We start from the raw sequence: 55,276 nt of genomic DNA, 5'->3' as shown, positions 1-55,276 counted from the left end.
CGCTTTTTCAAGCCGCTGCTTCACGCTGACGGTTTCCAGCATTTCCTGCTTTTCGGTGATCTTGATCGACAGGTGCGAAGCAACAGTGTCGGCCAGCTTCGAATAATCGTCGATCTGGCCGGCAGCGCCGACAACCTCGGGCGAAATCTTCTTGTTGAGCTTCACATAGCTCTCGAACTCCGAAACGACGGAACGCGACAGCGCCTCGATCTCAACCGGGTCTTCCGCAGGCTCCTGCAGCGGCGTCGCAGACGCTTCGTAGAAATCCTCGCGGTCGGTATAGGCCTCGATCTGGGCGCGGCCCTTGCCTTCCACAAGCACCTTCACGGTGCCGTCGGGCAGCTTCAGAAGCTGGAGAACGTTAGCGACCGTGCCGACCTTGTGGATGGCTTCCGGGGACGGATCGTCATCGCTGGCGTTGATCTGGGTAACAAGCATGATCTGCTTGTCCGAGCCCATGACCTCTTCGAGAGCGCGAATGGATTTTTCCCGCCCGACGAACAGGGGAACGATCATATGCGGGAAAACGACAATGTCGCGCAGGGGAAGTACCGGATAGATACCGCCGGATGCCGCAGACGTGATGTTCGTCATATCATTTCCTTTCATGGTCCCTTTCAGGACACTTTGCCTGACGTCTTGGGGCGTCCGGCATATTCATTTCTCGAGACTGAAAGTGGAGTTTCGGAACGCCGATTTCAAGTCACCGGAAGAGACGACCCCGCGCAACGGCACGGCCGTAAAATTCAAACAAATACAGCGCCGGCTATTACTCCCGACATTTCCGGTTATCCCACAGGATCAGGAACCGGGTCGCCGACGGTAATTCACATTTCCGTCATATCGCGCTGCAAATCAGTTTTAAGACTTTATCAGCAAAGCGCAATCCGCTCCAAACGCAAAATCGGGTTACTCCAAGTTAGCGGCAAGTTTCGCACCTGCCACAACAGAAAAGGCCCGCACGAGTGCGGGCCTTTGGAATTCATCAAAGCGTCGGATCGGTCAATCAAGCCGAAACATTGGCCTTTTCTTCCTGACGATCCGCATAGATGTAGAGCGGGCGAGCGATGCCGCTGACGACATCGTTGGAGATCACCACTTCGCGCACGCCTTCCAGCGTCGGCAGTTCGAACATGGTATCCAGAAGGATCTTTTCCATGATCGAGCGCAGACCGCGGGCACCAGTCTTGCGGGTAATCGCCCGGCGGGCAATCTCGCGCAACGCGTCCTCGTGGAAGGTCAGTTCCACATCTTCCATCTCGAAAAGACGCTGATACTGCTTGACCAGCGCGTTCTTCGGCTCGGACAGGATCTGGATCAGCGCATCCTCGTCAAGGTCCTCCAGCGTCGCCAGAACCGGCAGACGACCGATGAATTCCGGAATAAGACCGAATTTCACCAGATCTTCCGGCTCCAGTTCGCGCAGCACCTCGCCAACGCGGCGATCGTCTTCCGCCTTTACGGTCGCACCGAAGCCAATCGAGGTCTTTTCGCCCCTGGCCGAGATGATCTTGTCCAGGCCGGCAAACGCGCCGCCGCAGATGAAGAGAATGTTGGTCGTATCCACCTGCAGGAATTCCTGCTGCGGATGCTTGCGGCCGCCCTGCGGCGGAACGGAAGCGACCGTGCCTTCCATGATCTTCAGAAGCGCCTGCTGAACGCCCTCGCCCGACACGTCACGCGTGATCGACGGGTTGTCCGACTTGCGGGAAATCTTGTCGACTTCGTCGATATAGACGATGCCGCGCTGGGCGCGCTCGACATTGTAATCCGCAGCCTGCAACAGCTTCAGGATGATGTTTTCCACGTCCTCGCCGACATAACCGGCTTCGGTCAGCGTCGTTGCGTCCGCCATCGTGAAGGGAACGTCGATGATGCGGGCGAGCGTCTGGGCAAGATAGGTCTTGCCGCAACCCGTCGGACCGACGAGCATGATGTTCGACTTCGCAAGCTCGACATCGCCATTCTTGGAGGCGTGCGCGAGGCGCTTGTAATGGTTGTGAACGGCCACCGACAGGATCTTTTTCGCCTGCTTCTGGCCGATGACGTATTCATCGAGGATCTTGATGATGTCCTGCGGGGTGGGAACACCCTCGCGCGACTTCACCATCGACGTCTTGTTCTCCTCGCGGATGATGTCCATGCACAATTCGACGCATTCATCGCAGATGAATACCGTCGGTCCGGCTATGAGTTTCCGGACTTCGTGCTGGCTCTTGCCGCAGAATGAACAATAGAGTGTATTCTTAGAGTCGCCGCCGTTGCTGCCGCTGACTTTGCTCATATCACTTTCCTTCCAGCACGCCGCAGGTCCGCCAAACGGATCGCGGTCAACTTACCGCCCGCCGATACGGCCGCCCTTGGGTGCATCGCCGTATCCGCCTCGTTTCCCGGGGTACTAACCGGTATCAGATACATGAGCTGACAACCGGCTGCAACGAATTCCCCATCAAACCAAAGGCCACGTCATAAAAATTCAACACAGCCTTTATATATACTAATATCGCTTTCTGTTGCGGTTGAAAGCCCCGAAATTACTTTGCGGGGTTAAACAACCGTCAAAAAGCGTCGCGCCTTAATTCGCGGCGGCGCCTTCCATTTCCTGGCGCGAGGTGAGGATCTTGTCGATCACACCCCAGTCCTTGGCCTCGTCGGCATCCATGAAGTGGTCGCGATCAAGGGTTTTTTCAACCTCTTCCAGCGTGCGGCCGGTGTGCTTCACGTAGACTTCATTAAGGCGACGCTTCATTTTGATGATGTCGCGGGCGTGACGCTCGATATCCGAAGCCTGCCCCTGGAAGCCGCCGGAGGGCTGATGCACCATGATGCGGGCGTTCGGAGTTGCGAAACGCATTCCCTTTTCGCCAGCAGCCAGAAGCAGCGAGCCCATGGATGCGGCCTGGCCGACGCAAAGCGTCGAAACGGCAGGACGGATGAACTGCATCGTATCGTAGATCGCCATGCCGGCGGTCACGACGCCACCCGGCGAATTGATGTAGAGCGCGATTTCCTTCTTCGGGTTTTCAGCCTCGAGGAAAAGCAGCTGCGCGCAGACGAGCGAGGCCATCTGGTCTTCCACCGGTCCGGTGAGGAAAATGATGCGTTCCTTGAGAAGACGGGAAAATATGTCATAGGAGCGTTCGCCGCGATTGGTCTGCTCTACGACCATCGGCACCAGAGCCATGGCGGTATCAACTGGATTTTTCATGTCCGTCCTTTGTCAAACTCTGCCCTTCGCGGAAAACCGCTCCGGAATCACTTCTAACCTTCGTTCTCCCTACATAGAGTGTCCCTGCCCGGTACTTCAAGACACGAAGCCGCATATCCTTAACGGCTCAACAGCGTTTACGGGCGTTTTCCACCCGTGGGGTAACGGCTATGGACAAGCCGATGCCAGCCGAACCATTCTCTGTCGCCCGCATTATTTTTTAACAGGAGCAAACCGCAAACGCAAAAACCGGTGTGTTGCCCAGATATAACTTCTCACTGGCAAGAACTCGTTAGGTATTTGCGGCTGATACTACGCCCGCGAATTTCCGGTTTCCCGTCAGGGGGCGGGAGCCTCTTTTGAGGCGAAATGGCATCTCCACCAATTCGGCGGGCATTGCGCACATCGTGCCGCGAACCGCTTTTACGGCATGATAGCGCAGATAGGATTTTGCAATGCTGGATGCAAAGACGGGCATGCTGCTTTGGGCGTCGGAAACGCTGACCCTTGCCCTGCTGCTGGGAACCCTGTGGCTGCACCGCCCTGCCCGCCGGCACAATATCTATTTCGCCGCCGGTTTTGCCGCAACGAGCGCCGGCACGGTGATGGTGGCGCTGCGCGGCGATATTCCCAACTTTCTGTCGATCGAAGTCGGCAATACGCTTGCCCTTTCGGCCTTCAGTTTCTGGCTCGCCGGTCTCCTGTCCTTCGAACAGCGCAAGACCGCCGGCTGGATCGCCATTCCGGCGCTGTTATGGGTGGCGGGCATGCTGATCGGCCCCGTACGCGAAAACATGGTCCCGCGCATCCTGCTCTATCACATCTGTGCCGCCACCGGTTATTTCATGCTGGCCGGCATTCTTCTGGCCAGCAAGGCACGCGCGTCATTCAGCCGCAAGGTGCTGGCGGCCACCTTCATCGTGCAGGCATTTTGCGGGGCGCTCGTGGCGTCCATCGTCATTCCCGTCAACGCCGCCGCCCCCAACGCCATTCCGCTGACGGCAGCGCTCGCCTTTTCAGGCATTCTCGGCTTTACCATCATCGTCATGATGAGTGCCAAGATCATCATGGAAGATACGGAAACCCGCCTGCACCGGCTGGCCATGACCGACCACCTGACCGGCGTCCTCAACCGGCGAGGGCTGCTTGAAGAGTTCGAACACATCAAAAAAAGGTCGCCCGGCTCCAGCCGTTACGTGGCGCTGGCGCTGTTCGACATCGACCATTTCAAGAAGATCAACGACAAATACGGCCATCAGTCGGGAGACGCGGTGCTTGTGCATTTTTGCAATATGGCGCAGCGGGTCATCGGTGAGCGCGGCCTGTTCGTCAGGATGGGCGGCGAAGAATTCGCGCTCGTCGCCGAAGTGGAAAGCCCCTCCAGTACCGTGACGCTTGCGGAAGCCATCCGCAGCAACCTGCGCCTTTCAAAGATCAGCGCACGCGGCGAAAACATCGAGGTCACGACCAGCGTCGGCATATCCGAAGCCATGATCAAGGATGCGGATCTGAGCGTAATGATGACGGAGGCCGACCGCGCGCTTTACGCGGCCAAGAAGGCCGGCCGCAACCGCACTGTGATCCACGTCAATTCAGCCAATGTTGTCATCCCCTGTCCGGACCGGAACGAAAACCCGATGGACAACAATGCCAACCGGCAGGTTGCGGCGCTGAACCGGATAGCGGCCATCGCCAACCGGTGACAAAGTAACCACACAGTGACATGCGGATAAACACACGGAACGGCACTTTCACGCCCTTCCCAAAGTGCGGCGCGCGGAATAAACCATGGACATGACAGCGACATTTCCCTTTCTCAAAATCGATCCTGCCACGCGTCGTGTTTCACTCGATGCCCGCAATCCGGCTTTCTACAACGATCCGAACCCGGTCTATGCTGCCCTGCATGCCCAATGTCCCACTTTCTATTGGGAAGAGCAGCGGCAGTGGTTTTTCACCGAATACGACCATGTCAGCGCCCTATTGCGCGACCGCCGGTTCGGACGGCAGATCCTGCATGTTGCGAGCCGCGAGGAGATCGGTCTGGCAGAGCCGCTCGAGCATGTGAAGCATTTCGACGCCGCAGAGCAGCACTCGCTTCTGGAGCTGGAGCCGCCGGAACACACACGGCTGCGCACCCTCATCAACCGCGCTTTCGTTTCGCGGCATGTCGACAAGATGAAGCCGGAAATAGAGGAACTCGCCAACCGGCTGATCGACGCCTTCGAACGAAACGGCGAGACGGAACTGCTTTCCTCCTATGCCGATATCATCCCGGTCACGATGATCGCGCGCATGATCGGCATTCCCGAGGAAATGGGACCGCAGCTTTTGAAATGGTCACATGCCTATGTCGGCATGTACATGTTCAAGCGCACGCCCGAGGACGAGCTTCTGGCCGACAGGGCCGCACATGAGTTTTCAGACTATGTGCGCAGTGTGATCGCGGAGCGCCGGGCGGAGCCGAAAGACGATCTGCTGAGCCACATGATCCATACGGAGCACAAGGGCCAGTATCTGACCGACGACGAGCTGATCTCGACCACCATCGTTCTGTTGAACGCCGGGGACGAGGCGACGGTGCACCAGATCGGCAATTCCGTGCGCATCATTCTGGAAAGCGGCATCTCGCCCGACACACTTTTCCACGACGAGACGGCAACGGAACGCACGGTGGAAGAAACGCTGCGTATCTGCGCGCCCGTCCATATTTTCCAGCGCTGGGTTCTGGAGCCGGTCGAGATCGATGGCGTGGAATTCAAACGCGGCGACAAGGTCAGCCTCATTCTGGCGGCCGCCAATCTCGATCCGGCCAAGTTTTCCGATCCCCTGGCATTCAGGCCGGACCGAAACGAAGGCGCCAACGTCTCCTTCGGCGCCGGCATCCATTTCTGCATTGGCGCGCCGCTGGCAAGGCTGGAGCTGAACCTGGCCTTGCCTCTGCTTTTCAAGCGACTGCCGGGACTGAAGATTGCCGAGCCACCCAGGGTCAAGGACGTCTATCACTTCCATGGTCTGGAACGGCTCGATCTCAGCTGGTGACAGCCACGCCGGGAACAACCTTTATCCCGGCGATGGACCAATAGAAATCATCCGGCCCCTACAACCGGATGACATAATCCTTGCGGGTCGTTTCGACGACCTCCCAGGTTCCCTTGAAGCCCGGCCGCAGGACCAGCCTGTCGCCCGGTTTCAGGTCGCGCGGGGATCCGCCATCCTCCGTCAGGATCGAGTGACCCTCGAGAATGTTAAAATATTCCCATTCGTCATAGACCACCCGCCATTTGCCGGGCGTCGACTGCCAGATGCCGGCATAGATGCCACCGGGCGCTTCCTCCAGATTCCACGTGGTGAATTTGGGGTCGCCGGAAATCAGCCTTTCCGGTGCGGGTGCACTGTGCTCCACCTCCGCCTCGACATCACTGGCCGTAGCGGTTCGTGTATCTTCGAATGCGAGAAAATTCGTCATGACGACCCCGGTCTCTCAGAGCTTCGCAAGCGATTGTTCGAGATCGGCGATGATGTCCTTGACATCCTCGATGCCGATCGAGAGGCGCACCACATCCGGTCCGGCACCCGCCGCCGTCTGCTGTTCCGGTGTCAGCTGCGCATGTGTCGTGGAAGCCGGGTGAATGACGAGAGAGCGTGTATCGCCGATATTGGCGAGATGGGAGAAGAGTTGCAGACCTTCCACCAGCGCCTTGCCGGCGGCATAACCGCCCTTGATGCCGAAGGTGAAGACGGAACCAGCGCCCTTTGGCGAATAATGCTGCTGGATTGCGTAGTTGTCGCTGTCCTCCAGCCCGGCATAATGCACCCAGCCGACCTTGGGATGCGCCTTCAGCCATTTGGCGACGGCCAGCGCATTGTCGGAGTGGCGCTGAACGCGCAGCGGCAGGGTCTCTATGCCCGTGAGGATGAGGAAGGCATTGAAGGGTGAGATCGCAGGGCCGAGATCGCGTAAGCCAAGAACGCGGCAGGCAATCGCGAAGGCGAAATTGCCGAAGGTCTGGTGCAGCACGACGCCGGAATATTCTGGGCGGGGCTGCGACAGCGACGGATATTTATCCGTGGCCGACCAGTCGAAAGTGCCGCCATCGACGATGATGCCACCCATGGAATTGCCATGGCCGCCGAGGAATTTCGTCAACGAATGCAATACGATATCCGCGCCATGCTCCAGCGGCCGCAACAGATAGGGGCTTGCCATGGTGTTGTCGACGATGAGCGGCAGGCCGTGGCGATGAGCGACATCGGCAATCGCGGCGATATCCACGAATGTGCCGCCCGGGTTGGCCAGGCTTTCGATGAAGATGGCACGTGTGCGGTCGTCGATCTGCCGTTCGAAACTTGCCGGATCAGCCGCATCGGCCCAGCGCACCTGCCAGTCGAAACCCTTGAAGGCGTGGCCGGACTGGTTGATGGAGCCGCCATAAAGCTGGCGTGCCGCGACGAAATTGTCGCCGTGTTGCAGCAATGTGTGGAAGACCAGCAATTGCGCGGCGTGACCGGATGCAACGGCAAGTGCCGCCGTGCCGCCTTCAAGCGCTGCGACACGCTCCTCCAGAACAGCCTGGGTTGGGTTCATGATGCGCGTGTAGATATTGCCGAATTCTTTTAATCCGAACAGCGCGGCTGCGTGATCGGCGTCACGGAAGGCATAGGCCGTTGTCTGGTAGATCGGCGTCGCGCGCGCACCGGTGGTCGGATCGGGCTGTGCGCCCGCGTGCACGGCCAACGTTGAGAACCCGGGATTGCTGCTCGGCATGATGTTTCCTCCAATGATATTTTGGAGGGATCATAATGCCTTGCCGCCAAATGATAAGTCCAATCCGTACCAACTATCGCACAATATTGAGACGCGGATACTCAATTGCGGGGCAACGGTCCATCACCACGTTCATGCCGTAGGCCTCGGCCTTGGCCGCCGCATTGTCGTCTCTGACCGAAAGCTGGCCCCAGATCACCGATGGCCGCTGCGGCAGCAATATCGCCTCTTCGACAATTGCCGACAAATATTCCGGCGCCCGGAACACATCGACCATATCAACGGGTTCGGGAATGTCGGCAAGCCGCGCATACACCTTCTGCCCCAATATCTCCTTGCCCGCCTGACCGGGATTGACCGGAAACACGCGGTAACCCTTGGACAGCAGAAAGCGCATGACGCCGTGGCTCGGCCGATCCGGATTGGGAGAGGCGCCAAGCAGGGCGATGGTCCTGACATCCGTCAGAATTTTTCTGAGGTAATCCGGTTCATAGGTATCATGCTGCATGTCAACTTTTCCCTCTGCCATATCGCGCGGTTCAAGGACCTCATGCGCCGGCTCGACGCTCAATGGCCCAGCGAGAATTGCCTCTCCCGCATAAATCCGCGGACGAGCTTTTCGCACCGCTTTTTTGCGGCCGCTTTCCTAGATCTAGGAACCCTCATCCTTCTCTTGAACCCCCGCCCGAATGAAAATATTGAACAAGCCGGACTCGTGGTGTCACGAAAGTACACCTAGTTTGCGCAAAATGATTTCACAAAAACACCTTAAGCGGCGTTGTGCTGAGTATTTTTATCCAGTTTTTCAAAAGCATACATTTCGATGAATATTTGCTGAAACAACATTTGCGTGCATCTTATGCGCCCTTCGTCTCCTGTTTGTTTTCATTCCGTTCACCGATGCATTAGGCGTATCTAATTTTCAGAAAGTTATTCTGTAAATCAAGTTATAGGTAAAACTGTAACGTTGTAGCGAGCCATTCAGTAATGAATTGAAACTTCTTTTCATTTTGAGCCTGCATGTGCTCGCTTGATTGATACAGTTTTATCTTCTGGATATGGGCAATTTTGAGCAGGAATAATCGCCGCAATCGGTCGCATTTTTTCAAAAAACACGTTCCACAGCAAAACCATAAGCTGTGCATCCGGCATCGGCGCGTATGTCCTGCTGATGAAATCGTGAGCACGGCCGCATATCGCCTCTCGCACAGTTACCCACTCCATCCCGCAACACGCACAAACCCGAAACTTGACACGCGTCATAATCCGCAAAGAAGCAACCGCTTACGACAGGAGGATTTGCATCTCCCACAGCCACCACGGAAAATGGATTCCGGTTTTCAAGCCGATGCTGTAGGTTGCCTAGAATAGCCCATGAGCGAGTCTCTATCGTGACATTTGACATTCTAATTCTGGTGCTTCTGGGCGCGATATTGCATGCCGGATGGAATGCGCTGGTAAAATCCGGATCCGACAAGTCGCTGGACGCCTCGCTGATCGCGGCGGGCGCCGCAGCTTGTTCTTTACCCTTCCTGCCCTTCCTGCCGTTTCCTGCGCCGGTGGCCATTCCCTTTCTCATCGCCTCGGCCGTTCTGCAATTTGCCTATTTCCGCCTAGTCGCCGCCGCCTATACGATCGGCGATATCGGCCTCGTCTATCCCGTCATGCGTGGCGTGGCGCCGCTGATCGTCGCAGCGACGAGCAGCCTTTTTCTCAGCGAGATTTTAAGCCCGCTTGCGCTTGCCGGGATTGCCATCATTTCCGGCGGCATCCTGACGCTTGCCTTCGAGGCGCGGCGCGGCGGCGGAAAGGCGATCATTGTCGCGCTCATCAACGCCTTCGTGATTGCCTCCTACACCTTCGTTGATGGTGTCGGCGCAAGGCTTTCCGGCAATGCGATTTCCTATACGCTGTGGATGTCGCTTCTGCCGCCCGTCCTCCTCTTTGGTTTCGCCTTTTACCAGCGCGGCGTAAGCGCCGTTACGCAGCACGTGCGGCGAAACTGGTGGCGCGGCCTGATCGGCGGCGGCGGCTCCATCCTCTCCTACGGGCTGGCGCTCTACGCCATGACCAAGGCCCCCGTCGCCGTCGTCGCGGCGCTGCGCGAAACCTCAATTCTGTTTGCGCTGGTGATCTCCGTCGTCATCCTCAAAGAACGCGCCAGCGTCTGGCGTTATCTCGCTGGCGGCATCATCGCAGCGGGTGTTCTGGTCATGCGGCTGGGATGAAACAGGTAAATCTATGTGGTAAAATAATACCACATAGTCAAACCATTGTTTTTATTGATTTATTTTTACAGTCAGCAAAATCCGTCATATTGACGCTTCATCCAGCACACCGTATAAGCGCGCCAGATCGGATTCCAAAGGGAATATGGTCATTTGCGGTCGCCTTCGGGTGACCAAACCAAGCAACAAGAAACGCCCGTATGCTCTTACTTTAAAAGAGGATGACGGGTCCACGTTAGAAAGTGAAATCCATGTCTACTTTCGTTCAGAAGCCTGCTGAGGTGGAGAAGAAGTGGGTCATCATCGACGCCGAAGGCCTCGTTGTTGGTCGCCTCGCCACCATCATTGCAACCCGCCTGCGCGGCAAGCACAAGGCCACCTACACCCCCCACGTCGATGATGGCGACAACGTCATCGTCATCAACGCGGAAAAGATTGCCTTCACCGGCAACAAGTACGCCGACAAGAAGTACTACTGGCACACCGGTCACCCGGGTGGCATCAAGGAGCGTACGGCTCGCCAGATCATCGAAGGTCGCTTCCCGGAGCGCGTCGTTGAAAAGGCCGTCGAGCGCATGATCCCGCGCGGCCCGCTCGGCCGTCGTCAGATGAAGAACCTGCGCGTTTACGCCGGCTCGAACCACCCGCACGAAGCACAGCAGCCCGTCGTTCTCGACGTAGCCGTGCTCAACAAGAAGAACGTAAGGAGCGCCTGATAATGGCCGATCTTTCCTCTCTGAAAGACCTCGCCCCTGCATCGGAAGCTTCTGCTCCCGTGCACGTCCGCAAGGTTGACACTCTCGGCCGCTCCTACGCGACCGGCAAGCGCAAGAACGCCGTTGCCCGCGTCTGGGTAAAGCCGGGTTCTGGCAAGATCATCATCAACGGCCGCGATTTCACCACGTATTTCGCACGTCCGGTTCTGCAGATGATCCTTCAGCAGCCGATCGTTGCCGTTGCACGCACGGGCCAGTTCGACATCATCGCTACCGTTGCCGGTGGTGGTCTGTCCGGTCAGGCCGGTGCCGTTCGTCACGGTCTGTCCAAGGCCCTCACCTACTTCGAACCGGGCCTGCGCGCCGTTCTGAAGAAGGGTGGCTTCCTGACCCGCGACAGCCGCGTTGTCGAACGTAAGAAGTACGGTAAGGCCAAGGCCCGCCGTTCGTTCCAGTTCTCCAAGCGCTAATCGCTTCTCGGAACCGTTCGTTCAAAACTTCGAAAAGGCGGGGCTTCGGCTCCGCCTTTTTTCATTGCCATCCTCCTTGTTTTTTCGGCGAGAAGACAGCACCCTCAGCGCAAACCGCAATGGGGTGATCAATGCCATCAAAAACCATCGACCATGCCTTCACCGCAGCAACGCTGACATCGGCTGCGACCGACCCGACCCATGCGGGCGTCCTCTCCTTCATGCGGCGCAAATATACCAAGATCCTCAAGGGCGTATCGACGGCCGTCTGGGGTGTCCCCTTCGATGCAGCGACATCCAACAGGCCGGGTGCACGCTTCGGGCCGCAGGCGATCCGCCGCGCCTCCGCGATTTTCGACAACGACCCGCAATATCCCTTCGCCCGCGATCTTTTCGCCCATATGCCGACCATCGATTATGGCGACTGCCTGCTCGACTACGGCAATCACTGGAAAACGCCTGATACGATCGAAAAGGAGGCACGCAAGATCATCTCCAAGACGGATTATCTGCTGACGCTTGGCGGTGACCATTTCATCACCTGGCCGCTGCTGAAGGCGCATGTGGCAAAGCACGGCCCGCTGGCGCTGGTGCATTTCGATGCGCATCAGGATACCTGGTTCGACGACGGCAAACGCATTGACCATGGTTCCTTCGTGGCCCGCGCCGTGCGCGATGGTCTGATCGATGCCGATCGTTCCATCCAGATCGGCATTCGCACCCATGCGCCTGAGGATTTCGGCATCCGCATTCTCCACGGTTACGAGGTGGAGGAGATGCGGGCGAGCGACATCGCCTCGCTGATCATCAAGCACACGGCAGGCATGCCCACTTATCTGACCTTCGATATCGATTGCCTCGATCCAGCCTTCGCGCCCGGAACCGGTACGCCTGTGGCCGGTGGGCCGACAAGCGCCAAGATATTGTCCGTGCTTCGCGGACTCGGCCAGCTCGATATTCGCGGCTCCGATGTGGTGGAGGTCGCGCCCGCTTACGACCATGCTGACATCACTGCCATTGCCGGAGCGACCGTTGCAATGTATATGCTTGGCCTGCGCGCCGAACGGCTGGCGAAGGCCGGCTGAACCGACGCCCGGGCGCTTAGCAAACTGAATCCGATTACACTCGCAACCCTCTGAAAAGTCAGGACAAGGACATGACAGCGAAGATCTTCATCGATGGCGAACACGGCACAACGGGTCTGCAGATCCGCACGCGCCTTGCTGGTCGCCGCGATATCGAGTTGCTGTCCATTCCCGAAGCCGAGCGCCGCAACGCCGCTATCCGCGAGGACATGCTCAATAACGCCGACATTTCGATTCTCTGCCTGCCGGATGATGCTTCCAGAGAAGCTGTCACCATGGTGGCAGGCAACAACAATGTCCGCATCATCGACACCTCGACCGCCTATCGTATCCATAAGGACTGGGCTTACGGCTTTGCCGAAATGGACAAGGAACAGGGCGAAAAGGTTCGTTCCGCCCGCTTCGTCGCCAATCCGGGCTGCTACCCGACCGGCGCGATCGGCCTTCTTCGTCCGCTGCGCGCCGCCGGCATTCTGCCCGATGGTTATCCCGTCAGCGTCAACGCCGTGTCCGGATATACCGGCGGCGGCAAGCAGATGATCGCGCAGATGGAAGATCAGAGCAGGGACGATGCGATCAGTGCCAACAACTTCCTCTATGGCCTGACGCTTGCACACAAGCACGTGCCGGAAATGACCATTCACGGCCAGCTGGACCGCGCGCCGCTGTTTGCACCCTCCGTCGGGCGCTTCCCGCAGGGCATGATCGTGCAGGTTCCGCTGTTTGCCGCCGACCTCAAGGACGGCGCGACCATCGAGACCGTGCATGCCGCGCTCACCGCCCATTATGCCGGACAGGACATCGTCAGCGTCGTTCCACTTGCCGAAAGCAAGGGGCTGTCCCGCATCGATGCCGAGGAACTGGCGGGCAAGGACACGATGAAGCTGTTCGTCTTCGGCACGCCGGGCGGCGAACACATCAATCTCGTCGCGCTGCTCGACAATCTCGGCAAGGGCGCATCGGGTGCGGCTGTCCAGAACATGGAGCTGATGCTCTCGGCATGAGGCTTTCTGCGTGAGCCGAGCTATCCCCTTTTTTCCGGCCTCGTGGAATATCGAGGCCGCAAAACAGATTGCCGATACGCCGGCCGGGGTGGTTTACGAAGTCAGACTTGGCAATGGTTCCCTTGCCATCGCCAAGGTACTTAAACACAAGGTTCTGAAAGACAGCCTTCGCGGGGCGGATTTCATCGAATGGCGGGCAGGTGTCGGCTGCGTGAAGCTGCTCGATCGCTCCGACGACATATTGCTCATGGAACATGCCGGCAATGAGACATTGCGCGACGTGCTTTTTCGCGACGGCGACGATGATGCCACGACCGCAATCGCCGCCGATGTTCTCCTTCACTATCACCAGCCTTCAACGCAGACGCCACCAGCAAGCCTGCTGACGCTGCCGCAATATTTCGAAAGTCTGTTCCGTAAAGCCGAGCACGATCGCAGCGAAGGCACCGACAGCCCCTACATCGAAGCCGCTTCGCTTGCCGAGGAGCTTATCGGGCACCAAAGCAATATTCGACCGCTGCACGGCGATCTGCATCACGAAAACATCATGCGCAGTTCGCGTGGCTGGATCATCATCGACCCGGCAGGCCTGATCGGCGATGCAGCACTCGACGTCGCCAACATGTTCTCCAATCCGCTCGACCGCTTCGATCTGACACGCAGCGAGGCACGCATCGCCTCCATGGCGTCGACTTTTGCGAAAGCGCTCAAACGGAACGAACGGGTGCTTCTGCAATATGCGTTCGCCTACGGCTGCCTTTCGGCGGCATGGCACGAGGAAGATGGCAACACGCGCGAACGCGACGACGAACTGGCCGTCGCGACAACCATCAAGTCTGTCCTGAAGCAATTTTAATGGTTTTCAGTCCCTGATCTCAACCGCGACAGGTGCCGGGTATTCGCCGAGGAAGCCTCGCCAATGGGCGACTGCAAAACCAAGCACCAGCAGCGCCATGCCCTGATGGGCGAGCGCCACATGAATGTCCACATGCATCAGAAGCGTGGTGATGCCGAGCGCCGCCTGAATGGAGATCAACACGAAGAACAGTACGGCGCGGCGGGCATGCGGCGTGCCGGGCAAGGCGCGAGCCAAGGACACCATATGCCACAGCGTGGCGGCAAACAGCGTATAGGCGCCGAGGCGGTGGACGAACTGCACCGTCTTCGGGTTTTCGAACAAGTTGATCCACCAGGGCTGTTGCAGGAAAAGATCGCCGGGCACCAGGGAGCCGTCCATCAGCGGCCACGTGTTGTAGGACAGGCCGGCATTCAGCCCCGCCACCAGCGCGCCGAGATAAATCTGGAACAGACAGAGGAAGGTCAGCAGCGCGGCAAAACGGCGGCCGGTCGTTTCATTGGCAGCATCTGGCGAATGGTGCGACAGGCCGCGCAATATCCACATGCAGCCCGCAAAGATGAGGCACGCGATCGTCAGATGCGTTGCCAGGCGATATTGCGAGACATCTGTACGGTTGACGAGGCCGGAAGACACCATCCACCAGCCGACGAAGCCCTGAAAGCCGCCAAGCCCCAGAAGGCCGATGAGCGGCAGGCGCAAGCGCCTTTCGATGCGGCCGGTCAGCCAGAAGAAGGCGAGCGGCAGGGCGAAGATGAGACCGATGGCGCGGGCAAGCAGTCGATGCGCCCACTCCCACCAGAAGATCGTCTTGAACTCATCGAGCGACATGCCCCGGTTGATTTCCTGATATTGGGGAATACGCTTGTAGAGCTGGAATTCCTCTTCCCATTCGGCAACGGAAAGCGGCGGAATGGCGCCGTGGATGGGCTTCCATTCGGTAATTGACAGGCCAGACTCGGTCAGCCGCGTGGCGCCGCCGACAAGCACGAGACAGAACAGAGTGAAGAGGACGACGCGCAGCCAGATGCGCAGCAGGCGGCGATCCTTCTCCTGTTTCTGCAGGGCAGCCTCCACCACCATTTCCGCAGAACCATTTGCCATCGTCATGCCGCTCGAATGCATCTTTGAGGTCTCCATCATACAGTCATGTTGATTAGCCCCAACCGGCACAACAAAACAAGGCCTCAGGGTTTGCGGCATCCGGTCGCGGCGGTATAGTTTCGCCAGACACTAGATCGTCCTGTCTCTGCTTCGAATCACCAATACGATCTAGATTTTTTGTTTTACGCATGTCTTTTCCCCAAAACCGATGACACTTTTGGGATACATGCTCGGTTACGGAAGATTTCATGCACCCTCGCCTCAGATCGCTCATCGGCACCATCGTCATCATCTGCCTCGTCGTCATCTACGCCGTAGCGGCGACAGCCATCGCGTCGGCGACGCTGGCGCAATCTCCATGGTGGGTGCATCTTGCCTACTTCGTGCTGAGTGGGCTTTTGTGGATACTGCCCGCCATGCTGGTCATCAAATGGATGGCCGGCTCCAAAAAACAGGAATAGGCACCTGCCTTCTACGGGACATCCAGAGGTCGCAATTTTATAAACCTCTTGTTTGCCGCTCAACGATATAGTCTCACCGAAACAACCGGAGAGCGTGGATGGCGGCTGAAGCGCCGGTCATAGTCAGCGAGGGTGAAGGACCAGCCGCCGTGCAAAACGAGCGGCGGGGCGCCGATCGCCTGGCTATCGATCTCGTCGACGATGCCTCCACTATCCGCGCCGACTGGGAACAGCTGGAGAGCGACCCGCTCAATTCGCTGCATCAGGGTTACGGCTGGTGCTCCATCTGGGGGCAAACGCAGGACAGACCCCTCCTCATCATTCGCGGCAGGCAAAGCGGAAAGACCGTGTTCCTGCTGCCGCTCGAAATCGTTCTGGAAGGCGGCATCCGCAAAGCACGTTTTCCCGGCGGCCGTTTCAACAATATCAATACCGGGCTTTTCGACCGGTCCTTCGCCGAAGCAGCCAGCCACAAAACGGCGGCAGCCATTGCCCGCGAAGCGCGAAAGCTGCTGCGTGGCCAGGCGGATATTCTGGCCCTGCAGAACATACCGCTGATCTGGCGTGGCAGGACCAACCCGCTCTCGCATCTGGCATCCGTCGAAAACCAGAACCCGGCCTTCCAGATTCCCTTACTGGCAAATTTTGAGAGCACGCTTCGGCAGATCAACGCCAAGAGGCGCCGGAAGAAATTCCGCATCCAGAGCCGGAGAGCCGAGGAAATGGGTGGTTACAGCCATGTGATCGCCCGTTCGCCACGGGAAAAGTGCGAATTATTGCAGACGTTTTTCCGACAGAAGGCAGCCCGGTTCGCATCGCAGGGCATTCCGGATGTTTTTCGCGATCAATCGGTAAAAGACTTTTTCTATGACCTCGCAAATTTTCCGGAGATCGGCAGAGACAGTCTTCTGGAACTGCACGCCATTCGTCTGCATGGTCAAAATGAAGGTTTCATCGCTGCCATATCCGGCCTTTCGCGCAAGCAGGATCACATCATCTGCCAGTTCGGTTCTATCGATGAGACCTTCGCGGAAATCAGCCCCGGTGAGCTGCTGTTCTGGCTGATGATCGAACGGGCTTGCAGTGAAAATGCGGCGATCTTCGATTTCGGCGTCGGTGACCAGCCCTACAAGCGCAGCTGGTGTCCGCTTTTCACCGTGCAGCATGATATTTTCCTGCCGGTGACGTTGAAGGGCCGCGCGGCGGCCTCTGCCTATGTTGCCATTGCCCGGACAAAGAGCCTGATCAAATCCAATCCGGCACTCTATGCGTTCATTCAGCGTTTCCGCGCCGGTCGGCCGAGCATGGACGCAACGCCCGCTGCCGACTGACCGGTTATCGGCCACAGCATCTCAGGCGGCGCTCAGACGGTCCGGTTTGCGCATGCCGGTCATCGGCAATGCCTGCTCGTAGCCGTGGGCAACCAGTTCTCCGAGGGTCTTTTCCAGCAATTCGCTATCATTACCGGGAACGGACACGACGATTTCCGCCGGCAGATTGCGCAGCATTTTCTCAAGGCTCGATATCTGCACCGCGCCGCACTCCACGAGAACCGTGTCATAGGCGTCGGAAAGCGCGCTGAGGATCATGGTCAGCCGGTCGATGGCACGCATGGCCTCACGCGGCTGCGCATTGCCGCGCGGCACGATATGGGCATCGGAAAGCCGGTCGCCGTGAATGGTTTCGCCAAAGGCGGCGGCACCTGCCAAAAGGTCCATGACGCCCGGCAGTCCGGTCTCAGGCGCCATCAGGCGCGTCGGACAGGCCGATGCCGTCATATCGACGAGAACGACCGAACGGCCCATTTCGGAGAGGGCGCGCGCCAGCATGACGGTGGTGGTCGAACCACTATCACCAGCTGGAGACACGACCGCTGCGACGGATTTGGCAAGACGGGTGGCGAGGAAAGACGCGACGGCGTCGATCGAGAAATTGTCGGCGTTGTCGATCTCTTCTTCCGCAGCGTCCACTTTCGCAGCCGCAGCGTCTGCAACCGGCAGGGCCGATTTGGCAGCAACGGCTGCGACCGGTATGCGCGCTTCCTGTTCGACAATGGACTGGCGGGCAGCGGCAGGCATGGAACGAACCGCAGGCGGCGCATCCTCTTCACGTGCGGGAAGCAGTTGCTCCGGCGTATCCGGTGTCTCATCCGTGTCAGCACGCGCTCTCGCGGGCGGTGGTGGATCGGACAGCGGCGGGACATGGGTCTTGCCAACCGGCTTCAACGCCCGCCCGGTGAACAGTTCCACGAGCATGACAACGATGCAGGAGAGAAGGAAGGCCGCCAGCGTGACGACAATGGTGATGGCGCCGGTCTTCGGGAAGTAGGGTTCGCGCGGCTCCACTGCAGTTGAAATCACGCGGGCATCGGCGGGCGTGGATTCGGCTGAACCGGCGCGCGACGTCGCCTCGCGGTAACGGGCGAGATAGGTTTCAAGAAGCTGGCGCTGGGCCGACGCCTCGCGCTCCAGGTCGTTGAGGCCAACCTGCTGCTCACCGGCGCGTACACTTTCCGTTTTCAGCACGTTCAACTGCTGAACCAGCTGCCGCTCCCGCAGGCGGGACACATTGGCCTCGTTTTCGAGACTTGCGAGCACCTTGCGGGTCTCTTCCTGAATCTGCCGCTGTATGCCGTCAATTTGGCTGCGCAGCGCCTTGATACGCGGATGGCCTTCCAGCAGCGAGGAAGACAGATCGGAAATCTGGCTGCGCATGGCAGCCTCGCTTTCCTTCAGTCTCTGGATCATCGGCGAGGCTACGACGTCGGGGAAAGTATCGAGTGGGCGACCGCTCGAAAGCGCGTTGCGCACGCCCTCTGCCCGCGCCTCCGCATTCGCCCGCTCGCCGCGGATACGGCCAAGTTCGGTCGAGATATCGCTGAGTTGCCGGGTGGCGAGCGTTTCGCCCTGCCCTGCCGACAGAATATCGGACGAGGCGCGGTAATCCGCGACCTTCCTGTCCGCATCGCGAACCTTCTCACGCAGACTGGCGATTTCCGGCTCCAGCCAGCGTGCCGCCTCCGTGCTTGTGTCCAGTTTCGCGCCGCTCTGCAGCGCGATATAGGCCTTCATCATCGCGTTGGGGACTGCTGCCGCAAGCATGGGGTCCTCGGACGAGAACTCGACCGTGATGACGCGCGAGCTTTCGACCTGGTAGACCTGCAACCTCTCCTGGAACGCCTTCAGTATCCGTTCCTCTGGCGGCACCTGCTGCGGATCTTTCTTGACGCCGACAGCAACCAGCAGCTTCGAGACGAGAGAAGGACGCGCCGCCGGGTCAAGCTCCTGCCGCTCATAAAGCTTCATATCTTTCGCGACCTGCTTGATAAGGTCGACCGATTGCAGGATCTGCACCTGGCTGGAGATGGTCAATTCATCGAGCACGGGTTCGGCGGGCGCATTCGACTGCTGCGACGCACCGAAGGAGGCCGCGCGCGATTCGATGAGGACGCGCGCCTCGCCCTTGTAAGCGGGCGACATCATGCTTGCGACAACGAAGGCGGCGCCCCCGGCAAGCAGCGTGATCGCCGCTATCCTGCCCTTGCGCTGCCATATGGCAGCGACGAGCCGCGCGAGATCGATATCCACATCCCTGTCATCAATGCGATCGCCGTTCATACGCGCTCCGTAACCGAGACACACCTCGGGCGCTCAAATATAGAGGCCAATTTTCGCGAAGTTTAAGTCTTTCCGGTAACACAACAGTTAATTGTGACGAAGCCCACGAAATAAAGCCGATATTACCATCCTTGCGACTGGCTGTTTACCGCCCATTAACCCTAACAGAACGATAAGAATGCTCATAGTTCGACTCGGAGCCAGATGAGATGCCGCTCGCCGGATCACGACATGTCACCGCACTGACGCTTGCCGTTCTAACGGCCCTTTCCGGTTGCGCGGCATATCAACCTGCGCCCAAGGCGTTTCACGAGGGCGCCCTGCAGCCCTATCATGTCGATAGCGGTGACAGGCTGCGCATCAACGTGTTCGAACAGACCGGGCTGACAAATACCTATACGGTCGATCAGGCTGGTTATGTCGCCTTCCCGCTCGTTGGTCAGGTTCCCGCCCGAGGCAAGACGCTGCCGCAGCTCGAAGCCGCCATTGCCGCCAAGTTGCGCCAGGGTTATCTGCGCGATCCCGATGTGACGATCGAGATCGATCGTTATCGCCCCGTCTTCATCATGGGCGAAGTCGGCCGTCCTGGCCAATATTCCTACGTGCCGGGCATGACGGCGCAGAACGCCATCGCCATCGCCGGCGGCTTCACGCCACGCGCCAATCAGGCCGATGTCGATATCACCCGCAAGATCAATACCGAGGTGATGACCGGCAGGATCGGGATCACCGCACCAATTCTTGCGGGCGATACGGTCTATGTGCGTGAACGCTTCTTCTGAAAAACGGAGCGGCTGACATGGCGGATGACGGTCCTCCCCTGCGCATCATTCACTGTTTCCGCTCTCCCGTCGGTGGCGTGTTCCGCCATGTCCGCGACCTGATCGAAGAACACGTCAAGCAGGGCCACAAGGTCGGCATCGTCTGTGACAGTTCGACCGGCGGCGCGCATGAGGAACGGCTTTTCGCGCAGATCGCCCCGATGCTGGAGCTAGGGTTGACCCGCCTGCCGATCAAGCGGTCGATCAGCCCCGGCGACCTGTGGGCGCTCGTTAAGTCCTACAACCATATCAAAAGTTTGCGGCCGGATATTTTGCATGGGCACAGCGCCAAGGGTGGCGCTCTGGCCCGGCTGATCGGCTCACTGTTGCGGGTGAACAAGTATCGCGTAGCCCGCCTCTATTCGCCGCACGGCGGCAGCCTGCATTACGATCGCAAAAGCCTTAAAGGGCAGCTGTTCCTGCGTATCGAGCGGTTTCAGGAGCATTTCACGGACGCCCTGTGTTTCGTTTGCAATTTCGAACAGGAAACCTACGAAACCAAGGTCGGCAAACCACGCACCCGCACGGCGATGATCTATAACGGCGTGCAGGAAAGCGAGTTTGAAACCGTGCCCGCCCGCGAAGGGGCCGCGCGCTTTCTCTATATCGGCATGTTGCGTGACCTGAAGGGGCCCGACATCTTCATCAAGGCATTTGCCAAGATGGAACGCAGCATCGGCCAGCCCATGTCCGGCGTCATTGTGGGCGATGGGCCGGACAGGGACAAATATGCTGATATGATCGCCAAGGCCGGACTTTCGCAGCGCATTTCCATGCACGCCGCCATGCCCGCCAGACAGGCATTTGCGCTGGCGACGACTGTTGTCGTTCCCTCACGCGCCGAGGCGATGCCTTACATCGTGCTGGAAGCGCTTGCTGCGGGGAAAACCGTCATCGCCTCGCATGTTGGAGGCATAGCTGAGGTTCTGGGAGAAGACAGCGAGGCGCTCGTTCCGGCTGGAGACGCCGATGCGCTGGCAAAGATAATGGTCAAGGATGCCGAGAGCCCGGACTGGGGGAAACGGGTGATGCCCCGCCCCGACAGCTTCAAGGCGAAATTTTCAACGCCTGTCATGGCCGACGATATGATGAAGCTCTATCGTCACCTGCTTTCGCTCTAGAAACATTTCAAAAACACGATTTTTAATTGTATATTCCGCCGTCCTGTAGAAACTCATCATAAACGTTTCTTAGCATGTTTCGGCTAGTTTCCTGCTCGTAGAGCGCACGTATCCGCACGGATGCGAAAACTGTGCTCTACCACTTTGAAGTTGCGCATCGTTCCCTTCGAAAATCGATTCCGGTTTTCGGGCCGATGGGCTGGAGGGTGCGGACCAAAGCAATGACCAAGGCTGACAAGGGAAGACTTGAATTCGATCTGGCAACGTTGCGCCAGCAAATCTCCGAGCGCGATACGGGTGAGCCTTCCGCATCGGAAAGCGTTGTTCTCAATCCACTTGCACGGCAGATCGCCAACCAGCTTCGCGCCGGCAACCATTCGCCAAACATGGTCATAGGCCAATTGCGTCTTCTCGAATTTTCGATGCTTGCGATCATCGCGGCCATCGTCAACGGCATCGCTGCGCGGCAGGGGCTTGAAACCTTTCTTGCGGTTTTCGGCATTGGGGTGCTGGGCGCGGCGGTTTGCGTGTTTCTTTTGCAGGCCGGCGACTGTTACCAGTTGCCGACGCTGCGCGCGCCGCTGAAAATGTTTGCCCGCATTCAGGGCGCCGTCTGCCTGTCCTTCGTCACCGTCGCCGGCATCCTTCTCCTGTTTTTGCCAGAAGCGCTGCATTCCTGGCAGACTTTTGCCATCTGGTACGCCACCGGCGCAATCGCCATTTTCACCGGACGGCTGATCCTCGGCTTCGCCATTCGCCACTGGGGCCGCAACGGCGTGATGGAGCGTCGCGCCGTGATAGTCGGTGGCGGCGATGCCGCCAAGGACCTCATCCGCTCGCTCGAACAGCAAACGGACAATGATATCCGCATCTGCGGCATTTTCGACGACCGGAAAAGCGAGCGTTCGCCCGATGTGGTTGCCGGCTACCCCAAGCTCGGCACCTTCGCGGAACTGGTGGAATTCGCCCGCCTGACGAAGCTCGACATGCTGATCATCGCCCTGCCGCTCAGTGCCGAGGCGCGTATCCTCCAGCTCCTGCGCAAGCTGTGGGTGCTACCCGTCGATATCCGTATCGCGGCCCATGCCAACAAATTGCGTTTCCGCCCCCGCGCCTATTCCCATGTCGGCGCGGTGCCGATGCTCGACGTGTTCGACAAGCCGATACGCGACTGGGATTCGGTCGGGAAAAGGGTGTTCGACATCGTCTTCAGCATTATCGGCATCGTTCTGTTGTGGCCGGTGATGCTGGGCGCGGCTATTGCCGTCAAAACGACATCCAAAGGCCCGGTGTTCTTCAAGCAGAAGCGTCATGGCTTCAACAATGAAACGATCAATGTCTGGAAGTTCCGTTCCATGTATACGGAACTCAGCGATCCCACGGCAAAAAAGGCCGTCACGAAAAACGATCCGCGTGTCACGCCGGTCGGGCGGTTCCTGCGAAAATCCTCGATGGACGAGCTGCCACAGCTTTTCAACGTTCTTTACGGCGATCTTTCACTGGTCGGGCCGCGTCCGCACGCCGTGCACGCCCAGACGGGCGACCTGAAATATACCGAGGTGGTGGAGCATTATTTCGCCCGGCACAAGGTCAAGCCCGGTGTTACCGGCTGGGCGCAGATCAATGGCTGGCGTGGTGAGATCGACCACGGCGACAAGATCAAGTTCCGCACCGAATACGATCTCTATTATATCGAGAACTGGTCGCTGCTTCTCGATCTCAAGATCCTGTTCCTGACACCGATCCGGCTGCTCAAATCGGAAAATGCCTATTGACCCACACCGGTTACCAGCACGCACCGGATTTTGACGCACCGCTTGCCGCCATGCGGCTGGTCGGCGCGTTCTTCATTGCCTTCGGCGTCTTTCTTTCCGGCTTCGTGATTTCCGAACCGGCGCCCTACGAGCTGATGATGGTAGGGCAAGTGGCAATCTGGTTCCTGCTGGGCTTGCGCCTCTCGCGCACCGTCGTCCTGCTTCTGTGCCTGCTGCTTGCCTTCAATGTCGGCGGTTATCTTTCGCTCACCACCATGGCCAATCTTGACGAGGGGCCGCTTTATCTCGCCGTATCGACCTTTCTGGCGCTGACCTCGGTTTTTTATGCTGCCATCATCGAGGACAAGCACCAGCGGCTGCTGCTGATTTTCCGGGCCTGGCTCGCCGCAGCGTTGATTACCTCCCTGCTCGGCATCATCGGATATTTTCACGCCATTCCCGGTTTCGAGGTCTTTACCCTTTATGATCGCGCCAAGGGCGCCTTTCAGGACCCGAACGTCTTCGGTCCCTTCCTGGTGACGCCGTCGCTGTACCTGATTTACGGCCTGCTCTCCGGCAAGGCGATGCATGCGCCATGGCGGATCCTTGGCCTGCTCATTCTGTCTCTTGCCGTGTTCCTGTCGTTTTCACGCGCCGCATGGGGCCTTTTCCTGTTTTCGGCCGTGCTTCTGGTTTTCGTCATGCTGCTGAAAGAGCGTACGGCGGCATTCCGGCTGAAAATCCTCGTTCTGTTTCTCGTCGCCGTGGCATTGATGGTGGCAGCCGTCATCATCGCCCTGCAATTCAAGCAGGTAGCAGACCTGTTCTCCAGCCGCGCCTCGGCGGTGCAATCCTATGATGGCGGCCATCTCGGGCGTTTTGCCCGCCACTATCTCGGTTTCCTGATGGCGATGGAACATCCGCTCGGCATCGGCCCCATGGTGTTCGACGACATCTTTCCCGCCGCGGAACATAATATCTGGCTGAAGAGCCTGACCACGCATGGCTGGTTCGGCTTCGTCATCTATCTCACGCTGATCTGCTGGACCATTGCCGCCTGCTTCAAACTGCTGCTGCGCCAGCGGCCCTGGCAGCCGTTTCTCATCATTTCCTGGGTAACCTTTGTCGGGCATGTGATGATCGGCAACGTCATTGACACCGACCACTGGCGGCATTTCTTCCTGCTGCTCGGCATATTGTGGGGATGCATGGCTCTGGAAAAGCGCGAAAACCTGCGCCGAAGCAGAAGTGCCACCTAAAGTCCTTACCCTTACGGAACCTTACATTATTTCATGCGTTTAGCCCGCGATCATGATTGTCAAACGGGGAGACATCCTATGACGCAGACGAACAATCTCTATTTTATCATTGGCGCACTTCTGGTGGTTCTTGTCGGGCTTGGAGCCTATGTCTGGCACGAAGAAAGCAAACCGAAGGGGATCGAGATGAATATCGGCCCGAACGGTGTTTCCGTGCAGGAAAACTGAGCACTTCCAGTAAAATGCGTAGCGGTTTCATGACTGAAACCAAGGCATTGAGTGCGTCCAACGCTTCCGTTCATTAGAGACGCACTATATGTCCGCAAGCGTCGCGCAAAGTTCGGCTATTAGACCGGGTGCATCCCAAGCTTGAGACGGCTGGGGATACACCCGGTCTTCTTATGAGAGGAGACGAAAGGCGGGATCGAGAATCTTCGCCGAGCCGGTTCGGTATGCATGACGTGTATCGGCCTGATCATGGAAACAGTGAGCGCAATGGTCTCCTCCGTCGACCTGTCCACACGCATCAACTCCACCAAACTCGCACTCAAGGCCATCAAGGAGCAGGAGGACAATTCCGCTTCGACCTCCTCGCCACGAACTGCGATCCTCGACTCCTACGGGATCGACACCTCGCCCTCCTCCACCAATACGCGGCTGACACAGCTTCTGGCGCAATATGCGCAAGTCTCCGGCACTGACGCGGAGACCGACGACACCAGCACGCAGGCGCCCTCCGGCGACATTACACAGGCCAGTTTCATGACAAGCCTGAAGGCGACGCTGGAAGAACTCTCCAAGGATCCGAGCAAATCTACGCAAGCCAAGGCAATGCTGGAAGCGCTGGCCGCTGGAACGCTGACCGTCTCCGATCCGACCGAAGGCGCAAAGATAAAAGCCTGGGACGTGGAGGCCGACAAGACAACCACCTCAAAACCGGCAACCGAGATTACCACGACCGGCTGGAGCGATTTTCTGAAGGACCACCTCAAGCGCGACGGTTCGGCTTATGCAAAGACCACCGGTGGCGCCTATGTCGACAGTATTTCCGGCGACAACGCATTTTTTGGCAATGTCGGCAGTCGGTATTATTATCTGACCTGGCCGCAGGCGAAAACCGGAACGCTGACGGTTTAAGCCAACGTTTCCGGCACGGGTCGCAAAGAGCGCCGCCGCACTTTCATAGATCTGCTGCGACATGAAACATGCCGCAGCATCGTCTCTCTGCATCGCTCAGACGGCAGGTGCTGCGGCTTGTTCCGTTCCGCCGGAAAGCGCCTTTTGCAGTTGCGCTTCCTGCTCTGGCGAAAGCGAAGTTTTGATGACCCGCCCACGAAGACCCTCCAGTTCCGCCATCACCTTTTCCGGCTGCACCTTGCGGATCAGCACGAACAACGCCGAAGAGCCATTCGGGATGGTTTCACCCAGAGATTTGATGAAATCGTCGTCGATGCCGTAATCCGTCAGCGACCCCGCAAGCGCACCCGTTCCCGCACCGATCGCGCCGCCAATCGCAAATCCCGCGAGCGGATTGAGGAACAGCAGGCCAACGAGGCCGCCCCAGAGACCACCGGAGAGAAAACCGGAGCTTGCACCGATCGCCGTCAGATTGACGCTCTGCTTCAGGTGCACCTTGCCGTTTTCATCGCGAACGACGACGACGGCATCTTCCAGATCGACCAGATATTCTTTTTTCATTCCAGCAAGTTTCAGAAGGACCCGGTCGGCCTCTTCCGTTCCGTCAAAACCGACAACGACGAGTTCGGACATGTTTCATCTCCCTGAATTTCAGTTTCGCTTAGATTGGAACGCCAAAGAACACGGCAGGTTCCCGCCATGATGGAAGGATGATGTGTCACGCGTTTGACGGGCAACATCTTCGGGAAGAAAGTCCCCTACCCACCGTCCACAGCCTTTGTTCCTTTTTTCAAGAAAAGGCTATTTTCCGCTTGCGCCCTAACAGGCTTATATATAAACGGCTTTCAGGTTCGGAGCGTAGCGCAGCCCGGTAGCGCACTTGACTGGGGGTCAAGGGGTCGTGGGTTCGAATCCCGCCGCTCCGACCATTAAAAACAGATAGATAGCCAGTTCCCCCAGAGCTGGCTATAATTTTTTCAGCCACATTCTCGCCGGCGCCATGCGCGAATTGACAAGATGCGGTGTGGGTGTGCGTTTATCCAAGCCTGAGAACGAGGTGTGCTGTGATGGTCAAAAAAACAAAAATTGAACACTCGGAATTCTCAGGCGAATTTGAAGACGACGGTATCACGGTTCTGGTTGATATCTACCGGCCGGCCGGCACCCAGCAGGATTGGACGCTCGAGGTTATCAGCGAGCATGATGATGTCACCACCTGGGAAGAACCTTTCACGACAGACAAGGACGCCTGGGAAGAATTCCTGGCCACCTGTGAGAAAGATGGAATTCGCAGCTTCCTGGACGGCGAAGATCCATCCGTTCATTGACGCTTGACACTGCGGTGCGAGGCTGTGGCGGGCGCGAGTGCATTCAACGATAATTCCAGAAATATACTCTTATTGCAAAGCCTGTGACCGTCCAGAGACGGCACGCATTTGCCTTGTTGACTCTCTGCTAAAATTAGAACATTTAGTGAACAAACGAGAGGTCAACCGATATGCCCGATGCGGAAAAAATCACCCCTGTACGGCCTGACGACATAGCTGGATATGTCATCCAGTGTCATGATGGCGATGCGAAGGCGGCTGTTGAAACGCTGCTGGGCGAAATCGAACATTTGCAGGAACAGCTTTCCCTTGCGGTTGCCATCATGGGAAAAGGCTATACGCGTGGATGGACGCCGGATTTAGGAAGTGACTGAACCAGCCACAAGCTGCGTTTGATGCAGCTTGTGGAATATCAGTGAATGCTGCGCAGCTTTCAGGCCTTTTCAGCCAGTTCGCCGATTTCGCGGTCAATCAGATAAAGCGCATTGGGACCGTCACCGATCAGCTCGATCTTGCCCATTATCGTGCGGCACAGGCTGTCCTCCTCATGCTGTTCGTTCACGAACCATTGCAGGAAGGATGTGGTCGCATGGTCTTTTTCAGACCGCGCGAGATCAACCGCCGCGTTGATGGCGGCGGTGACACGCGATTCGTGTTGCGCGACAATTGCAAACAACCCCTTGATATCGTTTGCAGTGACCTGTGGGGCAGGCAGCTCGGTGAAAATAACTGGAGCTCCGAGATCGTTCAGAAAGCTGAAGATGCGGTGCATATGCTCCAGCTCTTCGGCAGCATGGCCAAGCAGAAACTTGTAGCAACCATCGAGATTGCGCTCAGCCGCCCAGGCGGCTGCCTGAAGATAGGCGTGGTGGGCGCGCAATTCGCCGTTGAGCAGGTCGTTCAATGTCGTTTCGACTAGTTTATTTGCCATTGGTTTATCCTTGTTATGGTGATTGCAGCCAATTTTTTCGTGTGGGCTGCTTCACACACCCGGCGAGCGAGATAAGAGGGATCGAGCGTCCCATCCGGTCCAGCACGGAGATGGCGTCATTGCGCCGGCGTTACCTGTGCCAGAGCCGCGTCCAGCCTTTCGCCCTTCATGACCAGTTTGGGGCGCAGCTTCTCCGCCTTTTGCCTGACCGCTTCCAGATTGACGGGCTTGCCGACCTGGATCACACCGATCATCGCCATCATCAGATGCGGCGGGCAATAATAGAGATAGACGCCTTCCTTCTCGACGGTAACGTTGAAGGCCTCATCGAGCTTGCCTTTCCAGGGCGTTACGCCTTCCGGAACGGCATAGGACTGCACGTAATGGCTGGAATTTTGCGGCACGAAGGTGATGGTGTCGCCGGGCTCTGCCTTTACATAGGAAGGCTCAAACACCATGCTGCCGTCCGTGCCGTAATTGAGCATCAGCACCTTGTGTTCGGCAGCAAAGGACGGCGCGACAGAAAAGGTTACGGCCAAAGCCGCGGCAAACGTCATCAAAAATCGTTTCATGCAATTATTCCTTCAAGGGTTTTCAAATGTTCGGGCAGCGGGTCGCCAGCCGGCTGAATAACGGGATTGCCGCGCCGGTCCCGCAAAACTTCCACCGCCACCCCGTAGGTCTCGGAAATGAGCTTCGGCGTGACGATATCTCCCGGCGCGCCAGTCGCCTTCAATGCGCCATCGGAAATCACCAGCAGGTTGTCGGCATATTGGCAGGCGAGGTTGAGATCATGCAGCACGACCAGCGTTACCCAGCCATTGGCGCGGGTTTCCTGCCGCACCAGATCGAGAAGCGCCACCTGATGTTTGAGGTCCAGCGCGCTGACCGGCTCGTCCAGCAGCATCGCCTGCGGCTCGCGCATCAGAACCTGCGCGAAAAGCGCCATCTGCCGCTGCCCGCCGCTGAGGGAGGCGATCTCCCTGCCCGCCAGATGCGCTATTCCCGCCTGATGCAGGCGTGTCATGGCCAGGTCGAGCGTCTCGTCATCAATATGCAGCGACAGACGCCCGAAACGGCCGAGTGCCACCCCCTCCAGCACGCTGAGCGCAATATCGGCCGTGGTGTCCTGCGGCATGTAGGCAAAGCCGTCGCGCCACTGCCTTATATACCGCCCCACCCTCTCCCCGGCCCGAAGGCGGCGGTCGCCGAGGCTGATCGAACCGGCAGCAAGTGGCAGATCGCCGAAGATCGCTCTCAGAAGGGTCGTCTTGCCCGTTCCGTTTGGGCCGATGACGGCATGAATATGCCCCGCCTCCAGACGCGCCGACAGCCCTTTCACAACAGTCTGTCCGCCGCGCTCGGCGGAAATCGAATCGAGAACCATCATCAGCCGCGCCTCTTCGGAGCGAAAATCAGCCACATCAGAAACGGCACGCCGACAATGGCCGTGACGATGCCAACCGGGAACAGCGCACCAGGAACGATCGATTTGGAGAGGATCGAGGCAGCCGACAGCATCAGCGCGCCGCTCAGCACCGACATGGGCAGGAAGAAGCGCTGATCCTCGCCCACAGTCATGCGGGCGATATGCGGCGCGACCAGCCCGATAAAACCGATGACGCCGACGAAGCTGGTGGCCGTCGCGGTCATGATGGCAACGATGACGAGAACCTTCATGCGCAGCCAGCGGACATTGATGCCGAGGCTTGCCGCCCGCATCTCCCCCATTCTGAGCGCGGTCAGCTTCCAGCAATCCGCCATCAGCAGGGCGCAGCAGAGGGCGGTCACGGCAGCGGTCAGGCCAAGCGTCGGCCAGGTCGCCTTGGTCAGGCTGCCGAACAGCCAGAAAAGGATCTGCTGTGACAGCTCCGGTGAGGACAGGAACTGGATGAGCGACAGCAGCGACTGAAACAGGAAAAGAAGCGCGATGCCGCCGAGAATGATGGTTTCGGTCGTCATCTGCCGGATGGAGGCCAGCGTGAAGAGAAAAAGTGCTGCGAGCATGGAAAAGACGAACGCGCCCAGCGGAACGGCAATCATGGCATCCAGCCCGAGACCGCCAAGCGCCAGTACCAGCGCCGCACCGAAACCGGCCGCTGCGGCCATACCGAGCGTATAGGGGCTCGCCATAGGATTATTGAGCAGGGTCTGCATTTGCGCGCCGCCTGCCCCGAGTGCCGCACCGACGGCAAGCGCCATCAACGCCATGGGCAGGCGAAGGCCGCGCACGATGGAATCGGTCATGGCGGCCCGTTCGCCAAGACCAGTCAGCGACTTCACCACTTCGGCGGGCGACAGCAGCGAAGGACCGGTGGCGATATCGAGAACGAGGCTCACCGCCATCAATACGAAGAAGATAGAGACGACACGCCAGCGACGGCGCTCGCGCAGCCGGTGCGCACCGATGGCCTCGGCGTTGCGGGCAGCAATTGTCATGAAAACCTGCCTGAAAGGACTGTCTGGAAAAGCGGACGCCGCAACAGCGGCGTTCGCGAGATTTCGCCACTGTGGCGGCGAAGAAAGCACGTTTCTGCGCCGCCACAGGCAAGCGCGATATCAATCCTTGACGGCGATGGCGAAAGTGCCTTGAGGCGTTAACGGAAGGTACTTCTTGTAATAGCCGAGATAGTTGGCGATCGGATCGACATCCTTGAACTGCTCGGGATATAGCTGCTTTGCGATGTACTGAACCATGGCGAAATCGGAGAGCGTGCGCGACGCACCCTGGTAGACACCGAACAGCTGGCCGTTCTTGATGGCGGGCAATTCGCTCCAGCCCTGACGGGCCTCAAATGCCTTGAGTTTCTCGCCTGCGTCTGCCGCCTTCACCGCCTGTCCCATGGGCAGCGCTGCCGGGTTTTTGTTGTTTTCGCGACCGGAAATGAAGATGGCGTCAGGCTTGGACGCCAGAACCTGTTCTGGATTGATCGGTCCCCACCATTCGACGAAGGGAGCGGCAATGTTGTCGCCGCCAGCCGCCGTGGACATGGCGCCCCACATGTTCTTGCCGTAGGTGAAAGAATATTCGGCCGGGCCCTTGTTGCCGAACTCGACATAGACCTTCGGTTTCGGCTTTCCGGACTTGGCGACCCGGTCAGCGACCTCTTTCAGCGAACCGGCATAGAAGTCGGCAATTTCCTTGCCACGCTTCTCCTGGCCGGTCAGGTCGCCAAAAAGCCGGGTCGAGGCGACGTGCCGCTCGACCGTCTGGGCGTTGTAGTCGACGACGACGACGGGAATGCCTTCTTCTTCCAGACGATCGGCATCGAGACCAAGCGCTTTGTATTGCCAGTCTGCCAGAATCACCAGATCGGGATTGAGGCTCAACACTTTTTCGACCGAGAAAGTCTGCGCTTCCACTTCACCGACATCGGCAATGTCGGCAAGCGAGGCGCGATGCGCGAGATGCATCTTCCAGTTGGCGGGTACCCAGCCTTCCCAGGCTTCGCGAGAAATGCCGACGACGGAATCATAGGCTTTCTCGCCGCCGACCGCCATGTAGTCCTCGAAGTAGAAACCGAGAACAACGCGCTTTGCTGGAAGGTCAACCTTCACTTCGCGTCCGATGACATCTGTGATGGTCTTTTGTTCAGCCATTACATAGGGGGCGGTAAAGAGAATAGACAAGAGCGATGCGGCAAGGCCGCTCATAAATGATTTTGGGGTCATGATGCGATCCAGAAGTTGAAACAACGTCGCTCTATAAAAGATGATTAAAGGAGTCAACTTAATTGTTGGATCGCATAAGTTACTAATATATAGACAAAAAATGTGATTTCCGACGAACCTTGAGAGGGAGAAAGCGGGTCGCCTGATGAAAGACAGGCTGCGTCGTTGATAACTCAACAGTTAAGAAACCAAGCGTTTGGGCCCCGTCCCGACCGTTGCGCGATCAGAACAGAACGCAAAATCCCGATTCAGGAGATCGATCAGCAATTTTGCGAACGCTATGCCCGACCGTTTTCAAAACTCGTTTGAAGCAATTGTGAAGTCGTCGGCGATCGACATGTGTTCGACATTTTCCCAGGTCTGGTCCATGGCATAGGTCTCAGACAGATAGGGGATGCCGATATGGCCGTAGCGGACGGAAAGCTGGCTCTCAGCCGCCTTCTCACCGAGATACGCGACGCGGCCGAGATAAAGCGCGGTCGCAAGGCCTGTCCTGTCCGCACCGGACTTGCAATGGATGAGGATGGGTTTCGGCGCATCACGCATGATCGCGACCAACTGGTTCACCTTGGTCATGTCGAGTTCGTGGCGGGCTGACATGCCAAAATCGATATGGGTCAACCCAAGCTCGCGCGAGGTTTTGATCTCATCCTTGTACCAGTCCTCGGATTCATTCTCTCCGCGCAGATTGATGACCGTCTTGATGCCATGGTCCCTGGTATAGCGGACCAGCTGCTCACTGCTTGGCTGGTTGGAGCGGTAAAGCTGCCCTGCCACCACCTCGTGAAAGTTGCCGAGAAGCTGGATGGCGAGGAGATAACCGCCTGCGGCAAGCACAGCAATACCCATGCCCCCCAAGGAGCACTTCCATAATCTTCGCATAATAAATCGGTTCTCTCATTGGACGAGACAACCGATACAGCTGGATTCTGACAGTAGGCTGAAAGTTATGCGACAGTATTGTAAGAGTAGAAAAACTGCGTTTCGTCAGCGCACGAAAACGTAGACCGCATAGATGGCGATGAGCGCTGCGGCCACAGCGGCGGCAATAACACCAAGGCGTTTTTCGATGAAGTGGCGCACCGGCTCACCGTATCTTTGCAGCAACCCGGCGAGGATGAAAAAGCGTGCGCCGCGCGTGACGACAGCCGAGAGAATGAACAGGCCGAGGCTGATATTGGCCGCACCGGAGAGGATGGTGACAACCTTGATCGGCGGCAGATGCGCAAAGCCCGATGTCACCAGCAGGAGAATGATAGTCTCGTAATTTACCGAATTCTTGAGCTGCTCGAAGCTGTCCAGCTTGCCATAAAATTCCAGAATTGGCCGCGCGATACTCTCGAAAGCATAGTGGCCGAGAAACCAGCCGGCAATGCCACCGAGAACGGAAGCGACCGTTGCGACGAGCGCATAAAACATCGCCTTTTTTGGCTTTGCCAGCACCATGGGCAGGAAAAGCACATCCGCCGGCACAACGAAGACGGAGCTTTCGACGAAGGCCACGATCGCCAGCCACCACACGGCGCTTTTGCGCGCGGCAAGCGCCATCGTCCAGGCATAGATGTTTTTCAGCATTTAATGTCCTCGGGAAGATCGTTTTAGACCGAAGGCAAGGCGGGAGCCTAGACATCTCAGTGGCGGTTTGTCAGCGGCGGACGTTCTGACTATCGACCGCCGCCAAATCAGGATTAGAGACAACGCAAGAGAATGGCAAATGTTGGAAGATTTATTTTTTGCGTTGCGGCAAATGAGAAAAACAAACAATTCCAGACCGCAGCGGCGGATGGTTGCTGCGATGCGAAATTTCATCCTCAGGTAGATAAACCGGCCTTTTTGCGGTAGAATAAGGTGTGGCGGAAAGAGGAGGAAGTTATCATGGACTATGTAAGCTTCATTACGTCGATCAATCCGGTCATACTGGTCATCCTGCTGATTGTTCTTCTTGCAGGCGCCTACAGCAGCTGGGTTTCCCACTGACAAAGGCGGGCAACAGCACCGGCCCGAAAAGACGCTGATTTTCCATCGGCGGTAGGCATTCGGCCGGATGAATGTTATCAAACCCGGAGTTAAAGCAACTTCCGGGAAGCCTGATGTCGAACGAATTCGCATTCACTGATACGTCTGAAAAGCTCAGCACCACGCTCGAAAAGCTGATTGGGAAACTGCAAGGTCAGACGATCACATTGCGCGAGCTGATGGAGGCAATCGGCGAACAGGGCCTGCTGCTCATCTGTGCCATAGCTTCCCTGCCCTTCCTCATTCCGGTCTCCATTCCCGGCGTCAGCACCGTGTTTGGCGCAGCGATCATTCTCGTCAGTCTGGCCATCACCCTCAACCGTCTGCCATGGCTGCCAGCCAGGATTCTCGACCGGCAGATGGAAACGGCAAAGCTGGTACCGGCACTGCAGAAAGGCGTCGCCATAGTCTCCAGGCTCGATCGCTTCATCCGCCCGCGCCTTCCGGCGCTGACGGCGGGCATCGTCGCCAATAGAGTGAACGGACTTGCGCTGATGACCGCTGGCGTGTTGCTGATGATGCCGCTCGGCTTCATTCCCTTCTCCAACACCCTGCCTGGCGTCGCCATCCTGCTTTTTTCGGCGGGTATGATCCAGAGGGACGGCGTGACCGTTCTCGGCGGGTACCTGTTTCTCATCCTGACGGCGATTTATTTTGCAGCACTCGCCTATGCCGCCTTTTGGGCCGGACAGGGCCTCAGCAGCTCGATGGGCGGCTGAGGCTTATTGTCCACCTCTATTGCGGGTGTTGCGACCATTGCGTCGCGATGCCCACCAGACTGCCAGCCGCCGCCGCCTGCGGCGAACCGCCGGCAAATCGTGGGAAAGCACGATAAGACCAAGCGGGACCATCCAGAAACCGAGGATGGGCAAAAACCCGAGCGTTCCGCCCACCACCAGCGCCGAGCCGGTGGCGATCCTGCCGACGCGCGAACGCGGCATGGCAACGCTCCATTTTCCGAGATTGAGACGACCCGTTCTGTGGTCCATTCCAAATTTCATTCCATACTGCCCTTTAACATCTGGCCTGTGGATAATTTTTTCACCGTCGATAAGCCCGGAAAATCGGGACTCCGGCGAGATAAAACAAGATGAATGCGTTTTTTTTGAAAAAAGCGCTTGGCAAATCGGAAAAGCATTTGTATTACCCCGCTCACACCGCGCCAAGCAGCGCACGTTCCCTGGTAGCTCAGCGGTAGAGCATTCGACTGTTAATCGACAGGTCGCCGGTTCGAATCCGGCCCGGGGAGCCATCTTTCCAAAATATGGCATGATGAGCGAGATGCCGCAGCATTCGCTCTATATCGATCTTGGCATAGGCGCGAAGCTGGGCGTTATTGACCTCAGGTCTTCTTCGCCACACGCTTCGTCGCAGTAGACGCGTTGGTGAGTGCCGGCGGATCACTTGCCGGGAAACTTTCCTCCAGGCTTTCGGTCAGGTCGTCGTCTCTTCGGCTGGTCTCCGCTTTTTGCTCTTTCTGAAGAGATTTTACCGCTGGTGATTTGGCATTTTTTGCCGAAGCCTTATCCGCATTCACCTTCTTCTGGACCAAGGGCTTGGCGGCAGCGGGTTTCTTCGCGCCATTTTTGCCATTGGTCTTTCCGGTTTCTGTGCTTGCCGAGACCTCCCGTTCCGCCTCCATCCAGTGGCGTTCGTGATGTCCCTCCGGCCTGCCTTCCCTCTCCCATATTGCGCGGGCTTTTTCGCGGATTGCTGCTTCGCGATCATGGTTCATAACGTCCTCCTCTTTGCGTCGCATCGGCTTTGACTGTGCCAATTGAAAAACAGAAATGGCCGGAAATTGTTCCGCGTCCGGAGATTGCGCATGCGCATTTCCCTAAAAAAGGGAACCCTACTCACTGCAGGATCGTTTGTCCGGCAGGAACCCGCAGGAGGACCATCCATGAGCGATCCGAAACAGAAGAAAAATGAACCTCTTGATATCAAAGACGAAGATTTGCCGCGTTTCGAAACCGACAGCGAACTCAAATCTAAAGAAAGTGAGATTTACCCCGATGAATCGATAAGCCTGCGCGCACGCCGTCAGGCAGCGCGGCAACACGAGGATGCCTTCATCGTCGCCACAGACCTTGAGGACGATGACCAGCGCGATGCGGCACCCGGCACAAGGGAACAGCCATAGGGGCCTTAAAACGCATAAGGCGGGCCACAGCCCGCCTTTATAAGGATCGTCGTAAAGTTGGTCAGGTCTTCAGCGACGCACGGAAACGATGGCCTTGCGGTTGAAGTTCGACACCTGCACCCGGCCGGACTGATTGCCGCCGAGAATTTGCGCTGTCTTGCCGCTCATGCTCTTCAATATTCCGGCGTGATAACCGCGGCCGTTGCGAATGACGACAACATCGCCCGGTTTGGCGGCGGCGACGGGAACGGCATAACCGAATGACGTCCAGGATTTTGCAAATCCGTAGGATTTGGGAGATGCGCGCCCGGCCTTGCTGGCAACGGCATGCAGGAACAGGCCACACCACGGTGTGCTGCGGGGATTTGCCCCAAGAATATTCTTCAGGCTCTTGTTGTTTTTGGATTCATGCAGTCCGGCGTATTTTTCAGCCTGGTTCAGCATGCCAGCCGACGCGGGTGCCACGACTGTAAAAGCCAATGCAGCGGATAGAATTAACGCGGATACTCTCAAACGTCTCGCCCTTATGTTAGAGGGCGTCCGTGTATTGTGACAATTTAGCGACAATTTGACGAGAAAAGGGCAGAAATCAGACGGCTATTCATGTGGACTGATCTGTCATTGCTTTAAAACAGGCTGCCCTGTGCACCGTCAGCACGGCTGCGGCCGGCATTTTCGAGATCCAGCATACGTAATTTGGTGTTCGTTCCGCCCGGCGCGGAAAAGCCACCCAGCCGACCGCCAGCCGCCAGAACACGGTGGCAGGGAATGATCAGCGGCACGGGATTTTTCGCCATGGCCTGCCCGACGTCGCGGGCCTTTTCCATGGAGAGGCCCAGCGTTTTTACGATACCGCCATAGGTCGTCGTGCGGCCCCAGCCGATATGCCGTGCCACCTCATAGACATCTAGAAAGAACCGCTCCTGCCCAGCAAGATCAAGTTCCACGGGCGTAAAATCAATCTCTTCACCATCGAAATAGCGGGTAACCATCGCAATCGCCTCACGGGCGCGTATGTCGGGTACAGCAATGGAAGATGACGGCAGGCGTTTCTGGATAAGTTTTTCGGTTTCACCGGCATCTGCGCTGGGCAATTGCAGACGGGCGATACCGCGCTCTGCCCATGCGAGGCCGCAATGGCCGAGAGCTGTCGGGAAAACAATATAGCCGTAGTGGTTGGTCATTGCCGTATTCATCCGCTTTGCACGCGCACGATGCCATATCCTGCGTTCGACACAACCCGTTTCTGGCGGCGGATAAAACAAGGCCACCCGGCTTTACGGGTGGCCTTTCACATCTTAATCCCGGAACGCTGTCAGGATGCAAGTTTACCCTGATCTTCCACCTTGTTTCCTGCCTCCAGGAGGCATTGCGCCTGCCGGCTTGCGGTAACGAAGGCGGCGCGCGCAATCTCTCCAGCCACGTCCCCCATCAGCGAGGCGCGGCACAGACGCAGGGCCTGCTCATGCGCCTTGTCACCGCGTTGTGGCCATTCGTGCTGCAGAAAATCGAAGGCCTCGTAAACGCCGTTGAAAATCCGGGGAGCACCGTTTTCCAAGGATATGGTAACAGGCTTTTCCCACTTAACGTCTTTCAGCAACATTGATTGTACTTCCATGCTCTATTAACCAGCGAAAAACGCCGGCTCCTCCAGTTGGTTCCCTTCACTTTCGGTTTCAAGGTCGAAAAAATAGCCCTCGAAAAACCATGTGCCTCCAGCTTTCCATTCTACGCGATTTGAGGAACAAAGCGTTTCAACACTCGTTCAAGCGGAAGTGAACCGGATCCCTTCATGCCAACAAAATCCTCTCCTGTTATCGTCTGGTTCCGCAAGGACTTGCGCCTGGCGGACAATCTCGCCCTTCTCGCAGCTGTGGAGCATGGCGGCCCCGTCATACCGCTCTATATTCGTGAGACATCCAGCGGCCCGCTTGGCGGCGCGCAGGAATGGTGGCTTCACTATTCGCTTGCCTCTCTTTCCGCGGCGCTGGAGAAATGCGGCAGCCGTCTACTTCTCAGGAGCGGCAACGCAGAGGAGACGCTGCGCCGGCTGATAGCCGAAACCGGCGCGGATGCAGTCCTCTGGAACCGTCGCTATGAGCCGACCGGCATGGCAACAGACAAGACACTAAAAGAGGCGCTTGGGGACGACGGCCTGACAGTTCGCAGCTTTGCCGGACACCTGCTGCATGAACCATCCCGGGTGCAGACCAAATCCGGCGGTCCCTACCGGGTCTACACGCCCTTCTGGCGGGCTCTGGAGGGCGGCGAGGAGCCACATACGCCGGCGGATGCACCGCAGAGCCTGAAGGCACCTGAGACATGGCCAAAATCGGAGAAACTCGATGATTGGAAGCTTCTGCCGGTCAAACCGGACTGGGCCAAGGGTTTCAGCGAGATATGGACACCCGGTGAAAATGTCGCGAGGGAAAAACTCGATGATTTCATCGATGGTGCCTTGAAAGGTTATGAGGAAGGCCGCGATTTTCCGGCGAAGGACGCCACGTCGCTTCTTGCGCCGCATCTGGCGCTCGGCGAAATATCGCCCGCCGCCGTGTGGCATGCGACGAAGGGGCTATCACGCCATATCCCGTCCAACGATATCAGCCGTTTCCGCAAGGAACTCGTCTGGCGGGAATTCTGCTACCATCTACTGTTCCACTTTCCCGAGCTGGACGAGAAAAACTGGAACGACAGTTTCGGCGCCTTCGGCTGGCGGGACGATGACACATCCTTCAACGCCTGGACGCGTGGCATGACGGGTTATCCGATCGTGGATGCCGGCATGCGGCAATTGTGGAAACATGGCACCATGCACAACCGGGTGCGCATGATAGTGGCATCCTTCCTCATCAAACATCTACTTATCGACTGGCGCAAAGGAGAGAAGTGGTTTCGCGATACGCTTGTTGATGCCGATCCGGCCTCCAACGCTGCCAACTGGCAGTGGGTGGCGGGTTCGGGCGCGGACGCCTCGCCGTTCTTCCGCATTTTCAACCCCATATTGCAGGGGGAGAAATTCGATGCCGAGGGAGACTACGTGCGCCGCTTCGTGCCGGAGCTTGAAAGGCTTGAGCGAAAATACATCCACAAGCCGTTTGAAGCACCGAAAGAGGTGCTTAAAAAGGCGGGTATCGAGCTCGGCAAGACCTATCCCCTGCCGATCGTCGACCATGGGAAGGCACGGGAAAGAGCACTTGCAGCCTATGCCGAAGTGAAGAACAACGCATAAAATTGGGTATCGGCAAAATTTTGCGTGGCGAAGCCTAAGGCGGGAAGATAATTTCTTGCCTTGAGGCGGTTGTAACGGGACATAACGGCACCTAATTTCCGCTCAGACAAGAAGGCTCAATCATGACCATTCATCCCTCTGCGCTCAGTGCTATCGGCAACACGCCGCTTATCCGTCTGAAAGCTGCCTCTGAAGCGACGGGGTGTGAAATCCTCGGCAAGGCGGAGTTTCTCAATCCCGGCCAATCGGTAAAGGATCGCGCCGCGCTTTACATCATCCGCGATGCGGAACGGCGCGGACAGCTGCGGCCGGGCGGCACCATCGTGGAAGGCACGGCAGGCAATACCGGCATAGGCCTGTCGCTGGTGGCCAATGCGCTCGGCTACAAGACTGTCATCGTCATTCCCGAGACGCAAAGCCAGGAAAAGAAGGATGCGCTGAAGCTTCTCGGCGCAAAGCTGGTCGAGGTTCCGGCGGCACCCTATTCCAACCCGAACAATTACGTGAAGGTTTCCGGCCGCCTGGCAAAACAGCTGGCCGCGACGGATGAAAACGGCGCGATCTGGGCCAACCAGTTCGACAATATCGCCAACCGTCAGGCCCATATTGAGACAACGGCACCGGAAATATGGGACCAGACGGACGGCAAGGTCGATGGTTTCATTTGCTCCGTCGGTTCCGGCGGAACGCTTGCGGGCGTGGCTGACGGCCTGCGCGATTTCAATCCCGATATAAAGATCGGCCTTGCCGACCCTGAGGGCGCCGCCCTCTACGAATTTTACAAGCATGGCGTCCTGAAGTCGGAAGGCTCCTCTATCACCGAGGGCATCGGACAGGGGCGCATCACCGCCAATCTGGAAGGCTTCGCGCCGGACTTCTCCTATCGTATTTCGGATGCGGAAGCCCTGCCGGTGCTGTTCGATCTGGTCACGAAAGAGGGTCTTTGCCTCGGTGGCTCCTCCGGCATCAACATTGCCGGCGCAATCCGCCTTGCCCGCGAGCTTGGTCCGGGGCATACAATCGTGACGATACTTTGCGACTACGGTAATCGTTATCAGTCGAAGCTGTTCAATCCGGATTTCCTGCGCTCCAAGGGGCTTCCGGTTCCCCAGTGGCTGGCAACGAAAAGCGAGATTGCGGTTCCGTACGAAACCGTTTGAGGACATGCCGAAATGCCTGTGAATGCCCTGTTCCGTGACGATTTTTATCTTTCCACCGCAGAAGCGATCGTCACGGCGGTGCATGAGGATGGCGGCATCGAGCTCGACCAGACCTGCTTTTACGCCACGTCCGGCGGCCAGCCGGGCGACAGCGGCTTTCTCGAGCGGGCCGATGGTTCGCGCATCGAACTCGGCATTACCAAAAATGGCGCCGACAAGAGCGTTATCATCCATGTGCCGCTGGAAGGTCAGCCTTCCCCCGAAGTCGGTGAAAAACTGACCCTGCACGTAGACTGGCCGCGCCGTTACAAGCTGATGCGCATGCACACGGCCTGCCATCTGCTATCAGTCGTCTGCCAGTGGCCAATCACCGGTGCTGCCGTCGGCGAAGACGAATCGCGCGTCGATTTCGACATGTCGGAAACCATCGACAAGGATGAAGTGACGGCAAAGCTGATGGAACTGGTGAAAGCCAACCATCCCGTTTTCCTGCAATGGATTACCGACGAAGAACTTCAGGCCAATCCGGGCATCGTCAAATCCAAGAATGTGCGCCCGCCAATCGGCCTTGGCCGGGTCAGCCTTGTCTGCATCGGCGAAAATTCTACCATCGACAGCCAGCCCTGCGGCGGCACCCATGTTTCCGAAACGCAGGAAGTGGGCGATATTCACATTGCCAAGATAGAAAAGAAGGGCAAGGAGAACAGGCGGTTCCGCATTCGTTTCGGCACGCCTGAAGCTGCTGCCTGAAATCAGGAGAGACATCGTGAGCACGGATAAGAGCCGTTTCGTCGTTTCGGCGGACTGGGTAGAAAAGCAGCTCGGCACGGCCGGGTTTCGTCTCGTTGATGCCTCGTGGTATCTGCCGGCGCATAAACGCAACGGTGCGGAAGAATTTGCGGCGGGTCACCTGCCCGGTGCCGTGTTCTTCGATCAGGACAAGATCGCCGATCATGCAACCGGATTGCCGCATTCCCTGCCCTCGCCGGAGTTCTTTGCGGAACAGGCGGGAGAGCTTGGCCTCAGCGACACCGATACCATCGTGGTCTATGATGGCCCCGGTTTCTTTTCCGCACCGCGCGTGTGGTGGATGCTGCGGGTGATGGGCGTGCGCAAGGCCTACGTGCTGGATGGCGGTCTTGACGGCTGGAAGCGCGAAGGCCGGCCGCTAGAAACCGGCACGCCGGAAATCGAGCCTGCCACCTTCACACCCGATTTCAACGAAAAGCGCGTGACCTCGCTATCGACCATGCGCGGCATCGTTGACAGTGGTGAAAAGCAGATTGCCGATGCCCGCGGCGCGGGACGTTTCACCGGCGACGAGGCCGAGCCGCGTGCCGGCATGCGTTCGGGCCATATGCCTGGTGCTCGCAGCCTGCCCGCCACCGCATTTTCCGAGAACGGCCACTTCAAGGACCTCACCGCCATCCGCAAGATGGTGGCGGATGCCGGTATCGATCTTGGCAAGCCTGTGGTGACGAGCTGCGGCTCGGGCGTTACCGCCGCCGTCATTATGCTGGCGCTGGAATCGCTCGGCCACCAGGATAATTCGCTCTATGACGGTTCGTGGTCGGAATGGGGTGGACTGGAAGACACGCCTGTTGTCACCGGCCCTGCCGAACCTCTTCCCGTGGTGTCACATGGGCCGTTGAAGGCGCATGTCACGCAGCTTGAAATGACGGCGCCGCCGAAGGTCAGCCTTGCTATCCCCGTCAACATCCAGACGGCACTGATGCGGGTCACCGATATTCCCTTGCACTTCTACCGCTACATGTACTGGCGGGTGGGAAAACGTTGGCACTGGCAGAAACGCATGCGCATGAGCGATGCGGAACTGTCCGCCGTCCTCAAGGACCCGAAGAACAGCGTCACCGTCCTTTATATGAATGGTGCACCCGCCGGTTTCTTCGAGCTGAACAAGGCAAGCGACGAGGTAACCGAGCTTTCCTATTTCGGGCTTCTCGAAGAGGCAATCGGTGCTGGCGTCGGCAAGTGGTTCCTGTTGCAGGCGCTTTACGCCGCCTGGCAGGACAATCCGAAGCGCGTGACGGTGACCACCAACACGCTTGACCATCCCCGCGCGCTGCAACTCTACCAGATGATGGGATTTTCGCCTGTTGGTACCTATGAGGCCTGGGTAGAGCCGCTGTCCGATACGGAGCTTCTGGAAATCTCGCTGCGCAACTGAGTTGCCGGCGATTGAGAGCGACACGCGTCATTCTTCGGTCGCGTGTGATCCCTTCTCCCTCATTCCTGTGCTCGTCACAGGAATCCAGCCAGCCCAAGTCCTTGGGCTGGAAGTACGCTCTCGCCGCGCAGACGCGCGTCGGCTGGATTCCTGTGACAAGCACAGGAATGAGGGTGGGGGAAGCGTCAACGCAGAAAACCGCTACCCGGTGTTGTCAGGACACCCTGAACGGTGCAGAAATCAACCTTTATCGATTATCAGATGTGTGGCTCCCTCACCCGCCACCGTCCCGGTACAGCGGTAACCGAGGGCGGGCAGGTCCAGCCCCTCGCAGAGACTTTCGCCCCTACCGAGAAACACCGGCGCCGATGAGGATATCCTTGCCCACACTCCAGGGGTAACCTGAGAGGGAATAAGCACTGTCTTTAGAAGAGATATTTTACAAAAAATACTTAAATTTCATGTACTTAATACAATATATAGCGTATAATTAGGTCAATAATCAACGCATCCAAGAGGCGCGCAATGAAACTGAAAAACGGCTTTAATCTTCGGTTATTTTGTGGTAAAATTGCTATGAAAATCAGATACTTAGCGATCCTTCGCAAGGAGGCAGCAATCTCTCCGAAGACCGCTCGACAAGCTCGCTTTGCTGCCTCCTTGCGAAGGACAGCGGAGTAGCGTATTTTTTAATAAAAGTCAATATAGTTCGGAAAAATATCCCACCTTACTTTAGCTTTCTCTTACCTAGTCTTGCCTGTTCTTTATACCGAACCCGAGACCATTCGCCTCTATAAGCCGTTGATAGGTTGTCATCCACCTTATCGAGGCGACCTCTTCTCGGTAAAATCCTCATTGATGCAGCATTTCGCCATTCACACCCAGCGGGTTCTGAAGACTTTGATCCGGCCCGGCACCATATCCGTCAATCGAAATGGCGAAATTTCGAACGACAACCTTCGGCATGGCAATATCCTCCCGTTTCAAGAGGACAGGTTGCCGTGCATCCGGTAACTGGCCTCAGATTTCTCTTTCCAGAGTGACGGCCGTCGGGGTATGCCCGCCGGCGGAACCTTTGTCTTCGGTAACGCTGTTGAGGAGATGATCGGCAATCAGCTCCGCCTGGAATTTACCCAGCTCGTAGCAATAGGTGATCTCACGTTTTTCGGCCGACCAGTAGACATCGGGACGCCCGCAGGACTTCGCCGTCAACTTGACCTCGCCTTTCAAGCCGTAAACGCCGAAACTGCGGCTGATAAGATCGAGAACCTTCGATTCCTTGACCATGATGGCGTAAGGTTCCAGCTCCGGATCGCGCGGCGGCACGTAGCTCACAGTAAATCTGGATGGTGTCTGCGCGCGGTGGGGCGTCAGAAAATCCTCCCACGCCGATGCGATACGCGGATAGGCGGCGCCACATTTGGCAAATTCGTCATTGGCAAGCCCCATCATGGTGGCAAGATCACCATAGCCGTCTTTGTCGCGGCCGACCATCAGGCAGGCCATGTTGCGATCGCGGCTCCTGTCGGGAACAAGCGCCGAAAACACCGGTGCTTCGTGCTGGGGCAAAGCCTCCGTCTCGCGCGCCAGATACCAGCTGTCGGTAGCGTTGACGAGTGCGGTATCAAGCCATTCCTCGTTGGCCTGAAGGATGAGCGTGCCCGCCAGCTGATCGGCAGGTGCTTGCGCGCTGCCGGTCTCCGGCGCGCCGAAATCCGATATCAGCATGCGTGCACCCTCGTGATAAAGCGAGAAGATCGCATTGCCGATGACGAAATTGACCGCTTGCTGGAGCTGATCGTCGGACAGGCCATCGAGACCGGAGGCGACCTGCGCCTGCGTGTCGATCGGAACCGTCAAAGAAACGAAAGCCAGCGGAACAGCGGCCAGAAAACGACGGAACATAAAATCAGACCTTCCGGGATCGAGGAGCGCCACTGATTCCCGATGCTAACGAGTCACGCAATGGGCTGGTTGCATCACCCGTCAAGAATCGGGTGGATAGAGGTCTGTTTCGGGATCATAGCTGCAAAGAAGCAACGCCGATCCCAACAGAAGGACCTCGCCATGACCGATCTCGTCTTTACAGCAATGCCGGCTAAGGAAGCTGAGGCTTTCCGGGCGGGAGCCGCCGACGCCTATGGCAACCCGCCGGAAAAGGCCGTTTCTCCAGGTGGCATGCCGTGCCGCCATTGCCTTTCCCAGATTGATGAAGGCGAAGGAATGCTGATCCTCGCCTACCGGCCCTTCCCTTCGCTCCAGCCCTATGCGGAAACGGGGCCAGTCTTTCTTCACGCTGAGGCCTGTGAGCACTATCCGCAGACGGATGCCCTTCCCCCAATGCTTAACAGCCCCGATTATATCGTTCGCGGCTATGGCACTGACGACCGCATCGTCTACGGCACCGGAGCGGTGACGGCGACGGACGAAATCCTTTCACGCGCAGCGCATCTTCTGGAGCGGGCAGACGTCGCTTATGTGCATGTGCGCTCCGCCCGCAACAATTGCTACCAGTGCCGTATCGACACAGCATAATCGCGCGATTACTTGCAATTTTAAGCAAACGGCTAAACGGCTCTCAAACTTTCTACGTCATGATGCAAGCATCGGAAACAATTGATTTGAGTAGCGACATGGCAAACAACCTCAATATGGCGACCCGCACTGCGACCCGTAGCAAGACCCGGATCTACGCGACCGTGCACTATTTCAGCCAGTCGACCCGAGGCCGCGTGGTGGACCTGTCCGCCACCGGCATGGCGCTGGAACTGGACGGACCTTTCGCTGCCGCCAAGGGAAGCCGGGTGAAGGTGCAGAGTGAAGATCTGGGTTTCATCGAGGGTGTCGTGCAATGGCAGCACATGAACCGGCTCGGCCTGCAACTCAAACTTTCCACCAACACGCTGGCACAGCTGTCGTCTTATTTCCGCTTCTTCCACGAAGAAGTAAAACCGACTCTCGCCCGCTAAGCAGACGTTTCCGATAAGGGGAATGCGCAGACCGGACATAGCGCATTCCCGAAGCACGCCATGCGCGCGCGGCCACCTTGTGACAAAAAATTTATCAAACGGTTGAAAACTGGCCCGTCCGTCACGGGCTTGTCATTTTGATGATGGACTCCTCGGGGATTGCTTCTACCTTGTCGTTTTCCTGACAGAGCAAGCTTCATACGAAGGAGTTCCCATGTCGTCGCTTCTCGCTCTCCACCCCATCACTCGCCGTTCGCTTCTGGGTGGCATCGCCGCCTCTTCGGCTCTGGTGCTGTTGCATCCCTTCGCCGCACGCGCCGCAGCCAACCAGGCGCATCTGCGCATCATGGAAACGACTGACATCCACGTTCACGTCTTTCCCTATGATTATTACGCCGACAAACCGAACGACACGATGGGTCTGGCGCGCACCGCTTCGATCATCGGCGCCATCCGTGCCGAGGCCGGAAACTCGATGCTGGTGGACAATGGCGACTTCCTGCAGGGCAATCCGCTCGGCGACTACATCGCCTATGAGCGCGGCATGAAGGCCGGCGACAAGCATCCCGTCATCAACGCCATGAATGTCCTTGGCTATGATTGTGGCACGCTTGGCAACCACGAATTCAATTACGGCCTCGACTATATGTCCAATACGCTGGCGGGCGCCGGTTTCCCTTATGTCTGCGCCAACCTCACCAAGGGTCAGCTGGCTTCCGATCCCAAGCAGGATGAGCTGTTCTTCAAGCCTTACGTCATCCTCGAGAAACAGATCCGCGATGGTGCAGGCGTAACCAGCCCGGTCAAGGTAGGTATCATCGGTTTCGTGCCGCCGCAGATCATGATGTGGGATTCCAAGAATCTGGAGGGCAAGGCCCAGACGCGCGATATCGTCGAGGCGGCTAAAGCCTGGGTTCCGGTCATGAAGGAAGAAGGTGCCGATATCGTCATCGCGCTTTCCCATTCCGGCATCGATGGCAAGGGCCAGACCGATCGCATGGAAAACGCCTCGCTTTATCTGGCGGGCGTGGAAGGCATTGACGCCATCTTCACTGGTCACCAGCATCTGGTCTTCCCCGGTCCGAAGACATGGGACGGCATCGAGGGTGCGGATGCGGTCAAGGGTACGCTGATGGGCAAGCCGGCCGTGATGGCCGGTTTCTGGGGCTCGCATATGGGCCTCATTGACCTTCTGCTCGAAAAGGACGGCAAAAGCTGGAAGATCGTCGATTTCACCTCCGAGGCTCGGCCGATCTACCACCGCGACGACAATCGCAAGGTCGTTGCAGATGTCACGGACAAACCGGAGGTAATAGCCGCCGCCAAGGCAGATCACGAAGCGGCGCTCGCCTATGTGCGTCGCCCGGTCGGCAAGACGTCGGCGCCACTCTATTCCTACTTCGCGCTGGTGGCCGACGACCCGTCCGTGCAGATCGTCTCCAATGCCCAGACGTGGTACATCAAGGACATGCTGAAGGAAGGGCAATATAAGGATCTGCCCGTGCTTTCGGCAGCAGCGCCATTCAAGTCTGGCGGTCGCGGTGGTGCGGATTATTACACCGATGTCCCTGCCGGTGACATCGCCATCAAGAACGTCGCCGATCTCTACCTCTACCCCAACACGGTGCAGGCGGTGCTGATCAACGGTGCGCAGGTGAAGAACTGGCTGGAAATGTCCGCCGGCATGTTCAACACGGTCGAGGCCGGCGCAAAGGATGCGCCGCTCCTAAACGCGGATTTTCCGTCCTATAATTTCGACGTCATCGACGGTGTCACCTACCAGATCGACATTTCCAAACCGGCAAAGTTCGACAAGGACGGCAAGGCCGTCAATCCCGACAGCAACCGCATCGTCAACCTGCAATTCGACGGCAAGCCGATCGACCCCGAGCAGAAATTCGTGGTGGCGACCAACAATTACCGTGCAAGCGGCGGCGGAAAATTCCCCGATATCGCCGCCGACAAGGTGATCTTCGTGGCGCCCGACACCAACCGCGACGTGATCGTGCGCTATATCATCGATCAGGGCACCATTAACCCGTCGGCGGATGCCAACTGGTCCTTCGCCCCAGTTGCCAATACGACCGCCATCTTCGAGACTGGCCCGAAGGGTCGCAATTACGCGGCTGACATCAAGGGCGCAAAAATCGAGGATGCCGGCGACGGCGCCGAAGGTTTCGCAAAGTTCCGCCTCGTTCTCTAGAGCTTGCAGCCCTCCCGGCGTTTCATCGGCCGGGAGGGCATTTACTCAATTGCGGTCACTGACGATACGCAACAACAGTGGCAGTTCCGGCGGTGGCTTCTGCTCGATGCGTTGATAGTCGCTGCCATCGCGGTTACGGCGGATGAGCCGGAGACCCGCCATGTCACGCCGCAGCATCGCGGCATCTCCAAACAGGTGCAGACCATCGAGAAAGCTGCTGAATTCGCGCTCTGAGAAACTGCGACCGGCTGGTATTCTTGCCCACAGATACCAGAGGCACAGTTCCTGCTGGGAGCGGCGGGCCGGCCATTGCACCAATCTACCGGCAGCATCGAAAGTCCGCGCGGTCTTCAGCACCCTGCCCTCATTGGCAGGCATTGTCTCCGGTCGTGTCTGCGGTGGCGGCAAGCCACTTGTTACGGGTGGCGTGCGAGAGGCGCGCAGATGCTGAAAGTTGCGAAACCCGGCAGCCCGGCTCAGGAGATTGAGCATCTCCACATGGCTTGGCTGGCGGTCCAGCCTGCCGATTTGTTCGCGTAGCGATTTGGCAAAGGTGGAGAGGTCGGCGATATCAATGGAAAAGATCGAACGTGGCATGACTTACCCTCGAGTGCCATTCCGAAGAGGTGTCGCTGATCGCCGGCTTCCGACTAGGCACGGGATAAGTGCTGTCAATCTTTCAAAATGCAGGTTTAGCTTCCCTTGCGGGACGGCGATGCCTCGGTGAACTGCTGACCGTGTTTCCTGTATAAGGCAGGCCATTCACCTTCGTCAATTGGTCACTCAGTCAACCCATGTCACTCGGCGGCGACAGAAATAGTCCGCTGTTTGCCTCCGGCAATTATCCTGTTGAAATCCTTCTGGTTCGGGCATGCCGACAGACGCTGCTGAAAGGCCGTGGCAAGCCACTGGCCAGCGGGACCGGCGGGTGAATCCACCCGGCGCAGCGCAAAGATCGGATATTCGCCCTGCTCATAAGCTTCGAGATCAAGTGCCTTCAGGCTGCCATTGGTCAGGTCGTTGCGCACGATCGATGCGGGCAGACCGCCCCAGCCGAGACCGCCCTTGATGAGCTGGTATTTCGTGGCGATGTCGCTGACCCGCCATGTCTTGTAGGACAGCACGTTGAAATCGCGCCCCTTGGTCAGCCCCGACGCATCGGTGACGACGAGCTGGACCTCCTCGCGGACATCGCCCAGAACCAGCGGCCTCTCGATCTGTGCCAGTGGATGATCGGCGGCGACGACCGGCAGCATGAAGGAATGGCCGACCTTTTCGACGACGAGTTCGTCATCCTGGCGCAACAGCGCCCCGCCGATGCCAATGCCAGCCTTGCGGGAGAGCACCATATCCATCACCATGCCCAACTCACCCACATTGAGGCTGAGGGTAACGGTGGGGAATTCCTTGCGAAAATCGCGAAGCACCGCAACGACGGCTTCCGCCGGCACCATGGTGCTGATGGCGACAGAAAGCTCGGCCTCCAGCCCCTGCTTCAAACCCTTGGCACGCGCACGCATTTCCTGCAGACCGGCCACGATGCGCCTTGCATCTTCCAGCATGGCGCGACCCTCGTCCGTCAATCGAGGCTGGCGTACGCCATTGCGCTCGAACAGGCTGACTTCAAGCTGCGCCTCGAGATTGGCGATGGTGTAGCTGACAACGGACTGGGCGCGATTGAGCGCCCGTGACGCGGCAGAGAAACTTCCGGTTTCGGCAACCGTCAAAAACACCTGCAATTGGTCGAGCGTCGGGTTCGCGTCCATGTTCCATCCATTTCATCGATAGGTCGCTTCCACATTATCACAGTTTTCTTGATGGCATCAATTGGTCATATAGGGGGCAAAGGAAGGGCATCGTGCTCTCCCGCCCTCCCAAGGCGCCCGTCAATTCATCGCTTATGCAAGGAAAGACCATGTCCAACATTCTGCTCATCACCTCCAGCCCGCGTGGCGACGAGTCGGTTTCCAACAAGTTTTCCGGCGAACTCGCAAACAAGCTGAAGGCCAAGTCGGCTTCCAACACCCTTGTCCACCGCGATCTTGCTGCCGACCCCATTCCGCATCTCGACACCGTCAAGACCGCTGCGATCCGCAAGGCTCCAGACCAGCGCACGGCTGAAGAAGCGGTTGCAGCCGATTATTCCGACAAGCTGGTTGCAGAGCTTATGGCCGCCGACACTGTTGTCATCGGCACCGGCCTCATCAACTTCAATATCTATTCCGGCCTGAAGTCGTGGATCGACAACGTCGCCCGCGCTGGCCAGACCTTCAAGTACACAGAAACCGGCCCGGTTGGTCTTGCCACCGGCAAGAAGGTCTACATCGTGCTGGCCGCCGCCGGCGTTTATTCCGAAGGCCCGGCTGTGTCGATGAACCACGCCGTTCCCTACCTCAAGACCGTTCTTGGCTTCATGGGCATGACGGATGTTGAAGTGATCTATGTCGAAGGTCTGGCATTTGGCCCGGAAGCCGTTGAGAAGGCTGTTGCGGCAGCCGAAGCAAAGGTTGCCGAACTGGCGCAGGCCGCCTGAGGCGCCATTTGACACGTGGTGATGCCGGCTCGATTGCCGGTATCAGCCGACCCACACTCCGTAACGGCCGTGCACCTGATCGCGGCCGTTATTTTTTGCCGCATAGAGCCGCGCATCTGCTTCCGATAGCAGCGCGCGGAAAAGCTGCCCGTCCTCGAAAGCCGTGGCGACGCCGATGCTGACAGTCAGCGGCGAACCGTCCGGCCGTTGCAGATCCTTCAATATCGCCGTCCGCAGACCTGCTGAAAAGGCAAGTGCCCCCTCATGGGTCATCGTCGGCAACAGGGCCACGAACTCCTCGCCGCCGAACCGGTAGAGATGGCCGTGCGGTTGCACGATGCGTTTCAGAACGGCGGCGAATTCCCGCAACATCTCATCGCCCTGCAAATGCCCAAAGGTGTCGTTGACGGTCTTGAAGTGATCGATATCGACGATCAGCACGCTGACGGGACGTTTCTTTTCCAGACATTCCACGACGACCGACGGCGCATCGAGTTCCATGCGGGCGCGGTCAGACACACCGGTCAGCATGTCGCGGCCGGAACGGGACAGAAGCTCCTCGTATCGTTCCCTGAAGGTGAGGTCGTTGAAGACATCGGCAACGCTGCGGCGCGTCAGGAAGCGGCCTTTCGCCGCCGTTAACTTCAGATAAATGGCAAAGAGCAGAGCATAGATGGCAACGGCCACCATCTTCGCTTTCCAGCCATCGTAAAAGACATCGACCGGCGCGTTCAGCATATATCGCAACGCCGCGTAAAAGCCTGCCTGATCCAGGCTCAAAATCACCACGCCACAGATTGCAAAGCGCAGGACAATATGGCGCTGCAAATAGCGTCCCAGCTTTTCGTAAAACAGGATGATGGCGATGGCGTCGATATAAAGCAGGCTGGTTCCCCAGACCATCAGCACGCCCATCTCATCCAGAAATCCGGTATCTACCGACTGTCCGGGGACAATTGCCACCGTCGGATGGAAGCGGATGATCTGCACCATGATGATGGTGAGTATATTGCCGAGAAACAGGCCGTAGATCGGCTGGCGGACGACTGCCGCATCCTCGCGCATATAGAGCATGAGGATCATCATCAGTTTGCCGGCAAAAAGGATCGAGGAGCCGGGTGATACCACGCCAAAGGGCAGCTCGACGTAAAAGACCGCCGCCAGGTAGGTTTCCAGGAAATGCATGACTCCCAGCGCGGTGAGAAAAACACCGATGCCGAGAATATGCCGGTAATGAAGGAATGCCGTCATTACCGAAAAATAGACTATGGCTTCCGCCACGAAGAGGGCCAGATTTGCCCATTGCATCGGCATACGCCCTATCGATCCACATCGCGCCGGTTCATCGGCGCGACTTCATGCCCTCTGAAGACGATAGGCCGAAGCAACCAACGGAATCTTAATGTCCAGCAGAAGAAACCGCCATCATTTTCCTGGGAAAAGCGATGCACCGTTCTGGTCGATGATCAGCTTTGCCTTACGGATGGTGAACTCAACCGCATCGTCCATGCTGGTGAAGACATCGGCGCGCACGAATTCATGCACGAGCGTTTCCTCGCCGTCCTTTTTCTCGATGCGGCCCGCCAAACGGAACTGGCCGCCTTCCTTTAGCGGCGTCGCATAGATCAGATAGTCTCCATGCACATGCGGTTCCGACTGCGCTGCCTTCTGCGGCACATCCGCGGACTGGCCGGAGCCGAAGGCCGAAAGGATTTTGGAAAAAAACGATGCCATGGCTTTCACTCCCTTAATCTGTCTCGCATTTCGAGGGGCGGATATGCTCCGCCCTTCCCCGTCGCTCTTATCCCGATCAGATGATCAGGTTCGACAGGATCTCGTTTTCGGTAATATCCTCATAGCCGAGGCCCGCAGCCTCGAAACGCTCTAGAAGCCCTGCAAAGTTTTCCTGCGCGTTGGTTTCGATGCCGATCAGGATCGAACCGAAATTGCGGGCCGATTTCTTCAGATACTCGAAACGGGCGATATCGTCGTCCGGGCCAAGCAGATTGAGGAAATCGCGCAGCGCGCCGGGGCGTTGCGGCAGGCGCAGAATGAAGTATTTCTTCACGCCGGTGTAACGCATGGCGCGTTCCTTGACGTCAGGCAGGCGCTCGAAATCGAAATTGCCGCCGGAGACGACGACGATAACCGTCTTGCCTTCCAGTTTCTCGCGGCCGAGCTTCTCCAGCGCGGCAATGGACAGCGCACCCGCTGGCTCCAGCACCACGCCTTCGAGGTTCAGCATCTCGATGATGGTCACGCAGATGGCGTTTTCGGGGATGAGCAAAACCTGCTCGGCCGGAAAATCCTTCAGCGCCTGGAAGTTGAGATCGCCGATGCGGGCAACGGCGGCGCCGTCGACGAAATTGTCGACCTTGGGGAGCGTTACCGCTTCGCCGCGCTCGAGGCTCCTTTTCAGGCTCGGCGCGCCTTCCGGCTCGCAGAACACGAAGTTGCCCTTTTCAACGGTGCCCGCCAGAAAGCCGGTAAGGCCTGCCGAAAGCCCGCCGCCGCCAACCGGCATGACAACCATATCCGGTTTGGTGCCTTCGGGAAGCTGGTCCATGATTTCGGCAGCAACCGTCGCCTGGCCTTCGATGATATCCTGATGGTCGAAGGGCGGCACCATGTAGGCGTCATTGTCTTCGACGTATTTGCGCGCGGCGGCGTAACATTGGTCGAAAATATCGCCCACCAGACGGATGCTGATGAATTCACCACCGAAGATACGGGTCTTGTCGATCTTCTGCTGCGGCGTGGTCACCGGCATGAAAACAACACCGTGAACGCCGAAATGGCGGCAGGCGAAAGCAAAGCCCTGCGCATGGTTGCCGGCCGAAGCACAGACGAAAACCTTGTCCTTGCCAGCCTTCGCAACAGCCTTGCGGAGAAAGTTGAATGCGCCTCTAATCTTGTAGGAACGAACCGGAGACAGATCCTCACGCTTCAGCCAAATCGACGCGCCATACCGACGGCTGAGATGTTCATTCAACTGCAACGGCGTTTCCGGGAATATCTCCCGCACTTCCCGCCGCGCTGCCTCCACAAGCTGCTTGTCCACGATTGTCAATCCATTGAAATTCATAATGGCACCCGCTATGCCATAGGAAGGCGTCAGAGACAAAGACTCATTTCACGCTGCCACGAACCCTGGGTTTCATTTCTTGAACAGCAATCTTCTGCGCTCGGTCATATATGTGGCGTCCATCTTCGGGCTCTATCTCGCGACGGCCATGTTCCTGCCCGCGCTGACGGACCTTTATTACGGCAATGACGACTGGACGGTGTTTGCGCTTTCGGGCTTCATGTGCGGCGGCTTTGCACTTGCCTGCGCGCTGGCCACGCGCGCACCGATCGCGTCCTTCAACAAACGTTTCGGCTTCCTGCTCGTCAACGTGCTCTGGCTTGTATTTTCCATTGTCGGAGCGGTTCCGCTCTATCTGTCCGAGCTTGACCTGACGCCCGGTCAGGCCCTTTTCGAATCGGTATCGGCCATCACGACGACGGGATCGACCGCCATATCCGGCCTCGATAATGCGCCGCAGGGCATTCTTCTGTGGAGGTCGTTGCTCTGTTGGCTCGGCGGCATCGGTATTGTCGCGCTTGGCCTCTTCATCCTGCCGCTCTTGCGCGTCGGCGGAATGACCTTCTTCCGCATGGAATCATCCGACACCGGCAATGACCGGCCCTTCGCGCGGCTGGCAAGCTTCACCCGCGCTTTCGTGGCGATCTACATCATCATGACCATCGCCTGCACGGTGGCTTTCGATTTTGCTGGCATGTCGCATTTCGATGCCCTCAACCATGCCATGTCGACGGTTGCGACCGGCGGTTTTTCGACCCACGACGCCTCGTTTGCCTATTTCAACAACACGGCGCTGCTTTGGATTGCCACCATCTTCCTGATCTTCGGCAGCCTGCCCTTCTCAGTGATGATCCTGCTTGCGGTGCGCCGCAGGCTGGAGACGCTGCGCGACCCGCAGATAGCCGTCTTCCTTGGCTATCTCTGCGCGATTTCCATCGCTGTCGGCGTTTATCACCACCTTAGAAACGGCGTGCCGCTGGATACTGCGCTCAGCCACTCCTTCTTCAACATGACATCAATCCTCTCGACCGGTGGCTTTGCGAGCGACGACTACACCCTGTGGGGTCCGTTCGTTGTCGTCGTTGCCTTTTTCGCAACCTTCATGGGCGGCTGCTCCGGCTCGACGGCGGGTGGTATCAAGGCCTATCGTTTTCTGATCATGTTCAATGTCGTTCGGGCGGGCCTCAAAAAGCTGATCTATCCGAACGCGGTTTATTCGGTCCGTTACGGCCAGCAGGTGGTCGATCCCGACACGATCCGGACGATCTTCCTTTTCGTCAGCTGTTTCATCGCGCTCTGGATCGCCGGTAGCCTCGCCATGAGCCTGATGGGTTACGATTTCCTGACTGCGACCTCGGGCGTTGCGACCGCACTTGCCAATGTCGGCCCCGGCATCGGCCCGATCATCGGGCCTGTCGGCAATTTCTCCACGATCAGCGATCCAGCGCTCTATCTCCTGTCTGTCCTGATGCTGCTTGGACGTCTGGAAATCCTCACCGTTCTCGTGCTGCTGATGCCGATTTTCTGGCGCAACTAAAATGCCGGTGCGCTTATTTTGGCTGCCTTAATAAAGCGCTTGACCTTCCCACGTTGGAATAGTCCAGGCTCCTGCTGTTACAAGTTCCAACCCAAGGAGAACCGCCTATGTGCACCGCCCACCAGCATCACCCCGAAACCGCTGCCGCACCTGTTGATGCCGACCTTTCTTTCCACGTTGAAGACATGACCTGCGGTCACTGCGCCGGTGTGATCAAGGGCGCAATCGAAAAGACCGTCCCCGGTGCCGCCGTTCATGCTGATCCGGCAAGCCGCACGGTTGTGGTTGGCGGCGTCTCCGACGCGGCACGTATTGCTGAAATCATCACCGCTGCAGGCTATACGCCGGAAGCGCGCGCCTGATTTGACGAGATGCCGGCGGCGGCCTTCATCCCTGCCGCCGGATCGACCTACCTGCCCCCGCTTCACGCCGAGCTTGCGTGACAGCCACTGGACGATACCAACGTCCGCCCCTTCTTACCTCCCCCAGGCTGCATATGCCCTCTCCCTTCCCGGGGATAACAGCGGAGGTTTTCCGGATTTCAAACCCGTATTCGTCAAACGCCGGCATCAATCGTCTCTGTGCACACGAAAAACCCGGCTCTTGCGAGCCGGGCTGAGCTTCATCGGTAATGTCGCACGCCTTACTCCGTTGCCAGATCCTTGGTCAT

The 55,276-nt window shown here is 57.9% G+C and carries 59 protein-coding genes, 2 tRNA genes and 1 pseudogene (2 of these 62 running past the window's edge); 32 read left to right on the top strand and 30 right to left on the bottom strand.

Annotation, left to right across the window (positions count from 1 at the left end; all coding sequences use genetic code 11):
- The 3 genes from lon to clpP all read right to left on the bottom strand — a co-directional run.
- Positions 1 to 594, bottom strand: partial view of an endopeptidase La gene (gene lon / locus F617_RS0112355; RefSeq protein ID WP_003512645.1) — the beginning only. 1,824 nt of this gene lie to the left of the window's left edge; the window shows 594 of its 2,418 coding nt (coding positions 1-594); the start codon lies at positions 592 to 594; the stop codon falls past the left edge of the window.
- 412 nt (positions 595 to 1,006) lie between these two features.
- Positions 1,007 to 2,284 (bottom strand): ATP-dependent Clp protease ATP-binding subunit ClpX, encoded by a 1,278-nt coding sequence (gene clpX, locus F617_RS0112350; protein ID WP_003512644.1) that lies wholly within the window; start codon positions 2,282 to 2,284, stop codon positions 1,007 to 1,009.
- A 291-nt stretch (positions 2,285 to 2,575) separates the two neighbouring features.
- Positions 2,576 to 3,208, bottom strand: a complete 633-nt coding sequence (clpP, locus tag F617_RS0112345) for an ATP-dependent Clp endopeptidase proteolytic subunit ClpP (RefSeq protein WP_003496491.1) — start codon at positions 3,206 to 3,208, stop codon at positions 2,576 to 2,578.
- Positions 3,209 to 3,663: 455 nt separating this feature from the next.
- On the opposite strand from clpP, the gene F617_RS0112340 reads away from it, so the two are divergent.
- Positions 3,664 to 4,911: a diguanylate cyclase gene (locus F617_RS0112340; RefSeq protein ID WP_019565468.1), complete on the top strand. Its 1,248-nt coding sequence runs from the start codon at positions 3,664 to 3,666 to the stop codon at positions 4,909 to 4,911.
- A gap of 85 nt (positions 4,912 to 4,996) precedes the next feature.
- Positions 4,997 to 6,250: a cytochrome P450 gene (locus F617_RS0112335; protein WP_019565467.1), complete on the top strand. Its 1,254-nt coding sequence runs from the start codon at positions 4,997 to 4,999 to the stop codon at positions 6,248 to 6,250.
- 58 nt (positions 6,251 to 6,308) lie between these two features.
- Here F617_RS0112335 and F617_RS0112330 read toward each other — a convergent pair whose 3' ends face one another.
- From F617_RS0112330 to F617_RS28695, 4 genes are all read right to left on the bottom strand, one after another.
- A complete protein-coding gene (locus tag F617_RS0112330; protein ID WP_003512641.1) occupies positions 6,309 to 6,677 on the bottom strand; it encodes a cupin domain-containing protein in 369 nt (122 codons plus the stop codon).
- Between the two features lie 15 nt (positions 6,678 to 6,692).
- Positions 6,693 to 7,976, bottom strand: a complete 1,284-nt coding sequence (locus F617_RS0112325) for an O-acetylhomoserine aminocarboxypropyltransferase (protein WP_019565466.1) — start codon at positions 7,974 to 7,976, stop codon at positions 6,693 to 6,695.
- 73 nt (positions 7,977 to 8,049) lie between these two features.
- Complete coding sequence (locus F617_RS0112320) at positions 8,050 to 8,484, bottom strand: CoA-binding protein (RefSeq protein WP_025593243.1); 435 nt, start codon at positions 8,482 to 8,484, stop codon at positions 8,050 to 8,052.
- A 497-nt stretch (positions 8,485 to 8,981) separates the two neighbouring features.
- Positions 8,982 to 9,128, bottom strand: a complete 147-nt coding sequence (locus F617_RS28695; protein WP_162701214.1) for a hypothetical protein — start codon at positions 9,126 to 9,128, stop codon at positions 8,982 to 8,984.
- Between the two features lie 239 nt (positions 9,129 to 9,367).
- On the opposite strand from F617_RS28695, the gene F617_RS0112305 reads away from it, so the two are divergent.
- The 6 genes from F617_RS0112305 to F617_RS0112280 all read left to right on the top strand — a co-directional run bounded on the left by F617_RS0112305 (position 9,368) and on the right by F617_RS0112280 (position 14,335).
- Entirely contained in the window at positions 9,368 to 10,204 is an 837-nt protein-coding gene (locus F617_RS0112305; RefSeq protein ID WP_019565462.1) for an EamA family transporter, read from the top strand.
- Between the two features lie 251 nt (positions 10,205 to 10,455).
- Positions 10,456 to 10,920: a 50S ribosomal protein L13 gene (rplM, locus tag F617_RS0112300; protein ID WP_003512633.1), complete on the top strand. Its 465-nt coding sequence runs from the start codon at positions 10,456 to 10,458 to the stop codon at positions 10,918 to 10,920.
- Between the two features lie 2 nt (positions 10,921 to 10,922).
- Positions 10,923 to 11,390, top strand: a complete 468-nt coding sequence (gene rpsI, locus F617_RS0112295; RefSeq protein WP_003512631.1) for a 30S ribosomal protein S9 — start codon at positions 10,923 to 10,925, stop codon at positions 11,388 to 11,390.
- 131 nt (positions 11,391 to 11,521) lie between these two features.
- Positions 11,522 to 12,475, top strand: coding sequence for an agmatinase (gene speB, locus F617_RS0112290; protein ID WP_003512629.1), 954 nt, complete (start codon positions 11,522 to 11,524; stop codon positions 12,473 to 12,475).
- Positions 12,476 to 12,546: 71 nt separating this feature from the next.
- Entirely contained in the window at positions 12,547 to 13,479 is a 933-nt protein-coding gene (gene argC, locus F617_RS0112285; protein WP_019565461.1) for an N-acetyl-gamma-glutamyl-phosphate reductase, read from the top strand.
- Between the two features lie 10 nt (positions 13,480 to 13,489).
- Positions 13,490 to 14,335 (top strand): aminoglycoside phosphotransferase family protein, encoded by an 846-nt coding sequence (locus tag F617_RS0112280; RefSeq protein WP_019565460.1) that lies wholly within the window; start codon positions 13,490 to 13,492, stop codon positions 14,333 to 14,335.
- Between the two features lie 6 nt (positions 14,336 to 14,341).
- On the opposite strand, the gene F617_RS0112275 is transcribed toward F617_RS0112280, so the two are convergent.
- Entirely contained in the window at positions 14,342 to 15,460 is a 1,119-nt protein-coding gene (locus F617_RS0112275) for a COX15/CtaA family protein (protein WP_003512619.1), read from the bottom strand.
- 227 nt (positions 15,461 to 15,687) lie between these two features.
- On the opposite strand from F617_RS0112275, the gene F617_RS0112270 reads away from it, so the two are divergent.
- Positions 15,688 to 15,900, top strand: coding sequence for a DUF2842 domain-containing protein (locus F617_RS0112270; protein WP_003512618.1), 213 nt, complete (start codon positions 15,688 to 15,690; stop codon positions 15,898 to 15,900).
- A 98-nt stretch (positions 15,901 to 15,998) separates the two neighbouring features.
- Complete coding sequence (uppA, locus tag F617_RS0112265) at positions 15,999 to 17,231, top strand: polysaccharide biosynthesis GNAT family N-acetyltransferase UppA (protein ID WP_019565458.1); 1,233 nt, start codon at positions 15,999 to 16,001, stop codon at positions 17,229 to 17,231.
- Between the two features lie 21 nt (positions 17,232 to 17,252).
- Here the strand turns inward: uppA and uppB are convergent, their stop codons facing one another.
- Entirely contained in the window at positions 17,253 to 19,517 is a 2,265-nt protein-coding gene (uppB, locus tag F617_RS0112260; protein ID WP_019565457.1) for a polysaccharide biosynthesis protein UppB, read from the bottom strand.
- 209 nt (positions 19,518 to 19,726) lie between these two features.
- Between uppB and uppC the strand changes: the two genes are divergently transcribed.
- The 6 genes from uppC (at position 19,727) to F617_RS0112230 (ending at position 25,609) form a co-directional block, all read left to right on the top strand.
- On the top strand, positions 19,727 to 20,299 hold the full coding sequence (gene uppC, locus F617_RS0112255) for a polysaccharide export protein UppC (protein WP_003512614.1): 573 nt from the start codon (positions 19,727 to 19,729) through the stop codon (positions 20,297 to 20,299).
- A gap of 17 nt (positions 20,300 to 20,316) precedes the next feature.
- Positions 20,317 to 21,459, top strand: a complete 1,143-nt coding sequence (gene uppD / locus F617_RS0112250) for a polysaccharide biosynthesis type 4 glycosyltransferase UppD (protein WP_019565456.1) — start codon at positions 20,317 to 20,319, stop codon at positions 21,457 to 21,459.
- Between the two features lie 221 nt (positions 21,460 to 21,680).
- On the top strand, positions 21,681 to 23,234 hold the full coding sequence (gene uppE / locus F617_RS0112245; RefSeq protein WP_019565455.1) for a polysaccharide biosynthesis glycosyltransferase UppE: 1,554 nt from the start codon (positions 21,681 to 21,683) through the stop codon (positions 23,232 to 23,234).
- On the top strand, positions 23,231 to 24,472 hold the full coding sequence (gene uppF / locus F617_RS0112240; protein ID WP_013635932.1) for a polysaccharide biosynthesis O-antigen ligase family protein UppF: 1,242 nt from the start codon (positions 23,231 to 23,233) through the stop codon (positions 24,470 to 24,472). Before uppE ends, uppF begins: the two co-directional genes overlap by 4 nt.
- A 78-nt stretch (positions 24,473 to 24,550) precedes the next feature.
- Entirely contained in the window at positions 24,551 to 24,700 is a 150-nt protein-coding gene (locus F617_RS27845; RefSeq protein ID WP_003512607.1) for a hypothetical protein, read from the top strand.
- Between the two features lie 228 nt (positions 24,701 to 24,928).
- Positions 24,929 to 25,609 carry a hypothetical protein gene (locus F617_RS0112230; RefSeq protein WP_019565454.1) on the top strand — a complete coding sequence of 227 codons (681 nt, stop codon included), beginning with the start codon at positions 24,929 to 24,931 and terminating at the stop codon, positions 25,607 to 25,609.
- Between the two features lie 96 nt (positions 25,610 to 25,705).
- Here F617_RS0112230 and F617_RS0112225 read toward each other — a convergent pair whose 3' ends face one another.
- Positions 25,706 to 26,242: a DUF1269 domain-containing protein gene (locus F617_RS0112225; RefSeq protein ID WP_003512604.1), complete on the bottom strand. Its 537-nt coding sequence runs from the start codon at positions 26,240 to 26,242 to the stop codon at positions 25,706 to 25,708.
- A gap of 219 nt (positions 26,243 to 26,461) precedes the next feature.
- Between F617_RS0112225 and F617_RS0112220 the strand changes: the two genes are divergently transcribed.
- The 3 genes from F617_RS0112220 to F617_RS27840 all read left to right on the top strand — a co-directional run bounded on the left by F617_RS0112220 (position 26,462) and on the right by F617_RS27840 (position 27,311).
- Positions 26,462 to 26,538: transfer RNA gene (locus F617_RS0112220), tRNA-Pro, on the top strand.
- A 138-nt stretch (positions 26,539 to 26,676) separates the two neighbouring features.
- Positions 26,677 to 26,937, top strand: coding sequence for a hypothetical protein (locus tag F617_RS0112215; RefSeq protein ID WP_003512603.1), 261 nt, complete (start codon positions 26,677 to 26,679; stop codon positions 26,935 to 26,937).
- Between the two features lie 170 nt (positions 26,938 to 27,107).
- Positions 27,108 to 27,311: a hypothetical protein gene (locus F617_RS27840; protein ID WP_013635930.1), complete on the top strand. Its 204-nt coding sequence runs from the start codon at positions 27,108 to 27,110 to the stop codon at positions 27,309 to 27,311.
- 59 nt (positions 27,312 to 27,370) lie between these two features.
- Here F617_RS27840 and F617_RS0112205 read toward each other — a convergent pair whose 3' ends face one another.
- The 7 genes from F617_RS0112205 to F617_RS0112175 form a co-directional block, all read right to left on the bottom strand.
- Positions 27,371 to 27,868, bottom strand: coding sequence for a ferritin (locus F617_RS0112205; protein ID WP_003512602.1), 498 nt, complete (start codon positions 27,866 to 27,868; stop codon positions 27,371 to 27,373).
- Between the two features lie 116 nt (positions 27,869 to 27,984).
- Positions 27,985 to 28,440, bottom strand: a complete 456-nt coding sequence (locus tag F617_RS0112200) for a pseudoazurin (RefSeq protein ID WP_019565452.1) — start codon at positions 28,438 to 28,440, stop codon at positions 27,985 to 27,987.
- The gene (locus F617_RS0112195; RefSeq protein WP_019565451.1) at positions 28,437 to 29,258 is read right to left on the bottom strand and encodes an ABC transporter ATP-binding protein; all 822 of its coding nucleotides are present in this window, start codon (positions 29,256 to 29,258) and stop codon (positions 28,437 to 28,439) included. Before F617_RS0112195 ends, F617_RS0112200 begins: the two co-directional genes overlap by 4 nt.
- The gene (locus F617_RS0112190) at positions 29,258 to 30,307 is read right to left on the bottom strand and encodes an iron ABC transporter permease (RefSeq protein WP_026330814.1); all 1,050 of its coding nucleotides are present in this window, start codon (positions 30,305 to 30,307) and stop codon (positions 29,258 to 29,260) included. Before F617_RS0112190 ends, F617_RS0112195 begins: the two co-directional genes overlap by 1 nt.
- A 120-nt stretch (positions 30,308 to 30,427) precedes the next feature.
- The gene (locus F617_RS0112185) at positions 30,428 to 31,522 is read right to left on the bottom strand and encodes an ABC transporter substrate-binding protein (protein WP_019565449.1); all 1,095 of its coding nucleotides are present in this window, start codon (positions 31,520 to 31,522) and stop codon (positions 30,428 to 30,430) included.
- A gap of 312 nt (positions 31,523 to 31,834) precedes the next feature.
- Entirely contained in the window at positions 31,835 to 32,389 is a 555-nt protein-coding gene (locus tag F617_RS0112180; protein WP_003512595.1) for a dual specificity protein phosphatase family protein, read from the bottom strand.
- Positions 32,390 to 32,527: 138 nt separating this feature from the next.
- On the bottom strand, positions 32,528 to 33,115 hold the full coding sequence (locus tag F617_RS0112175; protein WP_003512594.1) for a YqaA family protein: 588 nt from the start codon (positions 33,113 to 33,115) through the stop codon (positions 32,528 to 32,530).
- Positions 33,116 to 33,630: 515 nt separating this feature from the next.
- Here F617_RS0112175 and F617_RS0112165 point away from each other — a divergent pair.
- Positions 33,631 to 34,275 (top strand): exopolysaccharide biosynthesis protein, encoded by a 645-nt coding sequence (locus tag F617_RS0112165; RefSeq protein ID WP_003512591.1) that lies wholly within the window; start codon positions 33,631 to 33,633, stop codon positions 34,273 to 34,275.
- Between the two features lie 3 nt (positions 34,276 to 34,278).
- Here F617_RS0112165 and F617_RS0112160 read toward each other — a convergent pair whose 3' ends face one another.
- The gene (locus tag F617_RS0112160) at positions 34,279 to 34,557 is read right to left on the bottom strand and encodes a hypothetical protein (protein ID WP_013635921.1); all 279 of its coding nucleotides are present in this window, start codon (positions 34,555 to 34,557) and stop codon (positions 34,279 to 34,281) included.
- A 176-nt stretch (positions 34,558 to 34,733) separates the two neighbouring features.
- On the opposite strand from F617_RS0112160, the gene F617_RS0112155 reads away from it, so the two are divergent.
- Positions 34,734 to 34,808, top strand: a tRNA-Asn gene (locus F617_RS0112155).
- Between the two features lie 90 nt (positions 34,809 to 34,898).
- Here the strand turns inward: F617_RS0112155 and F617_RS0112150 are convergent.
- Positions 34,899 to 35,291, bottom strand: a complete 393-nt coding sequence (locus F617_RS0112150; RefSeq protein WP_019565448.1) for a DUF2934 domain-containing protein — start codon at positions 35,289 to 35,291, stop codon at positions 34,899 to 34,901.
- A gap of 168 nt (positions 35,292 to 35,459) precedes the next feature.
- Here F617_RS0112150 and F617_RS0112145 point away from each other — a divergent pair, with 168 nt between their 5' ends.
- A complete protein-coding gene (locus tag F617_RS0112145) occupies positions 35,460 to 35,699 on the top strand; it encodes a hypothetical protein (protein WP_013635919.1) in 240 nt (79 codons plus the stop codon).
- 69 nt (positions 35,700 to 35,768) lie between these two features.
- Here F617_RS0112145 and F617_RS0112140 read toward each other — a convergent pair whose 3' ends face one another.
- The 3 genes from F617_RS0112140 to F617_RS0112130 form a co-directional block, all read right to left on the bottom strand.
- A complete protein-coding gene (locus F617_RS0112140; protein WP_026330812.1) occupies positions 35,769 to 36,212 on the bottom strand; it encodes a TIGR02594 family protein in 444 nt (147 codons plus the stop codon).
- 113 nt (positions 36,213 to 36,325) lie between these two features.
- The gene (locus F617_RS0112135; RefSeq protein WP_026330811.1) at positions 36,326 to 36,883 is read right to left on the bottom strand and encodes a methylated-DNA--[protein]-cysteine S-methyltransferase; all 558 of its coding nucleotides are present in this window, start codon (positions 36,881 to 36,883) and stop codon (positions 36,326 to 36,328) included.
- A gap of 131 nt (positions 36,884 to 37,014) precedes the next feature.
- Complete coding sequence (locus F617_RS0112130) at positions 37,015 to 37,302, bottom strand: DUF982 domain-containing protein (protein WP_003512562.1); 288 nt, start codon at positions 37,300 to 37,302, stop codon at positions 37,015 to 37,017.
- A gap of 189 nt (positions 37,303 to 37,491) precedes the next feature.
- Between F617_RS0112130 and F617_RS0112125 the strand changes: the two genes are divergently transcribed.
- From F617_RS0112125 to sseA, 4 genes are all read left to right on the top strand, one after another.
- The gene (locus tag F617_RS0112125; protein WP_019565445.1) at positions 37,492 to 38,931 is read left to right on the top strand and encodes a deoxyribodipyrimidine photo-lyase; all 1,440 of its coding nucleotides are present in this window, start codon (positions 37,492 to 37,494) and stop codon (positions 38,929 to 38,931) included.
- Positions 38,932 to 39,053: 122 nt separating this feature from the next.
- On the top strand, positions 39,054 to 40,091 hold the full coding sequence (locus F617_RS0112120; RefSeq protein WP_003512558.1) for a cysteine synthase A: 1,038 nt from the start codon (positions 39,054 to 39,056) through the stop codon (positions 40,089 to 40,091).
- A 12-nt stretch (positions 40,092 to 40,103) separates the two neighbouring features.
- Entirely contained in the window at positions 40,104 to 40,841 is a 738-nt protein-coding gene (locus F617_RS0112115) for an alanyl-tRNA editing protein (RefSeq protein WP_003512557.1), read from the top strand.
- Positions 40,842 to 40,857: 16 nt separating this feature from the next.
- Positions 40,858 to 42,279 (top strand): 3-mercaptopyruvate sulfurtransferase, encoded by a 1,422-nt coding sequence (gene sseA / locus F617_RS0112110; RefSeq protein ID WP_019565444.1) that lies wholly within the window; start codon positions 40,858 to 40,860, stop codon positions 42,277 to 42,279.
- An 855-nt stretch (positions 42,280 to 43,134) separates the two neighbouring features.
- Here sseA and F617_RS28690 read toward each other — a convergent pair.
- Positions 43,135 to 43,245: pseudogene (locus F617_RS28690) on the bottom strand (dihydrofolate reductase); the annotation flags it as partial.
- Between the two features lie 54 nt (positions 43,246 to 43,299).
- Entirely contained in the window at positions 43,300 to 44,184 is an 885-nt protein-coding gene (locus tag F617_RS0112100; protein WP_013635909.1) for a DUF4344 domain-containing metallopeptidase, read from the bottom strand.
- A gap of 162 nt (positions 44,185 to 44,346) precedes the next feature.
- Here F617_RS0112100 and F617_RS0112095 point away from each other — a divergent pair, with 162 nt between their 5' ends.
- From F617_RS0112095 to F617_RS0112085, 3 genes are all read left to right on the top strand, one after another.
- Entirely contained in the window at positions 44,347 to 44,814 is a 468-nt protein-coding gene (locus F617_RS0112095) for a DUF1203 domain-containing protein (protein ID WP_019565442.1), read from the top strand.
- 98 nt (positions 44,815 to 44,912) lie between these two features.
- The gene (locus F617_RS0112090; RefSeq protein WP_019565441.1) at positions 44,913 to 45,248 is read left to right on the top strand and encodes a PilZ domain-containing protein; all 336 of its coding nucleotides are present in this window, start codon (positions 44,913 to 44,915) and stop codon (positions 45,246 to 45,248) included.
- 214 nt (positions 45,249 to 45,462) lie between these two features.
- Positions 45,463 to 47,451: a bifunctional 2',3'-cyclic-nucleotide 2'-phosphodiesterase/3'-nucleotidase gene (locus F617_RS0112085; protein WP_003512549.1), complete on the top strand. Its 1,989-nt coding sequence runs from the start codon at positions 45,463 to 45,465 to the stop codon at positions 47,449 to 47,451.
- A 45-nt stretch (positions 47,452 to 47,496) separates the two neighbouring features.
- Here F617_RS0112085 and F617_RS0112080 read toward each other — a convergent pair whose 3' ends face one another.
- Both F617_RS0112080 and F617_RS0112075 read right to left on the bottom strand, forming a co-directional pair.
- Positions 47,497 to 48,048: a DUF2087 domain-containing protein gene (locus F617_RS0112080; RefSeq protein ID WP_019565440.1), complete on the bottom strand. Its 552-nt coding sequence runs from the start codon at positions 48,046 to 48,048 to the stop codon at positions 47,497 to 47,499.
- A 200-nt stretch (positions 48,049 to 48,248) separates the two neighbouring features.
- The gene (locus F617_RS0112075) at positions 48,249 to 49,217 is read right to left on the bottom strand and encodes a LysR family transcriptional regulator (protein ID WP_013635904.1); all 969 of its coding nucleotides are present in this window, start codon (positions 49,215 to 49,217) and stop codon (positions 48,249 to 48,251) included.
- Between the two features lie 149 nt (positions 49,218 to 49,366).
- On the opposite strand from F617_RS0112075, the gene F617_RS0112070 reads away from it, so the two are divergent.
- Positions 49,367 to 49,984, top strand: a complete 618-nt coding sequence (locus F617_RS0112070) for an FMN-dependent NADH-azoreductase (protein ID WP_003512545.1) — start codon at positions 49,367 to 49,369, stop codon at positions 49,982 to 49,984.
- Positions 49,985 to 50,026: 42 nt separating this feature from the next.
- Here F617_RS0112070 and F617_RS0112065 read toward each other — a convergent pair whose 3' ends face one another.
- From F617_RS0112065 to ilvA, 3 genes are all read right to left on the bottom strand, one after another.
- Positions 50,027 to 51,292, bottom strand: coding sequence for a diguanylate cyclase (locus tag F617_RS0112065; protein ID WP_026330810.1), 1,266 nt, complete (start codon positions 51,290 to 51,292; stop codon positions 50,027 to 50,029).
- 117 nt (positions 51,293 to 51,409) lie between these two features.
- A complete protein-coding gene (locus tag F617_RS0112060; RefSeq protein WP_019565438.1) occupies positions 51,410 to 51,718 on the bottom strand; it encodes an HlyU family transcriptional regulator in 309 nt (102 codons plus the stop codon).
- A gap of 76 nt (positions 51,719 to 51,794) precedes the next feature.
- Positions 51,795 to 53,069 (bottom strand): threonine ammonia-lyase, encoded by a 1,275-nt coding sequence (gene ilvA, locus F617_RS0112055; protein WP_029658759.1) that lies wholly within the window; start codon positions 53,067 to 53,069, stop codon positions 51,795 to 51,797.
- Positions 53,070 to 53,148: 79 nt separating this feature from the next.
- Here ilvA and F617_RS0112050 point away from each other — a divergent pair, with 79 nt between their 5' ends.
- Together F617_RS0112050 and F617_RS0112045 are read left to right on the top strand one after the other, a co-directional pair.
- Positions 53,149 to 54,606: a TrkH family potassium uptake protein gene (locus tag F617_RS0112050; protein WP_003512541.1), complete on the top strand. Its 1,458-nt coding sequence runs from the start codon at positions 53,149 to 53,151 to the stop codon at positions 54,604 to 54,606.
- A gap of 107 nt (positions 54,607 to 54,713) precedes the next feature.
- Entirely contained in the window at positions 54,714 to 54,968 is a 255-nt protein-coding gene (locus F617_RS0112045; protein ID WP_003496638.1) for a heavy-metal-associated domain-containing protein, read from the top strand.
- 281 nt (positions 54,969 to 55,249) lie between these two features.
- Here the strand turns inward: F617_RS0112045 and F617_RS0112040 are convergent, their stop codons facing one another.
- On the bottom strand, positions 55,250 to 55,276 hold the 3' end of the coding sequence (locus F617_RS0112040) for an ABC transporter substrate-binding protein (RefSeq protein ID WP_019565437.1). It continues 1,467 nt past the right edge of the window; 27 of the gene's 1,494 nt are visible here — the last part of the coding sequence; the start codon falls outside the window, past its right edge; it ends in the stop codon at positions 55,250 to 55,252.

It is taken from the genome of Agrobacterium sp. 10MFCol1.1, from assembly GCF_000381165.1.
Lineage (GTDB): Bacteria > Pseudomonadota > Alphaproteobacteria > Rhizobiales > Rhizobiaceae > Agrobacterium > Agrobacterium tumefaciens.
This window is presented reverse-complemented; position numbering and strand designations above follow the sequence as displayed.

Bases quoted from the DNA above. Each gene is read 5' to 3' on its own strand.
- clpX (WP_003512644.1), bottom strand. From the start codon at position 2,284: ATGAGCAAAGTCAGCGGCAGCAACGGCGGCGACTCTAAGAATACACTC.
- clpP (WP_003496491.1), bottom strand. From the start codon at position 3,208: ATGAAAAATCCAGTTGATACCGCCATGGCTCTGGTGCCGATGGTCGTA.
- F617_RS0112340 (WP_019565468.1), top strand. From the start codon at position 3,664: ATGCTGGATGCAAAGACGGGCATGCTGCTTTGGGCGTCGGAAACGCTG.
- F617_RS0112335 (WP_019565467.1), top strand. From the start codon at position 4,997: ATGGACATGACAGCGACATTTCCCTTTCTCAAAATCGATCCTGCCACG.
- F617_RS0112330 (WP_003512641.1), bottom strand. From the start codon at position 6,677: ATGACGAATTTTCTCGCATTCGAAGATACACGAACCGCTACGGCCAGT.
- F617_RS0112325 (WP_019565466.1), bottom strand. From the start codon at position 7,976: ATGCCGAGCAGCAATCCCGGGTTCTCAACGTTGGCCGTGCACGCGGGC.
- F617_RS0112320 (WP_025593243.1), bottom strand. From the start codon at position 8,484: ATGCAGCATGATACCTATGAACCGGATTACCTCAGAAAAATTCTGACG.
- F617_RS28695 (WP_162701214.1), bottom strand. From the start codon at position 9,128: ATGCCGGATGCACAGCTTATGGTTTTGCTGTGGAACGTGTTTTTTGAA.
- rplM (WP_003512633.1), top strand. From the start codon at position 10,456: ATGTCTACTTTCGTTCAGAAGCCTGCTGAGGTGGAGAAGAAGTGGGTC.
- rpsI (WP_003512631.1), top strand. From the start codon at position 10,923: ATGGCCGATCTTTCCTCTCTGAAAGACCTCGCCCCTGCATCGGAAGCT.
- speB (WP_003512629.1), top strand. From the start codon at position 11,522: ATGCCATCAAAAACCATCGACCATGCCTTCACCGCAGCAACGCTGACA.
- argC (WP_019565461.1), top strand. From the start codon at position 12,547: ATGACAGCGAAGATCTTCATCGATGGCGAACACGGCACAACGGGTCTG.
- F617_RS0112275 (WP_003512619.1), bottom strand. From the start codon at position 15,460: ATGCATTCGAGCGGCATGACGATGGCAAATGGTTCTGCGGAAATGGTG.
- F617_RS0112270 (WP_003512618.1), top strand. From the start codon at position 15,688: ATGCACCCTCGCCTCAGATCGCTCATCGGCACCATCGTCATCATCTGC.
- uppA (WP_019565458.1), top strand. From the start codon at position 15,999: ATGGCGGCTGAAGCGCCGGTCATAGTCAGCGAGGGTGAAGGACCAGCC.
- uppB (WP_019565457.1), bottom strand. From the start codon at position 19,517: ATGAACGGCGATCGCATTGATGACAGGGATGTGGATATCGATCTCGCG.
- uppC (WP_003512614.1), top strand. From the start codon at position 19,727: ATGCCGCTCGCCGGATCACGACATGTCACCGCACTGACGCTTGCCGTT.
- uppD (WP_019565456.1), top strand. From the start codon at position 20,317: ATGGCGGATGACGGTCCTCCCCTGCGCATCATTCACTGTTTCCGCTCT.
- uppE (WP_019565455.1), top strand. From the start codon at position 21,681: ATGACCAAGGCTGACAAGGGAAGACTTGAATTCGATCTGGCAACGTTG.
- F617_RS27845 (WP_003512607.1), top strand. From the start codon at position 24,551: ATGACGCAGACGAACAATCTCTATTTTATCATTGGCGCACTTCTGGTG.
- F617_RS0112230 (WP_019565454.1), top strand. From the start codon at position 24,929: ATGACGTGTATCGGCCTGATCATGGAAACAGTGAGCGCAATGGTCTCC.
- F617_RS0112225 (WP_003512604.1), bottom strand. From the start codon at position 26,242: ATGTCCGAACTCGTCGTTGTCGGTTTTGACGGAACGGAAGAGGCCGAC.
- F617_RS0112215 (WP_003512603.1), top strand. From the start codon at position 26,677: ATGGTCAAAAAAACAAAAATTGAACACTCGGAATTCTCAGGCGAATTT.
- F617_RS27840 (WP_013635930.1), top strand. From the start codon at position 27,108: ATGCCCGATGCGGAAAAAATCACCCCTGTACGGCCTGACGACATAGCT.
- F617_RS0112205 (WP_003512602.1), bottom strand. From the start codon at position 27,868: ATGGCAAATAAACTAGTCGAAACGACATTGAACGACCTGCTCAACGGC.
- F617_RS0112200 (WP_019565452.1), bottom strand. From the start codon at position 28,440: ATGAAACGATTTTTGATGACGTTTGCCGCGGCTTTGGCCGTAACCTTT.
- F617_RS0112195 (WP_019565451.1), bottom strand. From the start codon at position 29,258: ATGATGGTTCTCGATTCGATTTCCGCCGAGCGCGGCGGACAGACTGTT.
- F617_RS0112190 (WP_026330814.1), bottom strand. From the start codon at position 30,307: ATGACAATTGCTGCCCGCAACGCCGAGGCCATCGGTGCGCACCGGCTG.
- F617_RS0112185 (WP_019565449.1), bottom strand. From the start codon at position 31,522: ATGAGCGGCCTTGCCGCATCGCTCTTGTCTATTCTCTTTACCGCCCCC.
- F617_RS0112180 (WP_003512595.1), bottom strand. From the start codon at position 32,389: ATGGGTATTGCTGTGCTTGCCGCAGGCGGTTATCTCCTCGCCATCCAG.
- F617_RS0112175 (WP_003512594.1), bottom strand. From the start codon at position 33,115: ATGCTGAAAAACATCTATGCCTGGACGATGGCGCTTGCCGCGCGCAAA.
- F617_RS0112165 (WP_003512591.1), top strand. From the start codon at position 33,631: ATGTCGAACGAATTCGCATTCACTGATACGTCTGAAAAGCTCAGCACC.
- F617_RS0112160 (WP_013635921.1), bottom strand. From the start codon at position 34,557: ATGAAATTTGGAATGGACCACAGAACGGGTCGTCTCAATCTCGGAAAA.
- F617_RS0112150 (WP_019565448.1), bottom strand. From the start codon at position 35,291: ATGAACCATGATCGCGAAGCAGCAATCCGCGAAAAAGCCCGCGCAATA.
- F617_RS0112145 (WP_013635919.1), top strand. From the start codon at position 35,460: ATGAGCGATCCGAAACAGAAGAAAAATGAACCTCTTGATATCAAAGAC.
- F617_RS0112135 (WP_026330811.1), bottom strand. From the start codon at position 36,883: ATGACCAACCACTACGGCTATATTGTTTTCCCGACAGCTCTCGGCCAT.
- F617_RS0112130 (WP_003512562.1), bottom strand. From the start codon at position 37,302: ATGTTGCTGAAAGACGTTAAGTGGGAAAAGCCTGTTACCATATCCTTG.
- F617_RS0112125 (WP_019565445.1), top strand. From the start codon at position 37,492: ATGCCAACAAAATCCTCTCCTGTTATCGTCTGGTTCCGCAAGGACTTG.
- F617_RS0112120 (WP_003512558.1), top strand. From the start codon at position 39,054: ATGACCATTCATCCCTCTGCGCTCAGTGCTATCGGCAACACGCCGCTT.
- F617_RS0112115 (WP_003512557.1), top strand. From the start codon at position 40,104: ATGCCTGTGAATGCCCTGTTCCGTGACGATTTTTATCTTTCCACCGCA.
- F617_RS0112100 (WP_013635909.1), bottom strand. From the start codon at position 44,184: ATGTTCCGTCGTTTTCTGGCCGCTGTTCCGCTGGCTTTCGTTTCTTTG.
- F617_RS0112095 (WP_019565442.1), top strand. From the start codon at position 44,347: ATGACCGATCTCGTCTTTACAGCAATGCCGGCTAAGGAAGCTGAGGCT.
- F617_RS0112090 (WP_019565441.1), top strand. From the start codon at position 44,913: ATGGCAAACAACCTCAATATGGCGACCCGCACTGCGACCCGTAGCAAG.
- F617_RS0112085 (WP_003512549.1), top strand. From the start codon at position 45,463: ATGTCGTCGCTTCTCGCTCTCCACCCCATCACTCGCCGTTCGCTTCTG.
- F617_RS0112080 (WP_019565440.1), bottom strand. From the start codon at position 48,048: ATGCCACGTTCGATCTTTTCCATTGATATCGCCGACCTCTCCACCTTT.
- F617_RS0112075 (WP_013635904.1), bottom strand. From the start codon at position 49,217: ATGGACGCGAACCCGACGCTCGACCAATTGCAGGTGTTTTTGACGGTT.
- F617_RS0112070 (WP_003512545.1), top strand. From the start codon at position 49,367: ATGTCCAACATTCTGCTCATCACCTCCAGCCCGCGTGGCGACGAGTCG.
- F617_RS0112065 (WP_026330810.1), bottom strand. From the start codon at position 51,292: ATGCAATGGGCAAATCTGGCCCTCTTCGTGGCGGAAGCCATAGTCTAT.
- F617_RS0112060 (WP_019565438.1), bottom strand. From the start codon at position 51,718: ATGGCATCGTTTTTTTCCAAAATCCTTTCGGCCTTCGGCTCCGGCCAG.
- ilvA (WP_029658759.1), bottom strand. From the start codon at position 53,069: ATGAATTTCAATGGATTGACAATCGTGGACAAGCAGCTTGTGGAGGCA.
- F617_RS0112045 (WP_003496638.1), top strand. From the start codon at position 54,714: ATGTGCACCGCCCACCAGCATCACCCCGAAACCGCTGCCGCACCTGTT.